Raw genomic sequence first — 43640 nt, 5'->3', positions numbered from 1 at the left:
GCCAGCGGGCAGAAGCCGAACGCCAGCGGGCAGAAGCCGAACGCCAGCGGGCAGACAGACTGGCGGAACGACTGCGGGCTATGGGCATTGACCCAGATGAAGTTTGACCGAATCGAAGTCCTCTTTCTGGGAGAGCCAAGAGGTGTGGTGTGGGATTTGAGCGATCGCCCACCCCATGTTTCTGCCCCGCCTTCCACACCGGGCTTGACTCTCCAGCAAACTGGAGAATCTAAAGTGAAATAACGTCCTTGTTCTTAACTTCTTGATCTCAACTTATAGACTTTAATCCCCATTGACCGATGAACCTCAAAAAAGCGAACGTCAAAGCAAACGTCCAAAAAGTCCTCCTCGCGGTTGTTTTTGCTGGAAGCCTGGGCTTAGCCGCCTGTAGCCACGACTCTGGCCACCAGAACAGCCAGTCCACCGCCCCAGCAACGATGGGTCACAGTATGGGCGGCATGGATCACAGCAGCATGAGCTTGGGGCCCAAGGACGACTCCTTCGACCTGCGGTTTATCGACGGCATGATCCCCCACCACGAAGGCGCAGTGCTGATGGCGCAAGAAGCGCTGGAAAAGTCCAACCGTCCTGAAATTCGCACCCTCGCCGAAGCCATTCTCCGCGCCCAGGAACAGGAAATCAGCCAGCTTCAGGCTTGGCGCAAGGCGTGGTATCCCAATGCAGGCGATCAGCCCGTGATGTGGCACGACAGCATGAACCACATGATGCCCATGACCCCAGAAATGCGCGACGCGATGAGGATGGCGGGCGACCTCGGCGCGGCGGATGACCAGTTCGATCTGCGGTTTATCGAGGCGATGATTCCGCATCACGAAGGGGCATTGGTGATGGCGCAGGAGGCGCTGGAAAAGAGCGATCGCCCTGAACTCCGCCAGATGGCAGAAGAAATCTACGCTTCCCAAAAGCAGGAAATTGAGCAAATGCAGGCCTGGCGAAAAGCCTGGTACGGGAAATAGCCTCCCCATTACCTGTCTCACCGTCACGTCCCACTCTCTGAGATTTCAAACTAGACCTCTGGCTTGAATCGTTGGGCGACGGTGCTGCCCGACGATTCACGTTTCCAGAAGAGCATTGATGCAAGAGGTTTACTGAAGTCTCAAAACATCAAGACAAGCAACTGCCTGAGAAAATTGCTCAGTCAGCAGATTGCCCGTCCTGATTCGTCGCCGCTGGCACGTATGTATTAAGTGAGGGACGCTGCCTTCGTTTGGAGTCTTTTGGCGCAGGCCAGCTTAGGCAATGCGGCAACGATGCAGGCAGGCGACCCGATTGCAGTTTCTCTCCTCACCCCCTCCCTGAGACTCATGGCCAAGGCGCTTTCCCATGTTGCGGTTTACACGCTAGCGGCGCTGGCCGCCCAAGATGCACCCCAGGCGACAATCGCCCAATCGCTGCGAATCGACGCGCCGCCGATGCTGGTTGGGCTGGCCACACCCCAAGACCTATTGCAGGCGATGGCCTCTGTCTACGCCACGATTGCCCCGCCAGAGGTTGCGGCGATGGGTCTGGAAGAATGGGCAGACTCGGCAGGAGCAGTGCTGGCGGCATCCGTCGCGCCAGTGGAATTTGCTGATCCTCTAGCGGTTCGCGAAGCGATCCGGGCGGGAATCGCCCCGCCAGAAACCCTCGACCGGGCGATCGCGCCCCTAGCGACCCAGGAACTTCCCCGATGGCAACCGCCATCTGCGCCCTCTGTGGCGATTCGTGAAGCGATCCGTGCGGGAATCGCCCCGCCAGAATCCCTGTTCGAGGAACCCATCGGGTTAGAAGCATCCGTGCCCCTGTTTGATCCGTGGATTGACGCGGAAGAACTGAGCCTGCTGGATGCCGAATGGTGGCCACTCCAGCACCAGAATGACCTTTGGGATCTGCTGGCGGATCTGCCTGCGGATGGGCCAACAGGCTATTGGGGATAACACACATCCGACGCTTTTAGCCAATAACCCATTGCAGCCAGGACATCCGTAGGCAAACTCTTGCCGATGAATCGGCTTGCAAGATTCGGCATACCGATCGAATCGCTCAATCTTGTGGCTCACTTATAGCTCAATCGGGTTGCAAAATCTTAAGTCATGCTGAATACAAAGATGAGTTTTGGAACAGTCTGAAGCGCACCAAACGCTTCAGCAAGGTCGTGCTTTGGGCTGTGAAATTTGTAGGGCGATCGCCCAAATTACTCCGACAGGGCCAGCCCTACCGGAATTTTGCCGTTTCGACGAGAAAGTTAGAGATCACCGCAAAATAAGCATTTCAAACTTTTTTTGACTGTCTCCCTCCGTACTATTTCAGCGCAAAAGCCATAGTATGCTATTGCTTTGAGTTTTAGCGCTCTGAGCATCAAACTGTATAACCTACACAGGAGCTTGACCACCTGTGGCATCGTAAAGCTGAAACTTGTGTTTCTTAGAGTTCTTCGAGACTTTGAAGAAAAGCATTCTTTTCAGCAGTTGGTGTTAGCGTCACCACCCATTGGGCTAGATCGTTAAACCCAACTCAAGCTGCCCCAGTGGCTTTGTCAGATATCTGCGAGACGATTGAGGTTCTTGTCATGATCTGGCGCGATCAGAAAACCTGAGGAATTCAAACGGCATGGATTGCAGTACGTTCATATTAGAATTATTCCCACCCTTGCTGGGACAACTCAACCTTGACTTTGGCAAGATTGCGCCCAATATTCCCTATATCCTGGGAGGCATTCAGGTCACACTTCTATTTACACTCCTATCTGCCCTGTTTGGCTTTGCATTAGCCATTGTCCTTTCTTTTTTCAAGGTTTCCACGTTTAAGCCGCTGCGCTGGTTTGCCGATGTTTATACTTCAATCTTTCGCGGCACACCGCTGATTTTGCAGTTGGCTTTAATCTACTTCGCAACGCCGCAGCTGACAGGGTATCCGATTTCGGGTCTACAGGCCGGCGTGATTACCTTTGCGCTAAATTCGGCCGCCTACAGTTCGGAAACCATTCGGGGCGGCATTTTGGCCGTGGACAAGGGGCAGCGAGAAGCAGCACAAACGCTGGGCGTGGGCTATCCCATGATGATGAAAGACATCATCTTGCCCCAGGCGTTTAAGAATATTTTGCCTGCGCTGGTAAACGACAGTATTGCGCTTTTGAAGGACTCGGCGCTGGTGTCTACGGTGGGAGCGTTGGACGTGATGCGGCGAGCGCAGATAGTGGCCGCAGAAAAGTTTATCTACTTTGAGCCATTGCTATTGGCGGGTGTTATTTACTATGTTTTGGTGATGGGGCTGACGCTGTTTGCACAACGATTTGAACGGAGGATGCGGAGAAGTGATTAGGGTTGAGTTTTTGACAAAATCCTTTGGCAAGCTGGATGTGTTGAAAGACATTTCCACTGAGATTAAGGATGGGGAAGTGGTGGCCGTCATTGGCCCCTCTGGTTCTGGAAAATCGACTTTTTTAAGATGCTTGAATTTGCTAGAAACGCCAACTCGCGGTCGCATTTACATCAACAATGTCGAGGTCACTGATCCAAAATGTGACATTCAAAAAGTGCGGCAGAATGTGGGCATGGTGTTTCAGCATTTCAATCTGTTTCCTCACATGACGGTGCTGGAAAACCTCACCTACGCGCCACGCAAGGTGAAGGGCGTATCCAAGGCACAGGCAGAAGAGAAAGGAATGGAATTGCTGGAGCGCGTGGGGCTGGGAGAAAAGGCTGGCGTTTATCCCTCCCGGCTATCTGGCGGGCAAAAACAGCGAGTGGCGATCGTGCGGGCGCTGGCGATGGAGCCAGAGTATATGCTGTTTGACGAGCCGACCTCGGCGCTTGACCCAGAAATGGTGAAAGAAGTGCTGGACGTGATGAAGTCTCTGGCGCAGACGGGCATCACGATGGCGATTGTCACCCACGAAATGGGCTTTGCGCGAGACGTGGCGGATCGGGTGCTGTTTTTGGAAGGCGGCAAGATTGCAGAAGACGCGCCGCCGGACGTGTTTTTCTCTACGCCCAAGAGCGCCCGGGCGCAGCAGTTTTTGGAGAAGGTGCTGTAGCGCTTTTGCTGTGCATTTTGACCCGTGGGTGACGCGCACTGGCTGCGGCGCTGGCGACGAAATCGTCCAAAACCCAGAGAGCTTGTCGTAAGTGCGTAAGTCCGTTGCAATTAAACGGTCAGGAAGTTGAGGTGGTCGCCTGCCTGCGATCGCACGTCCTCCATCGTCCCCGCGAGCTTCAAGCGTCCCTCTTCCAGAAACACGACCCAATCCGCCAGCGCAATGACGTTGGGGCGATGGCTGATGAGGATCGTCGTCTTGCCCCGACGCTGCCACAGCAGTTTGTCCAATAGCTCAGATTCGCTGACCGGATCGAGACCGCTGGTCGATTCATCCAGAATCAAAATCGGCGGGTCGGCAAGCAGGGCGCGGGCGATCGCCAGCCGCTGGCGCTGGCCGCCGGAGAGGGTGGAGCCAAATTCGCCCAAAATCGTCTGGTAGCCGTCTGGCAGCCTTTGAATAAAGTCGTCTGCGCCCGTCATCTGGCAGGCGGTTTGAATGTCTGCCTGGGTGACGTGGGGCTGGGCAAGGCGAAAGTTTTCCACAATCGAGCGGCTCCAGAAAAATGAATCCTGGGGCACGAGGATAACCTGCCGTCGCACGCAGGCGAGGGATAGGTCTTGTAGCGCATCGTTGCCAATGCGAACCGTGCCCGACTGGGGTGAGTGCAGTCCGGCGATGACCTTGGCCAGGGTGCTTTTGCCACAGCCCGTGCGGCCGATCAGGGCGATCGCCTGGCCACCGGGAATCGTCAGGGAGAAGTCCTTCAGCAACTCGACCCGACCGGGATAAAAGAAGTTGACTCCATCACAGGCGATCGCCGCGTCGTTGGCCAGCGTCTTCCAGGGTTTGTCTAGGCGCTCGGCTTCGGGCGTGGCGGCAATCACCTCATGCAGGCGGGCGTTTGCCGTTTGCACCCGCGCCCCGTCGTCTACATAATTCACCAGCAAGTCCACCAGCGCCACCCCGTTGCGGTTTAGCGTGGTAAACGCCAGCAATTGCCCCACCGATAAATCCTGGCTAAACACCAGCAGCCCGCCGATGCCCAGCAGCAGCGCATTGCCCAGATCTGACACCAGCGCACTGAAGTTGCTGTTGATAATGCCGATTTGCATGGTCTCCAGCAGCAGCGCCGCCAGCCTGCGAAACCGCTGCTGAAGCTCTTCCCAAAAGGGCGATCGCGCATCCAGCACCTTCAGCGTCAGCGCTCCCTTAAAGGTTTCCACCAGCACGCCCTGGTTTTCGGTTTCCAGCACCATCGCCGCCCGCGTCTTTTGCCGCAGCACAGGCTGAAACCAGACGGTGGAAAGGGTCATGGCGATCGCCACCAGCACCGCCACCAGCGTCAGCCGCCAGCTATAAAACAGCATCAGCCCAAAGGACACCACCGCCACCAGCAGCGTACTGGGCAAACTCACCACCGCATCCGACACTAGGCGGTTAATTTCCTCGATGTCCCGCAGACGGCTGACCACCTCGCCACTGCGCCGCGTTTCGTAGTAGGTCAGCGGCAGCCGCAACACCTGCTGCCCAAACTCCAGCACAAAGCCCAACTCTAGCCGCTGTGCAAACCGCGCAATTAGCAAATCCGCCGCCAGCGACAGTCCGCTCCGCAATAGATAGAGCAACATCACCGCCGCCACAATGCCCAAGAGCATCCGCCGCTGTTCGGGCAAGGCTCCCATTTCCTCAGCAGGCAGCAGCACCTCGTCCGTCAAAATTTGCAGAAACACGGGCGATGCCAGCGACAGTAGCCCGATCAGGCTGGCGCAGGTCATTGCTTGCAGCAGCACCCAGCGATAGGGGCGAATTCGCTGCCAAAGCTGGGCGATCGTCACTGTCGGGTCGTCGGGCTGGCTAAAAAAGCGCTCTGGATCAGGTTCCAGCAGCAGAATCACGCCGTTTGCCCAGCCTGCCAGCAGTTCCGCCCGCGACAAGAAGCGCAGCCCCACCGCCGGATCGGCAATCACAAAGCCATCCTGGGGGCGATTCCCGTAGGGATCGCTTCGCGCATCGCCCTTCTGTCCGTACAGCACCACCCAGTGATTGCCCTGCCAATGCAAAATCGCGGGCAGTGGCATCCGGTCAAGCGCCTCCAGCACCTCGTCCGACGCAACCACCGACTGGGCCCGAAACCCCAGCGACTCGGCTCCCCGCCGCAACCCCAGCATCGTCGTGCCCAGTTGCCCCGTGCCGATGGCTTCGCGGATGCGGGTAAAGGATACGGTGCGTCCATAGTGCCTGGCGATCGAGGCCAGACAAGCTACGCCACAGTCTTCGCGGCTGTGCTGGAGGATAAGGGGGTAGCGAGGCATGGGGAAGAACGAAGAACGAAGAGGGAATTGGGCAAGGAATGGGGGGGCTGCGGTTAGATCCTTCGGAGTCTCTGTGCTGACGGGCCGCTTCCCTGAAAATAAGGGCACTTCTGAACTGGCTCGGTTCCCCCCTTGTTAAGGGGGGCGAGGGGGGTTCAGGCTCGGTTCCCCCCTTGATCTAGGGGGGGCGAGGGGGATCAGGCTCATTTCCCCCCTTGTTAAGGGGGGCGAGGGGGATCAGGCTCGGTTCCCCCCTTGTTAAGGGGGGCAAGGGGGGATCAGGCCCATGCTTCAGGTTGGTAAGTCCTGTCAGAGCGTGTTTCGCAATGCTATCGCAGGGTGGGTTTGGGGGTCAGTCCCTCTTTAGGAAGACTAAGGGCTTGGAGCGATCAGGGTTGCTTGATCTAAATGCTTGACCTACATGAGATCCAAGTTGGCCTGGACGGTGCTGCGGAGCTTTTCGGTTAGCTGCTCGACGGTCTGCGTTCGGTCTTGGGCATACTCGTCCAGGTGTTGCGTCAGGTTTACGGGTTCGCCGACGCGGAGAATGACCGTGCGATCGCCCTTGGGGGGTGGCTGGTCGATGCCAAACACGGCCCGCTCTAGGCGAATGAGCGTGTCGAGAAATCGTTCTGGGGTGGGGTTGGCGGCCACATAGCCGTCGGAGATGGCGTTGAAATTGAGCAACTGGGCAGCGGCGCGGGCGATCGCCTCTTGGGTTCGCAGATCCAGGGTTTCTGCCTGTGCCTCCAGGCTGCGCTGGATGCGATAGACCCGCTCCCGCAGCGGTTCGTGGAGATTCGGCGCAATCTTCAGCGTGTATTCGCAATAGTTCAAAATGTGGTCTTTGACCTGCTGAATGCGGTCAGGGCGCGATCGCCGCACGGTTTCTGCAATCGGCAGCCCATAGTCGCGCTCAAACCCCAGCAACACTTGCTCGCCAATCACCAGCAGCCGCTCATACCAGTCGGTGCTGCTGGGAAATACCCACAGCGCTTTTTCTAACTGGTTTAGGGTTTGTTCAATAACCGGAGCCATATCGCCGTGATAGCGATATTTCAGCGCAATCGGCACGGCGTACAAATCCTCCAGCGCCTCGACGGGTGTGCCCTGCTTCACCTGCCGCTGCATCGCCTGCATGGCCAGTTGCACCGCGCCCGCCCGAAACGGCATCACCGTGTCATTTTGAAAAGAAAAGCCGCCCTCCGGAAACACCACCAGCCGACAGCGAGGCTGGGAGAGTAACTCCATCGTTTTTGCAATGCTGGGGCGATCGCCCAATCCCCGCCGCAGCGAATACGCCCCCATCCGCTGAAGAAACCAGCCCGTCGCGCCACCAAACCGCTCGTGCGCCGCCAGATAGTGAAACGCCTGTCCCCACCGCGCCGACAGCAGAAACAGCGCAATCCAGTCATAGTGGGTGGGGTGGTTGGGCAGCAGCAGCAGGCGATGGGGCTGGAGCGTGCGGAGCGTCTCTAAGCCACTCGGCTGCACCTCTAGCCGCATTTTGTGATAACAACGAGCTACGAGCGGCGACGCACGCTGAACCGCCCACACCAGCGGCGGCGACAGCTTAGGCGGATAAAAGTCCGGCATAGCGGAGCAGGCGAGGCTAAGGCAAGGCTACTAAAAGGCAAGGCTACTAAACAGAGGCGCTGGTAAACAGAGCGCTGGGCAGGAGCGAATCGTCAGGACGGCGGGAAAAACAGAATCGGGTGCCAGCTTCGGCGCAGCAGATCGCCCGTAAAACTGGGAACCGACAGTTCTACCAATCGCCCGATGCTTTTGGACGACGTAGCGATCGCCGTAATGTCGATATCGATCGCCGTTTCCAGCGCTTGCGTCACCGCATTGCCATGCGCCACCACCGTATCCGTTTTCACGCCCAGCGCCTCTAGTTCTCGCTTTGCCGCTTCCAGGTTCTTCGCCGCCTCTTCGCGCTTTGCATCCCGCAGCACAGAGCTACGCGCCACATCTTCAATAGACGTGAACAGCAAAGCTTTCTCTAAGGTTCCGGGGGGGCGATCGGCGGCCAGTTGCTTCACCTGGCGGAGCATGGCCTGTCCGGCTTCGCTGCCATCATAGGGCAGGAGCAAGTAGCGGAATAGATGCCGGGCCCGCAGGTCTAGCTCCTCTTCGGTGTAGGCAGAAACCAACTGGGGACGCAGAATCAAGAGTGCCACGTTTCCCTGCTGACAGAGAGAGACGGGCGTGCTGCCAAACAGCTTTTCCTTTAGCAGCCCATCTCCCGCAGTCCCAATAAAGACGATATCGCTTTGATATTTCTTCCGGGCTGAAAGGATATGCTCGACGGGCTTGCCCCAAGCCACCTCAACTTGCACGTCAACCCCAGCAGGCACATCACCCAGCAGCTTTGCAAAACGCTCTCGCGCCTCCATAAACGGCTTGTCAGATTCACGAGGGATTTGCCCCTCCAGAACGGGAACCGTGTGTAAAAACGTAATCTGCTGTAGCCCGGATGCCGAAAGACTGGGGACAAAGCGGGCGAAGCGATAGAGACCGTCCTTAAAGTCGGTGCAAATCAAAGCACGCTTGAACATACGCGATGAGGGGGCGCTATTAACTGCATGGTGAGAATTGCCTAGCGAGTTACGGCTGCAAGTTGGCGCGGCAAAACTCTACCCAACCCTACCATCTCAACGCGAAAAACTCGAACCCTTTTCCCCTGAAACTACTCTATCGAAACGTTAAATAGGCATCAGGGCTGTTATTTGGCGGGTGAAACCAGGATGGAACGGCACTGGGCTGTAGATTCTTGGTCAACTGCTCAGCAAAGTCATGAAATGAGTGGCACAGGGTCACTGTCGGTGCGCCGCTCAAACGCGCAACCTGAAACGATTGACAGGAGCCAAGGCCGAGAAAAAGTATGGAGTGCAAGGCTTAGAGAATTTGCAACGATCTAGTGCTAGTCAACAGAACCCGGAGAAGGCAATCAGGCTTTTGAAATCACTTGAGATCAAGAGATCGAGCGGACGCCCCAACATCCCCAGCTCCTTTCCCAACAGGCTAGGAATCGAGCAAGAGAGGGAGGTCGCCTACTGCGACTCTAGCAGACTAGAACTGCGCCCCGCCTTCGATGCCCCACTGGTGCTTCAGCAGGCTCTTGTAGGTGGCATCCTTCAGCATCATCTGCTCGTAGAGCTTGACCAGGAAGTGCTGGGCCTGTTCTCGGCTCATGTTTTCGACCTGGGTTTCAAAAGACCGCAGGCTGAACTGCTGTTCCAGAGAGAGTTCAATTCGTTCGTTCATTGGAATTCTCCTTGACTGAGGTAAACAACGTCAGAAGTCGAACATGGTTGGATTCGAGCTTCCTTGGGAAGCTAGCTGGATAGGTTCCTCGTAGGGTTCCCTAAAACAGGCTCCATGCTTCCACCTTTCTATTAAGAAAGATAACAATCGTTTGACAAAATGCACAGTCCCCCGGTGGGTGAGTCTTTGAAATCTTAGGCAAGATCTTTGACAAGATCTTTGAATCGATGCTTGGTCAAGGTTCCTGCTGGCTTATCCATCAGGGTGTGTGCAGTGTGTCGGGCGATCGCCATCCTCCGGTTGATGGATCATTCCTGGCGGCCGAAGTGCAACCAAGTTGGAGTTACTTTTAGCAAGTGAAGAAATGTAAAAAAGTTCGGATTGAACATCCCGAGGACTTGACAAAAATCACATCGTTCTGAACTTCTTATAAAGATTCATCAGTATGGCTTTGGTGGAATACGCAAAAAAAGCTTAAAGAAAGCCTGAATAGGGTTTTGGGGCAATTATGAGAGCGTTTGTAACACTGGGGCGATGCGATCAGTAAGATAAGACACAAAAAATGGCGATCGCCTTGGGGATAGAGGCGATCGCCATTTATGTAATCTGCCTAATAGGAAAACGTTGATCAGAGGTCGGTTGGATCTGTCGAAAGCAGAAGCCGGAACTAGCCGCGCAAATCCTGTGAATCCTTTTACCTGGCCCCGATCCAGCTTGTACGCTACTGAGACTTAGCCCTACTCAGACTTAGCCCTACCTAGACTTCGCTCCACTCAGCCTTAGCCAATATAGTCGGCTTCAGCTTCAAGCTGACGCACCAGCGCCTCATCGCCCTTAGCGCGAGCAGCTTCCAGACGACGCTGAATATTTTGGCGCAGGTTGTCGTGGTGCATCTGAGCAACCTGTTCGCGAGAAACCCGATTTTTTCTGTTAAGTCCCAACATTTGCAATTCTGATGAAGGTAATAGAGAAACACTTTCTTCAGAATAGCATCGCCCACAAAAAACAGTAGCTTTTGCTACAAAAATTAGGAATTCATGGGCGCTGGTGGGCGATCGCCCTAAAACTCAATTCCCGGCTGTGCCTTCACACCCTGCTCCCGAAACGGATGCTTCACCAGCGTCATCTCTGTCACCAAATCCGCCCGGTCGATCAGCGCCTGCGGTGCGCCGCGCCCGGTGAGGATGACATGAGACTCCTCTGGCTTTTGCGCTAGCCCGGCCAGCACGCTATCCACTGCCAGATAGCCCAGCTTTAGCGCAACGTTGACCTCATCAAGCAGCACCAGCTTGACATCGGGATCTTGAATATAGGTCAAGGCCGTCTCCCAGGCTTCGTGCGCTTTTTGAATGTCGCGATCGCGGTCTTGCGTTTCCCAGGTAAAGCCTTCGCCCATTGCGTGAAAGACCAACTGCGGCGGATCGCCCGCTGTCCAGGGGTGCAGCACGGTCTTTTCAGCAGGTTCCCATGCGCCCTTGATGAACTGCACAATGGCGACCCGATGCCCGTGGCCGAGCGATCGCAGCACCATACCCAGGGCCGCAGTCGTCTTGCCCTTGCCATTGCCCGTGTGGACGATGATGAGGCCCTTTGTGAGCGATCGCTCTGCTAGCCGCTGTTCCTGAACCTCCTTCCGGCGCTGCATCTTGCGGCGATACTGCTCATCACTGAGGCCGGGCGCAGTCGCCTCTTGGTCAAGCTGCTCGGCTTCCTGGTCAGCCTGGGGCGTGAGGGCAAGGTTTTCGGTCATCACCATAGAACCTGAAACGAGAACCTCCCCATGCTATAGCAGAGACCGCAGGATAGTCATAGGTAGGGCATAGGTTAGCCACAGACTGGAAATTAGCGGATTGTAACGGAGTATCTGTCAGGCATTGATAATTCTACACGCCAGCTTTAACCAGTTCTTAGCCTGACAGTAATCGCTGCTTTAACTCCTGGTGATGTACTTAACATTGGCATGATTTTGAACCTTTCGGCACTGAGAGAACTTTCCCATGAGTCAAGACCCCCACTCCAAATCTCCCCTGCGCGTTTCCCGCCGCTCGTTTCTAGGCTGGAGCGCTGCCGGATTTGGTAGCGCGATTCTGGCATCCTGCACCCAATCGACCACTACCCCGACGGCTTCTCCGGCTGCCAGCCCTGCGGGTGCTTCTCCAGCAGCCAGCCCTGCGGCAGGTGGTCTACCGTTGACTGCGGCCGAAGCCGGTGGGCTAGAGGCCATCATTGAGCGGGCCAAGGCCGAGGGTGAGCTTTCCGTGATTGCCCTGCCCGACGACTGGGCAAACTACAAAGAAATGAAGTCTAGCTTTTTGCAGAAGTATCCCTTCATCAAGCTGAATGACCTGAACCCGGATGCAAGCTCTGCCGACGAAATCGAAGCAATCAAAGCCAACCAGGGCAACAGTGGTCCTCAAAATCCCGATGTGATCGACGTGGCCTTCAAGTTTGGCGAAGAAGCCAAGCAAGCGGGCTTGCTCCAGCCCTACAAAGTGGCGACCTGGGACACGATCCCAGCGGCACTGAAAGACCCCGAAGGCTTCTGGTTTGGGGACTATTACGGCGTGATGTCCTTCGAGGTGAATACCGACGTAGTGAAGACGCTGCCAGAAGACTGGAGCGACCTGCTGAAGCCGGAATATCGGGGGCAGGTGGCGCTGGCGGGCGATCCGCGCAAGTCGGGTCAAGCCATCAACGCTGTATGGGCGGCCGCACTGGGCAACGGGGGTTCCCTGGAAGATCCAGGCCCGGGTCTGGAGTATTTCAAAAAAATGAATGCCGCGGGCAACTTCCTGCCTGTAATCGCCAAGCCCGCCACGATCGCCAAGGGTGAAACCCCGATCGCTCTGCGGTGGGACTACAACGCACTGGCCAACCGCGACGCGACGGGCGGCAATCCTGAAATTGCGGTGATTCTGCCGAAAACGGGACTGCTGGCGGGTGTGTATGTGCAGGCGATCAATGCCTTTGCGCCCCGCCCCTATGCGGCTCGCCTGTGGATGGAGCATCTCTATTCCGACGAAGGGCAGTTGATCTGGCTGAAGGGCTATTCGCGTCCGGTGCGCTTCGACGACCTAAACAAGCGCGACGTGATTCCCGCAGACCTGAAGGCAAAGCTGCCCGATGCTGCGATTTACGAAAAGGCTGCATTCCCCACCGCAGCGCAAATCACTCCTGCCAATGACAAGATCACCAAGAACTGGGATAGCGTGGTCGGCGCGGATGTGAAGTAGGGTTCTGCCGCTATCTGGCTGCTTGGTTGGTGAGGTTGGCTCAGTCAGGCTATTCGATCGAACCACTCGATCGAACTACCAAGTCAGACCGTTTGCCAAGCTGTGTCGTCAGATAGCGGCTTTTGTTGCATCAACCATGACGCTTGTTCAACCGCTGAAATCAATTCAATCGGCTGCGAAGGGCGATCGCCGCTGGGACTGGCTCGGTCTAGTGCCTTTCTTCGCGTTCGCCTTTGCCTTTTTGATCTTGCCGGCCCTGTCGATCGCCGTTCGCAGCTTTCAGGACAATGCCGGACAGTTTACGCTGCAAAACATTCTGGACTTGCGCCAGCCAAGCATTATGTCCGCTTATGCCGTCAGCATTCGCCTTAGCATGGTGACGGCGCTGATTGGCGGCCTGCTGGGGGTGCTGATGGCCTACGCGGTGACGGCGGGTGGCTTGCCAGAAAAAGTGCGATCGCCCCTGGTCACCTTCTCCGGTGTAGCATCCAACTTTGCAGGGGTTCCCCTGGCTTTCGCTTTCATTGCAACGCTGGGGCGGCTGGGCCTAATGACTGGCTGGCTGAAGAATCTTGGGCTAGATCTCTACGCCCAGGGCTTCAACCTGTACACGTTTTGGGGATTGATGCTCACCTATCTGTATTTCCAGATTCCGCTAACGGTGCTGATCCTGGTGCCAGCCTTCGACGGGCTGCGGCGGGAATGGCGCGAGGCAGCGGAAAACCTGGGCGCGAGTTCCTGGGACTATTGGCGGCAGGTGGCGCTGCCGATTCTCATGCCGTCGCTGCTGGGCACAATGATTCTGCTATTTGGCAATGCCTTTGGGGCCCACGCCACGGCCTACGCGCTGACGGGCGGACAGATCAATCTGGTCACCATCCTAATCGACGCGCAGATTCGGGGCGACGCGCTGCAAAATCCGGGTCTAGGCAATGCTCTGGCGCTGGGCATGGTGTTTATTATGGCTGTGTCGATTGCCCTCTATTCCTGGCTACAGCGGCGCACGTCGAGGTGGGTGCGATGAGGAGCGTGGAATGATGGACTCGACCAAGCGGGGCAATTCCTGGGCGTGGCTATGGATGGCGATCGGCACGCTGTATTTTGCCATCCCGCTGCTCGCCACCATTGACTTTTCGCTGCGGGCCCAGCGAGACACCCTCAGCCTCGCCGCCTACAGCAACATCTTCAATGATCCCAAGTTTTTTGAAAGCTTTACCTTTTCAGCGCTGACGGCACTGGCGGCGATCGCCCTCAGTTGGCTACTAATCGTTCCCACGGCCTACTGGGTGCAGCTTCGACTCCCCCGGATGCGCCCGGTCATGGAGCTAATCACGCTGCTGCCTTTCGTCGTCCCCGCCGTGGTGCTGGTCTTTGGTCTGATCCGCACCTATAGCACCACGCTGCTCAACACGCGCACAGGTGGCTGGATCTTGCTCACCGTCGCCTACGTCGTCCTCTCTTTTCCCTACATGTATCGCGCCGTAGACACCGGGATGCGAGCCATCAACGTGCAGACCCTCACCGAAGCCGCCCAAAGCCTCGGCGCAAGCTGGCCTGCCGTCATCCTGCGCGTCATCTTTCCCAACCTGCGCGTTGCCCTGCTGAACGGAGCCTTCATCACCTTTGCCATCGTGATGGGCGAGTTCACCATCGCCGCCCTGCTAGCCCAGCCCGCCTTCGGCCCCTACATGAACCTGCTCGCCAGCAGCAAAGTCTACGAACCCTCTGCCCTCGCCGTCGTTAGCTTTGCCCTCACCTGGGGCGCAATCGGCATCGTGCAACTGCTGGGCCGCGGCAGCAGCGGCCAGTTAGGCGGGCCGCGGTAGTAAAGGGAAGAACGAAAAACGAAAACCTGTTCTTTCTTCGTTCTTCTCTCTTCCCTCTTCGTTCTTCTCTCTTCGTTCTTCCTATCTCCCCCTTCCCCATGCACCTCTCCCTCAACCAACTCTCCAAGTCCTACGGCGGCACAACTCTGGCAGTTCGCGGGGTCGATTTGCAGGTGCAGTCGGGCGAGTTTGTGTCGCTTCTAGGGCCGTCGGGCTGCGGCAAGACGACGATTTTGCGGATGATTGCGGGGTTTGAGAAACCAACCAGCGGCACGATCTTGCTAAACGGGCAGGATATTACGCGGATTCCGGCAAATCGGCGAGACATGGGCATGGTGTTTCAGTCCTACAGCCTGTTTCCCCACATGACGGCGGCGCAGAATGTTGCCTTTGGGCTGGGCCTGCGGAAAATGAACCGGGGAGAGCAGCAGCGGCGCGTGGAGGAAATGCTGGAACTGGTGGGGCTGGGCAGTATGGGCGATCGCTTTCCCCATCAGCTTTCGGGCGGACAGCAGCAGCGGGTGGCCCTGGCGCGGGCGCTGGCTATCTCGCCGCAGGTGTTGCTGCTCGACGAACCCCTGTCGGCGCTGGATGCCAAGGTGCGCGTGCAGCTCCGCAACGAAATTCGCCGGATTCAGCAGCAGTTGGGCATCACCACGCTGTTTGTCACCCATGACCAAGAAGAAGCGCTGTGTGTGAGCGATCGCGTCGTGGTCATGTCCCAGGGGAAAATCGAGCAACTGGGTACACCAGAGGAGATTTACCTTACCCCTAGCACCGCGTTTACCGCCTCCTTCATTGGCGCAATGAACCAGATCCCCGGCTTTTGGGTAGACGGCAAAGTCCGCATCGACACCCACCCCAATACCAGCCTGCCCGACGAGTTTTTGCAGACGCAGCCGACAAACCTACCCGATGGCAGCCGCGTGGTGGTGCTGGTGCGCCCAGAGAGCATCGCTGCCCAGCCGCCAGAGCAAACTGCCCCGCCCAATACCAATCTGCTGAGCGGGTTGATCACAGGTCGAACCTTCCTTGGCTCAGCGGTGCGACTGTCGGTGCTGGTGGGCGAGTTTTATTTGAATGTGGATGTGCCGACAGGTCAGGCAGAAGCGTTTGCCGCTGGGCAACTGGTGCAGTTGAGCTTCCCGCCGGATCAGTGCCGCGTGCTGACGATCGAAGAAGCGCCTAAGCCTATCCAGCGTTCAGCGACTTTGAATGTTGAAGATCCGGTGCGCGATTAAAACAGCATCGAGCAGCCAACCGGCTTCCTGTTTCGCTGGGCAAACAAGTCGCTGGGCGAGCAAAGAGCCAAAGCGTGTGCGCGGTTCACCAAGACGAGAAAGCTGGAATCGTGAGAGTCAACGCTGAGGATGGCAAATGATGGGAAGCTTCTGAAAGGCTTCAGCGTTGAAAGGTTTAACGTTGAAAGGTTTAACAGAGATTTAACATTAAGTCCACAGTTCGTTACATTAGGGGATGGTTTAGAGTTATTCTGGTACGCGAATTCTATGCGTTGAGCCAGGGGCTTTAGTTTATGAGTGAACGTTCGCAACCCGCCTCGTCGGAGGAAGCGCTTGCTGGTGTTGCCGATGCTCCCAATCCTGCACAGGCTGCGCCATCGGAGCCGCCGCCTAGCTATGTGAAACTGGCCATGCGGAACATGGTTCGCAAGCGGGGCACGTCGCTCAAGCATTTTGCTTTGACCACTGTGGGACTGTTGGGGCTGCTGGTGGGGCTGGCCTACCTAACGCGGTGAAGGGGCGATGATTCCAGAATTTCCGGGTCGAGCCGATATCCCAGAAGCCTCCGGAGTGGGGCGTTTGGCTGCTGAAGTATGGACTGGAGTCCCTGAAGCCCAGCCTGTTCAGGAAGCCGCACAGGAAACCTCACAGGAAACCTCACAGGAAATCTCAGTTGAGGTGGACGTGCAGGAGGAGGGGGCGATCGCCTCTCCCATTTCTCAGGACACCTGGATCACCTGGTTCCAAACCTGGCTTACGGCACTCGCGCCCGCTCTCTCTCCCATTGGCGCGTATGAGCTGAGTCTGCGGCTGACCACCGATGCCGAGATTCACCAGCTCAATGCTCAATACCGCCAGGTCGATCGCCCAACGGATGTGCTGTCGTTTTCCGCAACGGAGTCTGGCGTGACGCTGCCTGCCGATCTGCTTGCCGAAGAACCCTTCCCTCTGGGCGACATCATCATCTCGCTGGATACCGCCGCTGCCCAGGCCCAACAGCGCAACCACACGCTGACCCAAGAACTAGCTTGGCTGGCGACCCACGGACTGCTGCACCTGCTGGGATGGGATCATCCCGACGAGGCCCACCTCCAAAAAATGTTGCAGCAACAAGTTAATCTGCTACAAACTGTTGCGCTGGAGGTTCAGTATGATTAACCAGGGAGTCGTGTCTCTTGCCACCGTGTCCATTGCCATTTGGAACTGGGCATTCTGATGATTGGCGAAGTCTGAATGATCTTTGAACGATTGACAAAGCGAGACGATAAAGCGACCCGTAGGGCTATCGTCGCCGATCTAACCTCTGCCGCTACTTGAGCGCTTGTCTCGACGCTGGTTCGATTTTTTATCTGACGTTACTCAGCGATCGCCTACTGGTCAATGCCTAGATTTCTGTCTGATCCCTATTCAAGTCGCAACGGTTCCTATGCCTCAGCCACTCTCCACCGAAAACTTTCAGGTTGTTCCACCGCCCCCCCCGATTCCCTTTCCTAGCAAGCCCAATCGGGAGTTGTCCTGGAAAGTGGCATCCAGCCTGTTTGTTAGCTTTCGATACGCCTGGGCGGGGCTGACCTACGCCTTTTTTACGCAGCGAAACTTTCGGATTCATCTCTTGGTGGGCACGATTGCCATTGGTCTGAGCCTCTGGCTCCAACTAAGCCGGGTCGAAATTGCGATTATCGGTCTCACGAGCGGGCTGGTGCTGACGATGGAACTGCTGAACACCGCGTTAGAGTCCGTCGTTGATCTCACCGTCAAGCAGACCTATCACGAACTCGCCAAAACCGCCAAAGACTGCGCCGCTGGGGCCGTGCTGATTTCGGCGATCGCCGCTCTGTTAGTCGCTGGCTCACTGCTACTGCCCCCGCTGCTAGCGGTGCTAGGGCTGGTTTAACTGCACACGATCCCCACTTTCCAACCCTTCATTACTCATGATCTTGGTCATCGACAACTACGACAGCTTTACCTACAACCTGGTGCAATATCTGGGGGAACTGGGGGAAGAACTGCCCGTCGCAGCCGATATCCGGGTCTATCGCAACGACGAGATTACGGTCGAAGAGATTCGGCAATTGCAACCCGACGGCATCGTCATCTCGCCAGGGCCCGGTCGGCCGGAGGACGCGGGCATCTCGCCGCAGGTGATTGCAGAACTGGGGCCGGAACTGCCGCTGCTGGGCGTGTGCCTGGGGCATCAGGGGATTGGGCAGGTGTTTGGTGGCCAGGTGACTTCGGCAGCAGAGCTAATGCACGGCAAAACATCCGCCATCGAGCATACGGGCGTGGGCGTGTTTGAGGGCATCCCCAGCCCCATGACGGCGACGCGCTACCACAGCCTGGTGGTGGATCGGGAAACCTGCCCCGACGTGCTAGAAGTCACCGCCTGGGTAGAAGACGGCACGATTATGGGCGTGCGCCATCGAGAATTTCCGCACCTCCAGGGCGTGCAGTTTCATCCCGAAAGTATTCTGACCGACCAAGGCAAACAGCTATTGCGAAACTTTCTGCGGCAGATTCCGCCCCGTCCAGCGGCCGTGGGCTAGGCGCGTGCCGCCAAGCTGTTCTGCCTGTTTCGTCGCCATCCAGTAGAGCCAGGCCTGGCCCAGCGCTTCCCGGTTCAGGTCATACACCGTTGCCAGCGATCGCTCGTATTCGTTTAGCAGCGGCGAGCCGTCGGGATCATAGCCCTCCAGTTCATCCAGCGCCGCCAGCACGCCAAAATCCGCAAAGGACAGCACATAGCCATAAACGGGGTCTTCCCCAGGCGTAAGCGCCGGATATCCCATTGGCAAGTCATAGAGCGTGCCCAGGGCGATCGCCTCTACGCAGGCCACCACTTTGCCCTCACAGTAGCGCGGATAGAAATATTCGCCGGGTTTCAGCGTACCGTAGACAAAAACATGCAGCAGGTCGGGAGAAAGCATTTTGTAAGGAAATTTTGTAAGGAAAAAGGAGAGATGCAGGGTTTATCTAGGGTTTATCTTTAGTTTCCCGCGTTTTGCCCAGGCGGATTAGCCAGCCAGAACTTTTGCGTCAGCAGGGGTTCAAGCTCTGGGGGAAACGGACAATGGGCAGGCAGGGCAACATCAGGATAGTCGTCCTTCACCTGTCCAGCAGCATAGCGCCAAGACGCTTCAAAAATCTCGGTGAGATACCCCTTGAGGCTGGGCGAATCTTTGAGCAGCAGTTGGATTTCGCTGCGCTGTTCTTTGATCGTATTTTCCCAACCCCGATAATCCTCTGGAGATTTAACATAAACCCGCTTCAGCAAATGATTCAACAGCACTCGCAGGCGGCTTTCTAGCTCGCGGCGATCGCGCTTGGCCAAGGACTCAACCTCCTCAATCAAATGCGCCCAGTCCACAGTGCCAAACTCGCCTGCCCGCAGCTTAGCCACAGTTTCGTCTATCCAGAGGCAAAAATCTTGGTCATAGAGCGTAGCTTTCGCTGGAAACTCCGCCATACCCATCTCCCATCATGCAAACTTCTCCAAAATCCAGCTCCTCTTCGTTCTTCGTTCTTCGTTCTTCGTTCTTCCCTCTTCCCTCTTCACTCTCCAAACAACACCTTACCCTGACGAACCGTGGCCAACACGTCGGCCGGCGTGACGCGAGTGACGACACTGGCAGGAATGTGGCGACTGGCGCGGAGATGCGGTTGGGTAAAGTCCAGCACGACGAAATCCGCAGGAAGCCCCTGTTCTAGATAGCCGTAGATGTCGCCGCCGAGGAGCGATCGCACGTTGGTCGTCACCATTTTCAGAATCGCTCTGGGATCAGGGCGGATGGCATCCCCGTACTGGCTCTTGGCGACTTTATAGGTGAAATCCAGTTCGGCAAACAGATTGGGGCTATTGAGCAAGCCGTTGTCCGTGCCCAGCAGCAGATTGGCGTTGCTTTCCAACAATTTAGCGATGGGCGGCAGCGGCAGCCCCAGGTTGGCATTGGCGCGGGGATTCAGGGCAATGTTGACGCGGTGCTGGCTCATCAGGGCGATTTCGGCATCGTTGGCGACGGTGGCGTGGATCACCAGATGCGGCTGATACAGATCCAGCGCCCGCTCCAGGTCGCCGCGCCCCGTGACGGCCAGGCTCACCTCCCGATAGCCGTCGTTTTCTAGGCAGTGAATCGCCCGCAGCTTGCCCTGGGCCTCGGTCATCTGGCGAATCTGCACCCAGGCGGCATCGGTGAGGTCGTTCATGGTGCTTTCGGAAAAACCGTCGGCGATCGCCAGCACAGCCGTCAGTTCCGCCAGGGCCTCCTCTGGCAACGCCGCCTGATTTTCTTGAAGCTGGGCGGCGGTGAAGGGCAACTCGTTGAACTGACCCAGCACCACCGAGCGCACCCCCGTTTCTGCCGAGGCACGACGCAATAGCTCGCTGCCATCGACCCCCTGCTCCCGAAAGTCGATGTGGCCAATGGTGCCCGTGCGGGCCATGTAGCGCAGGTGGGCGGTGATGTGACTCAGGTGGTCGGCTGGGGTTTGTTTCGCCAGCTCGCGATATTTGTAGCCGTGGGGACGAAAGAAGCCCTGCTCCAGCGTCATGCCCGTTGCGCCGTCGGGCAGGCAGGAGTCGCCCATGTGGGTGTGGCTATTGTAAAACGCGGGCACGATGACCTGCGTCCCCCGCTCCAGGCTGAGGCAGGGGGGGCCCAGATCCAGGCGGGTGATGGTGTCGGCGGAAACGGTGAGGCGATCGCACCAGTGCGGCTCTAGCTCTGGGCCATGCAGCACAAGGCAGTCGGTGAATTCCAGCATCGGCAGCGGGTTGGAGTGGGATAGGACAGACGTGACATTCAATAGCGAGATGTGGCGATTCTAATCCCACGCGATGGAAAATTGTCGTAGAACATTCACAATTTGCTGATTACTGTCCAGTCCCCTTTCCAGTCCTCTTTCTAGTCTCATTAGCCCATCCTGCACAGGGCAGCCCCTCCGCCCCACCCCAACATTTCAAATCCAAAACCCAAAATCCAAAATCCGACCCCCCCCAAACCCATTCACCTCTCCCCGCAACCTTCCGTGAGCTATTGCCTCAACCCAAACTGTGCCAATCCCCGCAATCTGGGCGATCGCCGCTTTTGCCAGAGTTGCGGGATGGAACTGGTGCTGGGCGATCGCTATCGGGCGCTGGAGCCGCTGGGGGCGGGCGGGTTTGGGCGGACGTTTTTGGCGGTGGATGAATACCTGCCCTCGCGGCCACGCTGCGTCATCAAGCAGCTCTTTCCGCCCAAGCCGGGGACGCGCCACGCCGCCAAAGCGGAGGAATTGTTTCAGCGGGAGGCCGAGCGGCTCGATGAACTGGGGCAGCATCCGCAAATTCCCAAACTGCTGGCGCACTTTATTCATAACGGCTACCCGTATCTGATCCAGACCTATGTAGACGGGCATCCCCTGACGCGAGAACTGCTGCAAGCGGGCGCGTTTGACGAAGACCAGATCCGGCATCTGCTGCGGGGTCTGCTGCCCGTGGTGCAGTTTGTCCACGATCATCAGGTGATCCACCGCGACATTAAACCCGACAATATTATTCGCGATCGCCACACCGAGACGCTGACGCTCGTAGACTTTGGCGCATCAAAAATCAATACATCCTCCAACCTGGACAAAACAGGCACGGTGATTGGCAGCGCGGGCTATTCTGCGCCAGAGCAGGTGGCGGGCAAGGCCACCTTTGCCAGTGATTTGTATAGCCTGGGCGTGACCTGCATTCACCTGATGACGGAGGTCGCGCCGATTGACCTGTATTGCTTTGTCGAAGGGCGCTGGCTGTGGCGCGACCACCTGATGCAATCCGTCAGCGATGACCTGGCGCTGGTCATCGACCGGATGATCGAGCCGGCCATCAGCCGCCGATACGCCGCCGCCAGCGCCGTTTTGCACGATCTGGAACCCGCGCAGGTGTCTTTCGCCCTGCCCTATCGTCCGTCTGCGCCGATGATCCCCGCCGCTACGGTTCTGCCCCAGCGATCGCCTTGGCGCTGTATGCGGACGCTGTGTGAGCATAAACAGGCCGTGGCGGCGATCGCCCTCAACCCGCGCAATCAGCAGTTTGCCAGCGCCAGCTTCGACGGCTCGATTCGGCTGTGGGACGTGAAAACCGACAAATCCACCGGCATTCTGCTGGGGCATACGGAACCTGTGGTGTCACTGGCGTTTAGCCCCGACGGACAGCAGCTCATCAGCGGCAGCCTGGATGATACGCTGCGGGTGTGGAATCCGGAGAACGGCGAACTGCTGCGGACGCTAAACGACCCGTCGGATTCGATCGTGTCGCGGGCGGTGGCGGTCAGTCCTGATGGGCAAACGGTAGTCAGCGGCAGCGACCAGCACACCATTCGGCTGTGGCACTTGGCGACGGGGCGGCTCGTCCGCACGCTAGAAGAACCCCGTGCAGTGACCTGTGTCGCCATTAGCCCCGACGGTCGCCTGCTGGCCAGCGGCAGCAGCGGCAACACGATTCGCCTGTGGAACCTGTACACGGGGGAACTTCTGAAAACGCTGGAAGGGCACAGCCGCGATGTGAATGCGATCGCCTTTAGTGCAGATGGGTCGATCTTGGTCAGCGCCAGCAGCGACCACAGCATCCGCCTGTGGAACTTTGAGACGCGCAAGGTGCAGATGCTCAACGGACATCACGACTGGATCAAGGCGATCGCCCTCAGCCCCGACGGAACCCTCCTCGCCAGCGGCAGCAGCGACCACACGGTAAAGCTGTGGAGCCTGCCCGACGGCAAACTCTGCCACACGCTGGCGGGGCATACCCGCGAAGTGAATGCGATCGCCTTTACGACCGATAGCCAGATTTTGATTTCGGGAAGCCGCGATCGCACGATTAAGCTCTGGCGACGTTAGGCTCTGCGCTCCTTTGGACGCGGGTGTGTGATTGAAGCGACTGGCGAGCCAAACAGCCTTGGGGGATATCCCCTAAGGATTGCTGGTTTGCCAGTCGTTTCAACCCATCCAACAATCAACCAAACGGGCAAAAACGGGCGATCGCCCTACTCATGCACCCAGGGCATGATGGTCGGAGTCCAGTTCACCAATTCCTCCGGCTTAAACCAGAGGCCGATTTCATACTCCGCCGTTTCTGGCGCGTCGGAACCGTGGATGATATTGCGGCCAATGTTTGCACCCAGGTCGCCGCGAATCGTGCCCGGTTCGGCATTCAGCGGGTTGGTTGCGCCGATCAGCTTGCGGGCAGCCGCGATCACGCCATCGCCTTCCCACACCATCGCCACCACCGGGCCCGAAGTGATAAAGTCCACTAGGCCCGAGAAAAAGGGGCGCTCCTTGTGAACCGCGTAGTGCTGCTCCGCCAGCTCACGGCTGGGCTGCAAAAACTTCAGCCCCACTAGGGTAAAGCCTTTCGTCTCAAAGCGGCGGATGATTTCGCCGGCCAGCCCGCGCTGCACGCCGTCGGGTTTGATTGCGATAAAGGTGCGTTCCACAATAGTTACTCCAAATACTCCAAATAACTCCTAACTGCATTCCGAGCGGGGGGTTCCAATCAGGACATTCCAACTGGGAAATTCCAAGCAGGGAATTCCAGATAGGGACTTCCAGGCAGAACCCTTGCAAGCCTTCTCTATGCGCCTTCTCTATGCTCAGAAAAAGATGGCCTTTTGTAAAGAGTCGGGGGCAATGGTCATCGGGGCTTCCTCTCAAAGCTTAATCGAAGCTTAACCAAAGCCTTGCGCGACAAAGGATACAGAGCTTTCTCAGGGAAATACGCTAGACTTAAGCTGAGCTTAAGAAATGCAGACCTGGATGGGGTGTCGTGCGTCGTGCGACACCCCAAACTGTTGGAAAAAACTGGAAAAACCTGGGACACTGCTTTTGCGGCTCACCGCTTGTGGTTTAGCTCATGTTCTAGAGGAAAAACTTGATGGAAGTAAACCCCAAACTCTTTGCCAGCGATGTGGAAGAACCCGGAGGGGGAAAGCTCGCAGAAACGCCGCGAGACCGACGCATCACCAAGCTGCCCACTCCAGAGACGGGGCGTGTGAAGTCGGGCTGGACGATTGAAGACAGCGAGGAACTGTACCGCATCAAGGGCTGGGGCGATCCGTATTTTTCGATCAACGCGGCAGGACACGTCACCGTCTCTCCGCAAGGCGATCGCGGCGGTTCGCTAGATCTATACGAATTAGTGCGAGCGCTGAAGCAGCGGAATTTGGGACTGCCGCTGCTGATTCGCTTTTCAGATATTTTGGAAGACCGGATTCAGCGGCTCAATGCTGCCTTTGCCAAGGCGATCGCCCGCTACAACTACCAAGGCGTTTATCGCGGCGTGTTTCCGGTGAAATGCAACCAACAGCGGCATCTGATCGAAGACCTGGTGCGTTTCGGCAAGCCCTACCAGTTTGGGCTAGAAGCGGGGTCAAAGCCAGAACTGATGATTGCCCTGGCGCTGCTGGATACGCCGGGGTCGCTGCTGATCTGCAACGGCTATAAAGATCAGGAATATATCGAAACGGCAATCCTGGCAAAGCAGTTGGGCAAGACGGTAATCGTCGTGCTGGAGCAGGTGGAAGAAGTAGACCTGGTGATTGCCGAGAGCCGCAAGCTGGGAATCATGCCGATTGTGGGCGTGCGGGCCAAGCTGAGCGCCAAGGGCATCGGGCGCTGGGGCGGATCGGCGGGCGATCGCGCTAAGTTCGGCCTCACCGTGCCTGAAATCATCCAGGCCGTAGAAAAGCTCCGCGCCGCCGACATGCTGAGTTGTTTGCAGCTATTGCACTATCACATCGGCTCCCAAATTCCCGCCATCAATGTAATCAAAGACGCAATTCGGGAAGCCAGCCAGATTTTTGTAGAACTGGCGCAACTGGGCGCGAATATGCGCTATCTGGACGTGGGCGGCGGACTGGGCGTAGACTACGACGGCTCCAAGACCAACTTCTACGCCTCCAAAAACTACAACATGCAGAACTACGCCTACGACGTGGTGGCAGAGGTGAAGGAAGCCTGCGAAGAACGCGACGTGCCCATGCCCACGCTGATTAGCGAAAGCGGCCGGGCGATCGCCTCCCATCAGTCCGTTCTCGTGTTCGACGTGCTGGGCACCAGCGATGTCATCGCCGAGGAACCCGACCCCACCACCGACGACGACCATCTGATTCTGCGAAACCTCTACGAAACCTGGCAGTCCATCAGCGCCGACACGTATCAAGAGGCCTATCACGACGCGACCCAGTTCAAAGACGAAGCCATCAGCCTGTTTGGGTTTGGCTATCTCAGCCTGGTAGAGCGATCGCGGGCCGAGCGGCTCTACTGGGCCTGCTGCGCCAAGATTCTGGAAATCGCCCGCCAGCAGGACTATGTGCCCGACGATCTGGAAGACCTGGAAAAGATCATGGCATCGATTTACTACGTCAACCTGTCTGTCTTCCAATCCGCCCCCGATAGCTGGGCCATCGACCAGTTGTTCCCCATCATGCCGATCCACCGCCTCGACGAGGAACCCACCTGCCGGGGCACGCTGGCCGACCTCACCTGCGACAGCGACGGCAAAATTGACCAATTCATCGACCTGCGCGATGTCAAGTCGGTGCTGGAACTGCATCCCCTGGTCAGGGGGCAGGGATCAGACGCGAATTCTGAACTCCAGACAACGGAGCCGTATTATCTGGGGCTATTTCTAGGGGGCGCGTATCAGGAAATCATGGGCAACCTGCACAACCTGTTTGGCGATACGAATACAGTACATATCCAGCTCACGCCGAAGGGTTACCAGATCGAGCATGTGGTGAAAGGCGACACCATGACCGAGGTGCTGGGCTATGTGCAATACGACTCGGAAGACCTGATCGAGAGCATCCGCCGCCAGAGCGAAGCCGCCCTGCAAGAGCGACGCATCACCCTGCAAGAAGCGCAACTGCTATTGCAAAACTACGAGCGATCGCTCAGTCGGTATACGTACTTGACCTCGTAGGGAAGGGGGAAGGGGGAAGAACGAAGAACGAAGAGGGAAGAACGAAGAGGTTCCATTTTTCGTTCTTCATTTTTCGTTTTTCGTTCTTCATTTTTCACTTCTTCCGTCCCTCCCCCACTGCCTCGATCTGCCGCGCCACGGTCCACGCGCTGTAGCTCACGCCCGCTGTGCCCTCGCCGGGATGGGTCGAGTCGCCCACCAGCCACAGGCGAGGAATCGGCGTGCGGTTGGCAAAGCCGAAGGGGCCGAAGGTGGAGACGCGCTGGCCGATGCCGCCGACCATGCCGCGATCGCGCGCGGTGTAGTATGCAAAGGTGCGGGGCGTGGCGGCTTCGGTATGCACTATCGTCTCAGGTGTCAGGTCGAAGAATTGCCCCAGGCGGGCGATCGCCGTTTCGGTGTAGTGCTGCTTCAGCGCGGCGTAGCGGTCGTCGTCGCCCTGCCAGATGCGTGGGTCAGTAAAAGACGACGCAATTACCGTGGCGCAGCCGTCTGGGGCGCGGCCGTCCCCAGGATGGCTGACGGAAACAAACAGGGAGTTATTCTCGGCGATGGGCCCGTCAAAGTCGTAGAGAAATTGCAGGTGTGGCGGGCAGTCAGCCGGAATTGCGTCCTGCTTGACACCCAAGTACACCACGAACGCGCCGGAGCCGTCGGGCAGCTTGTCTACGCGCTGGCGATAACCCGTGGGCGCGGCCTTGCCCAACAGTTTCACCAGATTTTGCACCGTTACGTTGGCGATGACGTGATCGGCGAGTTCTGTCCAGGTTTCGCCCGTTTTGGAGTTGCAAACGCGCACGCCGACGGCGCGATCCTGTTCCGTGAGGATGCCGTCTACCGAGTGGCGCAGGTGCAGCGTACCGCCGTCGCGTTCCAGGGCTTCCACCAGGCGATCGCTCAGGCCCTGCATACTGCCCTGGAGGTGAAACAAGCCCTGGGGCGATTGCGACACCGCCAGCGCCGTGGCCGCGTAGAGCAGCGCTGTTTCTTCTGCATCCACCTGGGAATAGAGCTTCAGCTGCAAGTCTAGAAACCGCCGCAGCCGATGATCCTGCCCCAGCCCATACCAGCGCAACACCTGCCCCACCGTGGAAAACGTATGCGGCAGCGTGGTCAGCGTTCCCGGCCGCACTGCTTGCACCAGTTGCCAAACATCCCACCCATTGCGCGGCGGCAGCACCGGATCTCGGCTCTGAAACGCCCAGCTTGCCTGAAACAAGTCCTTGAGCAATTGCCAGAAGGGTTCGCTGCCTGGAAACTGGCGCTGCCGCTCCTGCTGCCAGCGCTGCGGATCGCGCCACACGCGGATCGGCTCTGCTTCTCCTGGCAGATAGACGGCGCAGGCGGGGTCGCAGGGCGTGGCGGCGGGTAGGTCGATGCCCAATTCTGAGAAAATGCGGTGGTGAATGCCGCCCGGTTCCAGGCCGGCCACCTGGGTCGCGCCCACGTCGAATGTAAAGCCGCGCCGCCGAAACGTAGAGGCACAGCCCCCCGGCGCGATCGCCTGCTCAAACACCCGCACCCCATAGCCCCGCCGCGCCAGCAGCGCCGCCGCCGTCAGCCCGCCAATGCCCGCTCCAATCACCACCACACGAGGAGCCATACGCCTTACTCCAGCTGGCGATCGCCAGCCCTGTGATATGTCTACAATATTGACGCTTACAACATTTCTTAACAATTCTCATTTTAACGTTTAACCGGATGCGGGCGATCGCGCTATAAAAGTCAAGATTGTGTTCGATGTTCAGGTTAAGGTAAGGTTAATGATCATTTAAGCCAGATTTCTCAACATTGCGATGGATATAGGCGACCTCGTGCGCCTGCGGCAACCGTTTAGCCCCGAGCCAAACAGCGAACGTACCTACAGCTATGGAATCATTGCCGGGATTGTTTGGTCGGAGGATGCATCGCCCCCGTCGCCACCCGTAGAAATTGTGCTTTACCTGTACGATCTCGACACGCAGCGGATTTACGTCGATTCGGCTGGGCTACAGGCCATGTATGCCTTCCGTCCGGATGAGCTAGAGCTAGTGTGAGGTTTTGGATTTTGGGGTTTAGATTGGAGCCTTTGTCGCCGCAAAATGGCCGATCAACCCCCAAGCTCAAAATCTAAAATTTCTTTGCCATCTTCCTTGCCATCAGAGATCGCATCTACTACAACCGTCCATCAAGCTGTGAAAGATACCCTATCGACGCAGCGTCCCCGAAAAATTTGCCGCTAGTCGTTTACGGCGCTGGCAGGTGTTAGCCGCACCAACCAGCACCTGACCCGTTGACAGAGTACGCTGTCTCAGGGCTTTGCTTATTTTAGCCGCCTTGAAATTCGCTCTATGTCTTTCGGGCGGCGGTTTTTCGGGGTTTCCTTCATTCCCATTTCAAGAGGAAACCCCAAATGCTTCAAATTCAATACTTTTCGGCGGCTTCCAACCCGGAGGCGGCCTCGGTTTCGCTGCCTGCTTCCCTCCCTGCTTCGCTGCCGCCCCTGCTGCCCCCACAGCCGAGCCGCCGCCGTCTGCGCCTTTACTTGGTCGGGTCTCCAGCCGACACCCAGCACGAGATCGACCGCCTGCATCTCCTGCACTATGCCGATCGCTTTGAATGGAGCCGCGTGGTGCAGATTCCTGAGGGCGGCATTGTCCTGCGTCCCGATGTCGGGGATGTGTTGCGCTATCTCCAGCGCGATCGCCCCCTGAATTAAAGCCATCGTCCCTTTGACTAGGACGAAGAAATTAAGGGAAGACTAGGAGAATCAGGAAAATCGGTCGCCTGCGGAGAGGGTTCACTACTGCCGCAGGCGATCGCTCCTCTGCTCTTTGCATCTACCCGCACCCACCTGCATGACCTACAGCTTACGCATTGCCGACCTGCCGCAAAGCGAACGTCCCCGCGAGCGGCTGCTGGCCTATGGAGCAAAGCAGCTTTCCTCCGCAGAGCTAATCGCCATCCTGCTGGGAACCGGCCAGGGGCCGGGCAAACTGTCGGCCGTGGGCCTGGGCAATCTCATCCTAAAAACCCTAGAAGAGAGCCACGGCAACGGACTGGCCGCCTTGCAGCATGTTGCGCCTCAGGAGTTGATGCAGATCAACGGGGTCGGCGAAGCAAAGGCAACGACCATTTTGGCGGCGATCGAATTGGGCAAGCGGGTGTTTCAGTCCCGACCGGGCGATCGCACCATCGTAGACGACCCCGCCGTGGCCGCCGCCGTCCTCAGCCAGGACCTCATGTGGCAACCCCAGGAGCGCTTTGCCGTCGTGCTGCTGGATATCAAGCACCGCCTGCTGGGGACCCAACTGATCAGCATTGGCACGGCCACAGAAACCCTCGCCCATCCCCGCGAAATCTTCCGCGAAGTGATTCGCCGGGGCGCAACCCGCGCCATCATCGCCCACAACCATCCATCGGGCAACCTGGAACCCAGCCCAGAAGACATCGCCCTCACCCGCCAACTGCTGCAAGGCGCACAGGTCTTGGGCATCCCGCTGCTGGATCATCTAATCTTAGGCAATGGCGACTTCATCAGCCTGCGCCAAACCACGCAGCTTTGGAGCGAAACGCCCCAGGAAGTCTAGCGCCATCCCAACCGTGAATGGAGGCCTCCCCGATGACCCTCGCATCCAACGAACCCAAAAACGAACCCAAAAACGAACCCAAAGCGGAATCCGGTCTATCGATCCAGCCCGCCTCTGAACCCAAAGTCTGGACCGATGCAGAATTTATGGCGCTGCCGCAGGACGGACACCGCTACGAACTGGTGAACGGAGAACTCATCGATATGGGCAACTCAGGAATGGAACATGGCTGGTTTGCCAGCAACTTAATGATTGTATTGGGTGGCTTTGTGCGAACCCATAAGCTCGGTGTCATGTGCGACTCCAGCACCGCCTTTGCGATGAAAAACGGCAATCGGCGATCGCCCGATGTGTCCTTCGTGGCCAAAGATCGGCTGCAAGGTCTGCGGCGGCTGCCCAAAGGGTTCTTTCAGGGTGCGCCGGATCTGGCGGTGGAGGTGCTGTCGCCCAGCAACACTGTTGAAGAAATCCACAACAAGATCGTTGAATATTTTGAGAACGGAACCCGCCTAGTATGGGTGATTCACCCCGATGAGCAGTACGTGCTGGTCTACCACGGCCCCAGCCCCGATCGCCTGCTGCGGCTCCAAGATGCGCTGGATGGCGAATCGGTTGTGCCGGGGTTTTCCCTCCCGGTCGCGGAACTGTTTGAGGAGCTAGACTTCTGAAATTTCGTCTCCTCATCATCCCTGATCCAACCCCTGATCCAGCGCCATCTGAAACGCTTGGAGCGCCGCAGGCGTGCCGACTGACCACACCTGCGCCACAGCCTCTAGAATCAGCGGCTTGACTGGAAGCTCAGGAAACGTTGGGCTATAGTCAGATTCCACATAATGCCCATCATGCAGGATATAAAACGTCAGGTTTCCATTGGCATAAACCCACAGCTCTGGAACGGCGATCGCCTCATAAGCCGCTAGCGTCATGGCAGAAGTGCCATCGATTTCAAGGGCCAGGTCAGGCGGTGGATCGCCTGGTTGCAGCCGCCGCCGACCCCGCATTTGCGGCGCGTGCTGAATGTAAAAACAGGCATCCGGCTCGACTCCAGCGGTGCCTTCTCGTTTGAAAGTGGTTGAGCCAAAGGGTTCGTAGTCTTGTCCGGTCGTATTCAGCAATCGCTTGACTAAATCTGAGATTAGCTCGGTCGGGCGTTCGTGTTCGGGCAGAGGAACCATGATCTCTAGCGTGCCGTAACTGTAAGCAATTCGAGCAGCCCGCTGTTCGCCTAGTTCTTCCAAAAGACGTTCAAACTCTTCCCAGGACAGGTCGGGAATGCTGACCACGCTGCCCGGTGCCAGGTGCATTTGGCTAATCGGTTTGGCAATCGGCGCTGGAGCCATTGAGGGAAGGGGTTGGGGATTGGGGGTTAGGGCTGAACATCAGATATAACAAGGCCTAAACCAAGGATGAAACGGTGTCAATCAACCTAAACCAGCGCCTTGAGCAGCGCTTGCAGCTTTAGCTTCACCTCAGCCAGTTCGCGGGCGGGGTCCGATCCGGCGACGATGCCCGCGCCTGCATACAGCCGAGCGCGATCGCCCTCCAGCAGGGCCGAACGGATGCCGACGATAAATTCCGCATTGCCCGCCGCATCGACCCAGCCCAGGGGTGCGGCGTAGAGCGATCGCCCAAAGCCCTCAGAGCGGCGAATTTCCTCGCAGGCGATATCGCGGGGCAGCCCAGCCACGGCGGGCGTGGGGTGCAGCGCGTCTACCAGTTCCAGCGGGTGCAGTCGGGCGGGCAGGTGGGCGTGAATGGGCGTGTGCAAATGCTGAATATTCGACAAGCGCAGCAGGTCGGGGGCGGCGGGCATCTGGGGGGATAGCCCAAGACAGAGCAGGCGATCGCGCAAAAAGTCCACCACCACCTGATGTTCGTGCCGCTCTTTGGGCGTGTTCAGCAGGGTGTAGCCCAGCCTCGCATCTTCGTCTGCTGTGCGGCCTCGCGGCGCAGACCCCGCCAGCGCATCGGTCGTGAGGCGCTGATTCCGCACGCTGACCAGTCGTTCGGGGCTGGCCCCGATAAAAGTCTTGCTGCCGCCCTGGTTCACCGAGAAGATATAGCAATCGGGATAAAGCTGCCGCAGATGATGCAAAGAAAAAAGCCAGTCGAATGGACGGCGAGAAATCACGTCAACCGCATGAGACAGCACCAGTTTTTGCAGGCGATTTTGATGAATCGAGCGGAGTGCTTTTTCAACCGTTTTTTGGAAATCATTAATTTCTAAAAATTCCCAGGATGGGGGGGCGATCGCCTCACTACCCGCAAAGTTTAATAAGGAATAGTTTGCCTGCTGAATTTTTTGAAACTTGCGCCAGAGTGCATCGGTTAGCATGGTCACATTAGTATCCGCATCCAGCGCTATATTTGCGGTTGCCAAACAGCGATCTGGCTGGCGCAAAATCTGCCACTCTGGCAGCAAGATCATGGCAGAGGCAAATGGTGAATGAAGGGATCTAGGTTCATCAAAAAAGGTGTAGCTACAGAAACAGCGAAGATCCGCAGGAGAGGTGATGCCCATTGGCGCAGTTTCCACCCCATGAGTTGCCATGAAACGAGGCATCCCAATTAAGCTGTGCTTGAGAAATTGCTGAGTTCTTAAAAAGCGGCGATCGCCCCCTGTGCTGAGCGACAAAGTTTTCCCAAAAGCCGCTACGGCATCGCCTTCGTAGGGTTTTTCAAAGTAGAAATGGGGCTGATCAGAGAGATTCAATTGATGTAGAGCCAGCAGTGGATCAACCGCCTCAATCTCCTGAGAAATGCTGACCCAATTGCAACCAGATTGATGCTCAGAATCTAGGACTTGTTTGATATGCTTCTGGCATTGGGAAAGGAGTTTATATAAACTTTTGCAATCTTGAACAGGTTCAATCGGTCGGGGTGCGACTGGCATGAGTCAATGGTAAAACGGTTCGATAAAGGTGAGCAGTAAAACAGCAATGGCGGGCGCAGCCTGTCTACTACAGGTAACATACTTGGGCAAAGTCTAGCCACCGGCCCATCAGATCTCCATCAGATCTGATAAAGCTGACGATTGTCTCCCACAAAGCCAAGGCCCATCAAGCGTTTGGACGAGGGGCGAACGCCCGCAACATCAGTCACAACTCTTTACAGTTCCAACAGGTCGCCACGACCAATCGGAGAGGCGGAAAATCGTAGAATAATGAGGCTTCCAGCAGTTACCCGCCCGCAATGACGACCAAACCGACCCGACAAACTCCCTCCACAAACCTTCACTCCCTAGAACCGACACTCAGCGCTGGGTCTGCGGTCGGCCCCCACCCAGAGCAGCCCACCAAGCCGCCTGCCAAAAAGCTCTGGATGGCAGCCCTGAAGCCACCTATGTATAGCGTTGCGATTATGCCGATTGCGCTGGGAACGGCGATCGCCTATTTTGAAAAGCGATCGCTTCAATGGGATATTTTGATCACATTTTTAGCGGCCGCAATTTTAATTTTGATCTGGGAAAACCTGAGCAATGACGTGTTTGATTCGGAAACCGGAATTGATCAGAACAAACATCATTCTTTGGTGAATCTAACGAAAAATAAGTCTCTGATTTTTGCGATCGCCAATATTTGTTTAATCCTGGGAATTTCAGGCATCATTTCTATTTCCTGGATTCAGCAAGATCCCACAGTTCTGGGTCTTGTCTTGCTCTGCTGCGGATTGGGCTATGTCTATCAGGGCCCACCCTTCCGCCTGGGCTATCAAGGGCTGGGCGAAATCCTCTGCTTCTTCGCCTTTGGGCCGCTGGGTGTATCGGCTGCTTACTACAGCCAGAGCCAGTCGGGGTCATGGACAAGCCTGGCCGCATCCATCATTTTGGGCATCAGCACCAGCCTGATTTTGTTCTGCTCCCACTTTCACCAGGTCGCAGACGATGCCGCCGCCGGAAAGCGATCGCCCATCGTGCGCCTGGGCACTCGTCGTTCGGCGCAGTTGCTCCCGTGGCTCTGCGGCAGCCTCTACGGGCTAACGGTGCTATTTATCATCGCAGGGCTATTTCCCATCTGGACGCTGCTCATCTTTGTCAGCCTGCCGTCCGCGCTCCATCTCTGCCGCCACGTCCTCGCCAACCACGACAAACCCGCCCGCGTCAGCAACTGCAAGTTCATCGCCGTCTCGCTGCATTTTTGGAGTAGCCTGCTGCTGTGTGCAGGGTTTGCGCTAGCCGCCTTGGGTCGTTAATCCCTCAGACTTTTGCCACAGGCACCGGAGTCACGTCTACATTTCGCCCAAACAACACCCTCGGCTTCAGCAACGCACGAAGCAGCAGCCAGAGCGACTGAAACTCGCCAGGAGACTGCCGCGTTTTCCACTGCCCCGGACGGCAGAACAAGACTTCCACCAAGCGGCGCTGCTGCTCCAGGCTCATTTCTTCAAACAGAATCCGCACGGTGGGAAATTCGTCGCTCGTGCCCGTTCGTTCCACCAATCCCCAGAGCGTCAGGCTTTCTTCCAATAGCTCAATCTGCACGGGCGGCAAATCCGGCGACGGGGGCGGAAAGCCCGCCTGCGTGAGGGCGACCTCTGCGCCCACTTCAGAAATCATGGTGGTGATGCCGTAAAACGAGCGATCGCCCACTTGCAGACGCACCGTCCGGCGCAGGTCAAACCATTCATAGGGACTGGGGCGCGGCGCATCCAGCAAAATCAGCAGCGCAATCCCCAGCATCATCAGGTTATACAGGCTCCACAGCCAGCCCAGCCCGATGCCTTTCACCACCATCGCCTCTTCTGGCGTAACGGTCTGCTGCCATGCGCCCTTGATCATGCACATGCCCAGATTCACCCATAGGCTAATGGCTGTCAGCACGAAGAAAATCAGAATCGGCGCGGCCAGGTTCCAGTTAAACGTAAAGCGATCGCTCGCAGTGCCCTTTGGCGTGACCTTGAACCCCTTGGAGAACGGATTCAGCATCACCTTCACCACCGTCGCTGCCAAGGGCACAGCCAGCGCTAGTGAGTAAATGTCCGACAGCACGGCGGAGCGCGATCGATAGTTCAGCCAGGAAAACACCGCAAGCTGCACCAGATAATAGGGCAAAAAGAAATACATGAGCTCCGCCGCCGTCGCCCGTAGTGGAATCACGCCCAAAAACGAATAGGCTAGCGGCATCAGTAGATAACCCACGCGGGAAATGCTGGTAAACCAGTGCAGCAATCCCTCCAGGTGGGCCAGCCGCTGCAACGGCCGCAGCCCCCGAATCGTCAGCGGATTCGCCTGAATGAAAAAGGCTTGCAGCGTCCCCTGGGCCCAGCGCAGCCGCTGGAGCGCGTGGGAGGCGATGTTCTCTGCCGCCAGACCAGCACTCAGCTTTTCGTCCAGATATACCAGGCGATAGCCCTGAGCCGAAATGCGAATGCCCGTGAAGTAATCTTCACTGAGGGAATCGGTGACAAAGCCGCCGATTTCATCCAGCACGCTGCGCCGCACCACAAAGGACGTACCCGAACAGATGACGCTACCTGCCCCATCGCGGATTGGCTGAATCTGGCGATAAAACACCTCTTCTTCGGGCGTGAGTACGTCTTCCAGCCCAAGGTTGTAGGCGATCGGGTCGGTGTTGTAAAAGGTCTGCGGCGTTTGCACTAGCGCCACCTGCGGATCTTGGAAAAAACCGACCGTGCGGATTAGGAAATTGCGGGTGGGCACAAAGTCCGCATCGAAGACCACAATCAGTTCCCCGGTGGTGCGGGGCAGGGCGTTGTTCAGATTGCCTGCTTTGGCGTGGCGATTGTCGGGGCGGGTGATATATTCGCAGCCCAGATCCGCCGCTAGTGCCTGGATTTCGGGACGGCGCGTGTCGTCTAGCAAATAAACCGTTTTAGCCGGATAGTCGATCGCCTGACAGCCGATGACCGTGCGCTTGAGGATAAAGGCAGGTTCGTTGTAGGTGGGAATGAAAATATCTACGGTTGGCACATATTGTCCGGTTTGCACGGCTTGGGAAAGGGCATCGGCTTCGGAACGGCGATCGCGCACCTTCAGCATCAGCGTCAGTTGGATAATCGCGCTGCTCAGCATCAATAGTTCCAAAAACAGCAGCCCCAGGCTAAACACCCCATTTAGCGGCGTATTCAGGTTTAGCGTGCTGGCCACTCGCCAGAGCACATAGCGCACCGTCAGCACCAGCAAAATCGTCACCACCACGGTTCGCGACCAGGGACGCGGACGGGGCGACAGCGCCATCACCCCCATTACCAGCAGAAACAGCGCCACGGTGGGCACTAGCAGGTATTGCCCCGTCACCATCGGCACTTCTAGCCACAGCGGCGGGTTCTGCTGAATCGCGTTGATCTGGGCGAAGATTTTGCTAATCGTGCCCTGGCCCGCAAACCAGAGCGCCACAATCACAAAGGCGATCGCCACCACGCTCAGCAAAATCAGCGTCGTCAACTGCGGACGCATCGGCGCAGGTCTGGATCGGGACACCTGCTGACGACGAATTTCAGAAGTAGTCATAGAAGATGAGTCCTCAATCTGACATCGGCGATTAAGCAAAACCGCTATTCCAAACCCAATGTCCTAAGGTGCCAAGCGTTACAAGCTTTGCTCAGCCAAGTGTAAAGCAGTACACTGTCCCTATTAGATACGAATCCAAGACCAAAAAGGATTTGAGAATGGCTCAGAAATCTCCAAGCCGTCAGTCTTCTCCCGCGTTCTCAGTCCATCCCAATGCCTAATCCAGCGCGATCGCCCAGGTAAGCGATATCGGTAAACCCTATAGGTAAGCCATAGGTATATCAGCCAGCCCTTTCGCTAACTGTTGTCTCGCTAACTATTGTCTCGCTAACTGTTGTATGGGTAACGCCGTACAGATAACGCCGAGTTTCTGTAGCGTTCTCAACGAAGCACCCGCTCATGATGGCTCATAAATCAATCGCTGAAACCGAAAACCCAAACCGGTTGCTCAAGCAAATTGCTCAGGCGAATTGCTCAGGCGAATTGCTCAGGCGAATTGCTCAGGCGAACTACTCAAACCGTACATTCCCACAAATAGCTGAGAACAATCTGAGCGTGCTGAGAACATCCTGAAATATAAGGCTGGAAATATAAGGCTGAAACCCATCCGGACTGATCTGGCAAAGCTCCTCTCAAACCATGCCACACGCTTCAAGGTGCGACAATTAAGCTCTAACGGTGGAATTTCTACCCGATCTGGCCCGATCTGGTTTAATTACCTCTGGCTTAACCTTCCATCAAAAACCCGTATCGCAGAAATCTAGAAAATCCCGCATAATCTTAAGAGAACGCAACAGTCTGGTTTTTGCACAAGTGCGGCGATCGCCGCGATTAGCCCCTAACCGAGTTCAGGAGACGGTTCGCCTATGGCCATGATCGAAACCAAAACCGAACCCATGGTGCTTAACATGGGTCCCCATCACCCTTCGATGCACGGGGTGTTGCGGCTCATCGTCACCCTGGACGGGGAAGACGTGGTGGATTGTGAACCTGTGATCGGCTATCTGCATCGCGGCATGGAAAAAATTGCAGAAAGCCGCACGCCTGTGATGTACGTGCCCTACGTCAGCCGATGGGACTACGCAGCGGGCATGTTCAACGAAGCGGTTGTCGTCAATGCCATCGAAAAGCTGGCTGACGTGCCCGTGCCCAAGCGCGCCAGCTACATCCGCGTCATCATGCTGGAGCTAAACCGCATCGCCAACCACCTGCTGTGGCTTGGCCCCTTCCTAGCAGACGTGGGGGCCCAAACGCCCTTCTTCTATATTTTCCGCGAGCGGGAAATGATCTATGACCTGTGGGAAGCTGCGACGGGCTACCGCATGGTGAATAACAACTACTGGCGGATTGGCGGCGTTGCGGCTGACCTGCCCTACGGCTGGGTGGATAAGTGCGCCGACTTTTGCGACTACTTCCTGCCCAAGGTCGATGAATACGAAAAGCTGATTACTAATAACCCGATCTTCCGCCGCCGCGTCGAAGGCGTTGGCACCATCACCCGCGAAGATGCGATTAACTGGGGGCTGTCTGGCCCGATGCTGCGGGCTTCGGGGGTCAAGTGGGATCTCCGCAAGGTCGATCACTACGAGTCCTACGACGACTTTGACTGGGAAATTCATTGGGAAACCGCGGGAGACTGTCTGGCGCGTTACCTGGTACGAATTCGCGAAATGCGCGAGTCGGTCAAGATCATTCGCCAGGCCCTTGCAGGCTTGCCGGGTGGTTCCTACGAAAGCCTAGAAGCCCAGCGGATGAATGCCGGCCCGAAGTCCGAATGGAACAGCTTTGACTATCAGTTCATCGGCAAAAAAGTTGCGCCAACGTTCAAGATTCCCAAGGGTGAAAACTACGTCCGCATTGAAAGCGGCAAGGGGGAAATCGGCATCTACGTGATCGGCGATGACAATGTGTTTCCCTGGCGGTTCAAGATTCGCGCCGCCGACTTCAACAATCTGCAAATCCTGCCTTACCTGCTGAAGGGCGTGAAGGTGGCAGACGTGGTAGCCATTTTGGGCAGCATCGACGTGATTATGGGTTCGGTTGACCGATAGCGGGCCGAGCAGGGCACATTGCACAACCGGCTGTATGACTGGTGCAGTTTGAGTCTGTTTTTTGCCAGTTCTACTTATCTCAGCGGCTCGAGACGAAGGGTTTCGAGCCGTTTTGGTATGTTCTCGCGGTTCGGTTTTTGCAGAGCAGCAAGGGACTTATTGTGGAGGCTGGATGGAACCTGATCTAGGGCGATCGCGTCATAGGGGCTATCTTCACCTGATGCATCCCGGTTCAGCGTCGCTCAGCGTTTTCTTGGTCGATTTCTCAGTCGATTTCTTGGTCGGCGGTTCACCCGTTTGGGTCAATCTTGTCCAAATGGATTGACTTACACATTCCAACCAAGGATAAATAAGTATGTTTACATTTAGGTAAGTATGTTTACATTCCACGATCTGCTCAGAGCTTTTTGGGCAGCGTGGCGGGTTTCACAGTTCCGGTGCGTAGAGTCTGGCGCAAGGTTCTGAGACTTTCCGAAATTCCAGCAGCAATGGCTGGATCACTAGAAACAACAACCTCTTTGGAAGCGCGTTCGAGTTCGATTCACGTATCAGAAAGCTCGATGGAATTAGCAACAACACTGAGGGGGCATACCGTCCACAACGCGGTGCGTGAGGTCGGCATCAACCCCAACTACTGGTATCCCGTTTACTGGGCTGAAGATTTGCAGCCGGGTCAGGTGGCGCAAGTGGTAGTCTGGCGGCAGGCGATCGCCCTCTACCGCACCCCCGATAGACAGGTCTACGCGATAGAGGATGCCTGCCCCCACAAAGGGGTAGAGCTACACAAGGGCAAGGTCAAGGGCGATCGCCTGGTGTGCCCCTATCACGGCTGGGAATTCAACTCAGACGGGCAATGTGCCCACATTCCCTATCTGCCGCCCAATCAAAAACTGCCCTGCGCCCAAGCCCGCAGCTACCCAACGCGAGAGCGCTATGGAATTCTCTGGGTGTTTCCGGGTGATCCGTCCCTAGCGGAACAGGTCGCCATGCCCCATATGCCGGAATACGACGACCCTGCCTATTTTCAAATCCCCATTCCGGGACATTTCCACGCCCATTTCTCGATTTGCAACGAGAACACGATGGATGTGTTTCACGGCTATTTGCACGAAAACCTCCAGGGCTGGTATGACCCGAAATTGCTCAAGCTAAAGGAGTCGCCTAATTCCGTTCTGGCAGAGTATGAGGTGAACTATGACGGCTGGATGACCAAAGCCCTGGGGCTGAGCGAAGACGGCGGCAAAACCACTCGCGTCGTCTCGGTTCACTACCAATATCCGCACTACACCAGTTCGCTGGAGGGCGTGTCCTCGCTCTACCTCAATCGGTTGCCCGTGGGGCCCAAGGAAACTCGCTCCTTCTCGATCCTGTTCCTCAAGCTGCCCCTGCCGCAGTGGTTGGTGCGCCCCATCCGCAAGCCGCTGATGCTGTTTGTGCGGCGGTTTGTGTTTATGAAATTTCTCCTGCAAGATGTGGAGATGATGGAGAGCGAGCAGCGGGTTTTCACGTCAGACCCCAAGCGACGCTACGTGGAAATCAATCCAGCGATCATTGCGCTCCAGCGTGTCTTTTTGCGGCAGTATGAGCAGTTTCTGCAACAGTCTCAGGGATGCTCTGAGTCGTTTTCTGGAGCGATTTCTGGAGCGATCGCCCCAGCAGATGTAGCAGCCAGTAGCGAAGGAGAAATGCCGCAGCCTGAGCCTGTTTTGGCAGACTCGGCAAGGCGTTCGGTGGACACTTCCAATGGGAGGGGTGAACTGTAACAATCTCAAGACATAGATTAATCTCCTTCTGGCAGAGTAAAGGAAAACTCTTATTGTAATTATCAAGAAGCGCCGCCGGAGCAGCGCCAGGGGTCGAGAATTCACCCAAAAGCTCAACCAGGTTTCACGAGTGTCGATATAGCGCCAATGGACTTAGCAGCATGAACTTAGCAGCATGGATTCAGCAGCAATGAGTTAAGCCAAGTCTAATCATCCGAGGGGCTAGAGAAGATACGCTACACAATTCAGTTAGGTGAGGGGAGTTTACTGTGCAAGTTATCAAGGAATACGTTCAGCGCTGGTATGAGAGCGGGCTAGACCCGGATGAATATATCTGCCATCGCAAGCAGGGCAACCTGGTAGAAATTGAAGAGGCCGATACGGGCCGTCGCCGCATGGTGCTGACCTTCTGCACAAACGATGTGCTGGGTCTGGTGCAAAGCCCCGCAGTCAAGCAGGCAGCCATCGACGCGATTCTGCAATTTGGCACGTCGAACAGTTCGACCTCGGTGCTGAGCGGACGAATCGACCTGCACCGCCAGCTTGAAGATGAAATCTCTGCCTTTAAGCATCTGGGTCATACGCAACTGTTTTTAAATGCGTGGATGGCCATGCAAGCGCTGATGGATGCGTTTTGCCATCAGGCAATTCCGGTGCCAGGGTTCCAGAACACCCGCGAGACACTGATCATGACCGATGTGCTGAATCACGGCTGCATCGTGTCGGCGATCGCCAATGCGGGCACTCGGTCAGGCAAGCTGTTTGGCCATAGCCCTGCGGTGCGCGTGCGAGCCTATCGCCACTGCGACATGGAAGACTTTGCCCGCAAGCTGAAGCGCTATGCCAAGCCGGGCGATCGCATTTTGGTCGTCTCCGACGCGGTGTTCTCGATGGATGGCGACATCGCGCCCCTGCCCGACATGATCGATATTATGTCGAAGTATGAAGACACCACCCTGGTCATGGACGAAGCCCACGCCAGCGGGTCGATCGGCGCGACGGGTCGCGGCATCTACGAACACTTTGGAATTTTGCCGCAAGATGCGCTGGATAAGGGCGTAACGCCGCTGATTATGACCACCTTCTCGAAGTTTGGCGCGTCGGTGGGTGCCGCCATCAGCAGCCCCGTGGCAGAACTGAAGCCGCTGCTGAATGTGTCGCCGTCTTCGATTGGCACCTGTTCTCTGGCTCCCCCGCTGACGGCGGCCGCGCTGGAAGCTGTGCGCCAGGTGCGCCAGCATCCCGAACTGGTGCAACGTCTGCACGACAATACACGCTATCTACGGAATCGTCTGGCAGAGAATGATTTCCTGGCAATTGGTGAAACCAACGTGCTGCCCGTCCTGCTGCCGCCGGATCTGAATCCGAAGGACTTTGCGCGATCGCTCGTGGCCAATCACGGCATCTGGGTTTCACCCATCTGGTACATTGCCAAGCCCCGACTGCGGATCACGGCCAACGCGCTGCACACCCGCGAGGAAATGGATCGTCTGGTGGCTGCAATGGTGGCGGTGCGCGAGGAAATGTCCTATAAACCTGCGGCAACCATCAGCGCCTAGTTTAGCAGCGCCTAGTTTAGCACATCGTTCAGGCATTTTGAGGCTGTAGGCACAGAACTTACGCACTTGCGATAGGCTTTCTGGATTTTGGATAATTTCTCGCGGGCTGCGCCTGTGAGAAGTTATCCGACTGCATAAGTCCTAAGGCATTTTGAGAAAAGCGGGGAACTGGCGATCGCCCTTCTCTGAACGCTAAATCGAACCTACCTTGCATCGCTCAAGAAAGACGGCGGCAGAAGGTGTCGCCGTTTTTGTTTTGGGGAACCAAGGGGGCGATAGAACCAAGATTGAACCAAAACATTTGCGTCTAGCAGCGCGAAATAGGAGAATGGCGCAGAATCAGTTGTCGATTTGCGGCTACTTGGGGCTGATTCGCCGCTGCAATCCATCGAGCGCTATGTTAGACACTCCCGTCGGCTGGTTGGTTCTGTTTTTAGTGGGCACAATGACGGGCACCCTGTCGGGGCTGCTGGGCATTGGCGGCGGGCTGATTATGGTGCCGATTCTCACGTTTTTTGGGCTGCCGCTGGTGCAAGCAACAGCGACGAGTCTGGTTGGTGTGCTGCTGAGTGCTTTGTCAGGGAGCTACCAAAACCTGCGGACGGGTGCGCTGAACTGGCGCGTTTCTCTGCTGCTGGCGGTGTTTGGCATGGCGACGGCGCAGGTTGGGGCGTGGCTGGGCGATCGCCTTCCCGATGCCTCCCTATCGCTTGCCTTCGCCGTGCTGCTGCTGGTCACGATCTACCTCATGGATCTCCGCCGCAAGCTCGCCCAAAAAGAGCGCCAACTGAAAATTCCAGCCCCCGAAACAGTTTCAGCACCCGTTTCGCCCCCTGCCAATGCGCTCCCACCCATCGCTGGAATTGGCCTCCTCGCCGGAATTCTCTCTGGCCTCTTTGGGGTGGGGGGTGGCGTAGTCATGGTGCCGCTGCAAACGCTGTTTCTGGGCGAAACAATCAAGTCTGCGGTGCGAACCAGCCTGGGGGCGATCGTACCAATTGCCATTTCAGGACTGGCGCAACATGCCTATAACGGCAACGTGCTGTGGATTGCAGGGGTTTGTCTGGGGCTGGGCGGCATCGTCGGCGCTCAGGTCGGCACGCGCCTTCTGCCTAAGCTGTCCGATCAAACTGTGAATCGGCTGTTCAAATCCTTCCTGATTGCCCTGGCAGTCTATATGACCATGCGGGGTGTAAAAGGGCTTGGGGGCTAGGGTGCAAAGGGTTGAGAAGGGCATAAAGCAAGCCTGGAATCGGGCGATCGCCCTCCATCCTCAAACCCCCATCCTCAAACCTCCATCCTCAACCCAATCGCCCTAGATAGCAAAACCTATCGCAAAACTTAGTGATATTTTTTAGTGATATTTTCGAGCTTTTTGCGCTATCCTGCGATCGCCCCAAATTCTCACATTTCCAAATTCTCGCCTTTCCCATCCCCTATCCTCCTCGACCTTGCTTGACTCGACCTGGCTAGATTGGTTCGCCGTCCTTGGCTATGTATCCCTGGCGCTGCTAGTGTGCTGGCGCGTCTTGCAAACGCAGCCCAAGAAGTAGCCTAGACAGTGCCTAGAAAATGCCTAGAAAATGCCTGGAAAATATCGCTCTTCAGAAAAACGCTCCCAAAGGTCTCCATGGCAAAGAAACCAAAGCATGATCTGAAATGGGTGAAAGAAACCCTCAGCCTGCCCGAAAACCACAACTGGAAATCGCAAGATGGCTACAACATTTTCGTAGCTGGACGCGGTGCGGTGCGGTTCGACGTTCCCGAAGATTGGATCTTCGAGCCGGATGAAAAATCCTTCAAGTTTTTTGACGGCAAGCCGCCCAACGACAACTGCCGCCTGGAGGTGTCCTATAACCTGCTGCCAGAGGGCGACTGGACGCTGTTTCCGCTGGTCAGCGTGATGAAGGAACTAGTTGAAAAAGACGAGCGCAACATTTTAGAAAAGGGCGAGATTGTCAGCCTCAAACGACAAACCGCCCGGGTCGTCTGGACAGAGTTCAAGTTTCTTGATTCACAGGAAAATCGCGAAGCCTACTCGCGTACCTGCATCGGGCTGGGTTCAGGGGTGCAGTGCCTAATCACCTTCGACTATTGGGTGGACGATGCCGAGCGGCTCACGCCCGTTTGGGACGTGGTCATGAATACACTGACGCTGGGGTTGTTTATCCGCGACCCCAGGCAGGGCTTTGCGTTTCCTGATTAACACTTCCTGATTAACACTTCCTGATTAACGCTTCCTGATTAACGCAATGTGCAACTTTGCCGGTTCCCTTGTGTGAATCGCTGGGCAGTACCGCCGCCCAACGATTCACGCTCTTAGAGGATGTTTGAAAAGTCCTACTGTTTGTAGCAAAGCGTGCAAGATCCC

Annotated in this window: 38 protein-coding genes; 25 read left to right on the top strand and 13 right to left on the bottom strand. The window is 56.8% G+C overall.

Going from position 1 to position 43640, the window contains the following annotated elements; genetic code table 11:
- From IGS51_RS06985 to IGS51_RS06965, 5 genes are all read left to right on the top strand, one after another.
- On the top strand, positions 1-243 hold a 243-nt coding region (locus IGS51_RS06985), incomplete at its 5' end, for a hypothetical protein (protein ID WP_297077485.1).
- Between the two features lie 56 nt (positions 244-299).
- Positions 300-977: a DUF305 domain-containing protein gene (locus IGS51_RS06980; RefSeq protein ID WP_297077483.1), complete on the top strand. Its 678-nt coding sequence runs from the start codon at positions 300-302 to the stop codon at positions 975-977.
- Positions 978-1325: 348 nt separating this feature from the next.
- Positions 1326-1937: a hypothetical protein gene (locus IGS51_RS06975; RefSeq protein ID WP_297077481.1), complete on the top strand. Its 612-nt coding sequence runs from the start codon at positions 1326-1328 to the stop codon at positions 1935-1937.
- Positions 1938-2649: 712 nt separating this feature from the next.
- Complete coding sequence (locus IGS51_RS06970) at positions 2650-3321, top strand: amino acid ABC transporter permease (RefSeq protein WP_297077479.1); 672 nt, start codon at positions 2650-2652, stop codon at positions 3319-3321.
- Positions 3314-4036, top strand: coding sequence for an amino acid ABC transporter ATP-binding protein (locus tag IGS51_RS06965; protein WP_277772380.1), 723 nt, complete (start codon positions 3314-3316; stop codon positions 4034-4036). The genes IGS51_RS06970 and IGS51_RS06965 overlap by 8 nt, the downstream gene beginning before the upstream one ends.
- Before the next feature lie 110 nt (positions 4037-4146).
- Here the strand turns inward: IGS51_RS06965 and IGS51_RS06960 are convergent, their stop codons facing one another.
- The 5 genes from IGS51_RS06960 to cobO form a co-directional block, all read right to left on the bottom strand.
- The gene (locus IGS51_RS06960) at positions 4147-6351 is read right to left on the bottom strand and encodes a peptidase domain-containing ABC transporter (protein WP_297077474.1); all 2205 of its coding nucleotides are present in this window, start codon (positions 6349-6351) and stop codon (positions 4147-4149) included.
- A 417-nt stretch (positions 6352-6768) separates the two neighbouring features.
- The gene (locus IGS51_RS06955) at positions 6769-7947 is read right to left on the bottom strand and encodes a 1-acyl-sn-glycerol-3-phosphate acyltransferase (protein ID WP_297077473.1); all 1179 of its coding nucleotides are present in this window, start codon (positions 7945-7947) and stop codon (positions 6769-6771) included.
- A gap of 92 nt (positions 7948-8039) precedes the next feature.
- Complete coding sequence (locus IGS51_RS06950; RefSeq protein WP_297077471.1) at positions 8040-8912, bottom strand: universal stress protein; 873 nt, start codon at positions 8910-8912, stop codon at positions 8040-8042.
- A 514-nt stretch (positions 8913-9426) separates the two neighbouring features.
- Positions 9427-9621: an NblA/ycf18 family protein gene (locus IGS51_RS06945; protein WP_068512792.1), complete on the bottom strand. Its 195-nt coding sequence runs from the start codon at positions 9619-9621 to the stop codon at positions 9427-9429.
- Between the two features lie 1060 nt (positions 9622-10681).
- Positions 10682-11377: a cob(I)yrinic acid a,c-diamide adenosyltransferase gene (gene cobO / locus IGS51_RS06940; RefSeq protein WP_172354123.1), complete on the bottom strand. Its 696-nt coding sequence runs from the start codon at positions 11375-11377 to the stop codon at positions 10682-10684.
- A gap of 241 nt (positions 11378-11618) precedes the next feature.
- Between cobO and IGS51_RS06935 the strand changes: the two genes are divergently transcribed.
- The 8 genes from IGS51_RS06935 (at position 11619) to IGS51_RS06900 (ending at position 18464) form a co-directional block, all read left to right on the top strand.
- On the top strand, positions 11619-12854 hold the full coding sequence (locus IGS51_RS06935) for an ABC transporter substrate-binding protein (RefSeq protein WP_297077467.1): 1236 nt from the start codon (positions 11619-11621) through the stop codon (positions 12852-12854).
- 136 nt (positions 12855-12990) lie between these two features.
- Positions 12991-13878, top strand: coding sequence for an ABC transporter permease subunit (locus IGS51_RS06930; RefSeq protein WP_297077465.1), 888 nt, complete (start codon positions 12991-12993; stop codon positions 13876-13878).
- Positions 13879-13888: 10 nt separating this feature from the next.
- Entirely contained in the window at positions 13889-14680 is a 792-nt protein-coding gene (locus IGS51_RS06925) for an ABC transporter permease (RefSeq protein WP_297077463.1), read from the top strand.
- A 98-nt stretch (positions 14681-14778) separates the two neighbouring features.
- Positions 14779-15921: an ABC transporter ATP-binding protein gene (locus IGS51_RS06920; RefSeq protein ID WP_297077461.1), complete on the top strand. Its 1143-nt coding sequence runs from the start codon at positions 14779-14781 to the stop codon at positions 15919-15921.
- Positions 15922-16214: 293 nt separating this feature from the next.
- Positions 16215-16436, top strand: a complete 222-nt coding sequence (locus IGS51_RS06915) for a DUF3285 domain-containing protein (RefSeq protein WP_172354119.1) — start codon at positions 16215-16217, stop codon at positions 16434-16436.
- Between the two features lie 7 nt (positions 16437-16443).
- The gene (ybeY, locus tag IGS51_RS06910; protein ID WP_297077458.1) at positions 16444-17079 is read left to right on the top strand and encodes an rRNA maturation RNase YbeY; all 636 of its coding nucleotides are present in this window, start codon (positions 16444-16446) and stop codon (positions 17077-17079) included.
- A gap of 268 nt (positions 17080-17347) precedes the next feature.
- On the top strand, positions 17348-17815 hold the full coding sequence (locus IGS51_RS06905; RefSeq protein WP_297077456.1) for a diacylglycerol kinase family protein: 468 nt from the start codon (positions 17348-17350) through the stop codon (positions 17813-17815).
- 37 nt (positions 17816-17852) lie between these two features.
- A complete protein-coding gene (locus tag IGS51_RS06900; protein WP_297077454.1) occupies positions 17853-18464 on the top strand; it encodes an aminodeoxychorismate/anthranilate synthase component II in 612 nt (203 codons plus the stop codon).
- On the opposite strand, the gene IGS51_RS06895 is transcribed toward IGS51_RS06900, so the two are convergent.
- The 3 genes from IGS51_RS06895 to IGS51_RS06885 form a co-directional block, all read right to left on the bottom strand.
- Positions 18411-18845 carry a gamma-glutamylcyclotransferase gene (locus tag IGS51_RS06895; protein ID WP_297077452.1) on the bottom strand — a complete coding sequence of 145 codons (435 nt, stop codon included), beginning with the start codon at positions 18843-18845 and terminating at the stop codon, positions 18411-18413. The genes IGS51_RS06900 and IGS51_RS06895 overlap by 54 nt on opposite strands.
- A gap of 59 nt (positions 18846-18904) precedes the next feature.
- Positions 18905-19384, bottom strand: coding sequence for a DUF29 domain-containing protein (locus IGS51_RS06890; RefSeq protein WP_297077450.1), 480 nt, complete (start codon positions 19382-19384; stop codon positions 18905-18907).
- 86 nt (positions 19385-19470) lie between these two features.
- A complete protein-coding gene (locus IGS51_RS06885) occupies positions 19471-20721 on the bottom strand; it encodes an amidohydrolase family protein (RefSeq protein ID WP_297077448.1) in 1251 nt (416 codons plus the stop codon).
- A 222-nt stretch (positions 20722-20943) separates the two neighbouring features.
- On the opposite strand from IGS51_RS06885, the gene IGS51_RS06880 reads away from it, so the two are divergent.
- The gene (locus IGS51_RS06880; protein WP_297077446.1) at positions 20944-22776 is read left to right on the top strand and encodes a serine/threonine-protein kinase; all 1833 of its coding nucleotides are present in this window, start codon (positions 20944-20946) and stop codon (positions 22774-22776) included.
- Between the two features lie 146 nt (positions 22777-22922).
- Here IGS51_RS06880 and ndk read toward each other — a convergent pair whose 3' ends face one another.
- On the bottom strand, positions 22923-23372 hold the full coding sequence (gene ndk / locus IGS51_RS06875) for a nucleoside-diphosphate kinase (RefSeq protein WP_297077444.1): 450 nt from the start codon (positions 23370-23372) through the stop codon (positions 22923-22925).
- Positions 23373-23809: 437 nt separating this feature from the next.
- Between ndk and speA the strand changes: the two genes are divergently transcribed.
- Positions 23810-25858: a biosynthetic arginine decarboxylase gene (gene speA / locus IGS51_RS06870; protein ID WP_297077442.1), complete on the top strand. Its 2049-nt coding sequence runs from the start codon at positions 23810-23812 to the stop codon at positions 25856-25858.
- Positions 25859-25952: 94 nt separating this feature from the next.
- Here speA and crtD read toward each other — a convergent pair whose 3' ends face one another.
- Positions 25953-27461 carry a C-3',4' desaturase CrtD gene (gene crtD, locus IGS51_RS06865; RefSeq protein WP_297077441.1) on the bottom strand — a complete coding sequence of 503 codons (1509 nt, stop codon included), beginning with the start codon at positions 27459-27461 and terminating at the stop codon, positions 25953-25955.
- Positions 27462-27654: 193 nt separating this feature from the next.
- Between crtD and IGS51_RS06860 the strand changes: the two genes are divergently transcribed.
- The 4 genes from IGS51_RS06860 (at position 27655) to IGS51_RS06845 (ending at position 30095) form a co-directional block, all read left to right on the top strand.
- On the top strand, positions 27655-27894 hold the full coding sequence (locus tag IGS51_RS06860) for a hypothetical protein (RefSeq protein ID WP_297077439.1): 240 nt from the start codon (positions 27655-27657) through the stop codon (positions 27892-27894).
- 356 nt (positions 27895-28250) lie between these two features.
- Positions 28251-28556 carry a hypothetical protein gene (locus tag IGS51_RS06855; protein WP_297077437.1) on the top strand — a complete coding sequence of 102 codons (306 nt, stop codon included), beginning with the start codon at positions 28251-28253 and terminating at the stop codon, positions 28554-28556.
- 139 nt (positions 28557-28695) lie between these two features.
- A complete protein-coding gene (radC, locus tag IGS51_RS06850; protein ID WP_297077436.1) occupies positions 28696-29427 on the top strand; it encodes a DNA repair protein RadC in 732 nt (243 codons plus the stop codon).
- Between the two features lie 146 nt (positions 29428-29573).
- A complete protein-coding gene (locus tag IGS51_RS06845; protein WP_297077489.1) occupies positions 29574-30095 on the top strand; it encodes a Uma2 family endonuclease in 522 nt (173 codons plus the stop codon).
- A gap of 15 nt (positions 30096-30110) precedes the next feature.
- Here the strand turns inward: IGS51_RS06845 and IGS51_RS06840 are convergent, their stop codons facing one another.
- Both IGS51_RS06840 and IGS51_RS06835 read right to left on the bottom strand, forming a co-directional pair.
- A complete protein-coding gene (locus tag IGS51_RS06840) occupies positions 30111-30767 on the bottom strand; it encodes a Uma2 family endonuclease (protein WP_297077433.1) in 657 nt (218 codons plus the stop codon).
- 86 nt (positions 30768-30853) lie between these two features.
- Entirely contained in the window at positions 30854-32140 is a 1287-nt protein-coding gene (locus tag IGS51_RS06835; protein ID WP_297077431.1) for an isochorismate synthase MenF, read from the bottom strand.
- A gap of 608 nt (positions 32141-32748) precedes the next feature.
- On the opposite strand from IGS51_RS06835, the gene menA reads away from it, so the two are divergent.
- Positions 32749-33618 carry a 2-carboxy-1,4-naphthoquinone phytyltransferase gene (gene menA / locus IGS51_RS06830; RefSeq protein ID WP_297077487.1) on the top strand — a complete coding sequence of 290 codons (870 nt, stop codon included), beginning with the start codon at positions 32749-32751 and terminating at the stop codon, positions 33616-33618.
- Between the two features lie 4 nt (positions 33619-33622).
- On the opposite strand, the gene IGS51_RS06825 is transcribed toward menA, so the two are convergent.
- Positions 33623-35896 (bottom strand): glycosyltransferase, encoded by a 2274-nt coding sequence (locus tag IGS51_RS06825; RefSeq protein WP_297077430.1) that lies wholly within the window; start codon positions 35894-35896, stop codon positions 33623-33625.
- Between the two features lie 866 nt (positions 35897-36762).
- Between IGS51_RS06825 and IGS51_RS06820 the strand changes: the two genes are divergently transcribed.
- From IGS51_RS06820 to IGS51_RS06800, 5 genes are all read left to right on the top strand, one after another.
- On the top strand, positions 36763-37947 hold the full coding sequence (locus IGS51_RS06820) for an NAD(P)H-quinone oxidoreductase subunit H (protein ID WP_297077428.1): 1185 nt from the start codon (positions 36763-36765) through the stop codon (positions 37945-37947).
- Between the two features lie 560 nt (positions 37948-38507).
- A complete protein-coding gene (locus IGS51_RS06815) occupies positions 38508-39710 on the top strand; it encodes an aromatic ring-hydroxylating dioxygenase subunit alpha (RefSeq protein ID WP_297077427.1) in 1203 nt (400 codons plus the stop codon).
- Between the two features lie 269 nt (positions 39711-39979).
- Complete coding sequence (locus IGS51_RS06810; RefSeq protein ID WP_297077426.1) at positions 39980-41269, top strand: aminotransferase class I/II-fold pyridoxal phosphate-dependent enzyme; 1290 nt, start codon at positions 39980-39982, stop codon at positions 41267-41269.
- Positions 41270-41597: 328 nt separating this feature from the next.
- Complete coding sequence (locus IGS51_RS06805; protein ID WP_297077424.1) at positions 41598-42482, top strand: sulfite exporter TauE/SafE family protein; 885 nt, start codon at positions 41598-41600, stop codon at positions 42480-42482.
- 417 nt (positions 42483-42899) lie between these two features.
- A complete protein-coding gene (locus IGS51_RS06800; protein ID WP_297077422.1) occupies positions 42900-43475 on the top strand; it encodes a hypothetical protein in 576 nt (191 codons plus the stop codon).
- Positions 43476-43640: the final 165 nt, after the last annotated feature.

It is taken from the genome of Thermoleptolyngbya sp. M55_K2018_002, from assembly GCF_015295965.1.
Taxonomy (GTDB): Bacteria; Cyanobacteriota; Cyanobacteriia; order Elainellales; family Elainellaceae; genus Thermoleptolyngbya; species Thermoleptolyngbya sichuanensis.
Note: the sequence above shows the minus strand (reverse complement) of the source record. Positions and strands in the feature narration are given on the sequence as shown.

What these genes read in the sequence shown, in the direction of transcription:
- IGS51_RS06980 (WP_297077483.1), top strand. Translation starts at nt 300, where the DNA reads ATGAACCTCAAAAAAGCGAACGTCAAAGCAAACGTCCAAAAAGTCCTC.
- IGS51_RS06975 (WP_297077481.1), top strand. Translation starts at nt 1,326, where the DNA reads ATGGCCAAGGCGCTTTCCCATGTTGCGGTTTACACGCTAGCGGCGCTG.
- IGS51_RS06960 (WP_297077474.1), bottom strand. Translation starts at nt 6,351, where the DNA reads ATGCCTCGCTACCCCCTTATCCTCCAGCACAGCCGCGAAGACTGTGGC.
- IGS51_RS06955 (WP_297077473.1), bottom strand. Translation starts at nt 7,947, where the DNA reads ATGCCGGACTTTTATCCGCCTAAGCTGTCGCCGCCGCTGGTGTGGGCG.
- IGS51_RS06950 (WP_297077471.1), bottom strand. Translation starts at nt 8,912, where the DNA reads ATGTTCAAGCGTGCTTTGATTTGCACCGACTTTAAGGACGGTCTCTAT.
- IGS51_RS06945 (WP_068512792.1), bottom strand. Translation starts at nt 9,621, where the DNA reads ATGAACGAACGAATTGAACTCTCTCTGGAACAGCAGTTCAGCCTGCGG.
- cobO (WP_172354123.1), bottom strand. Translation starts at nt 11,377, where the DNA reads ATGGTGATGACCGAAAACCTTGCCCTCACGCCCCAGGCTGACCAGGAA.
- IGS51_RS06935 (WP_297077467.1), top strand. Translation starts at nt 11,619, where the DNA reads ATGAGTCAAGACCCCCACTCCAAATCTCCCCTGCGCGTTTCCCGCCGC.
- IGS51_RS06930 (WP_297077465.1), top strand. Translation starts at nt 12,991, where the DNA reads ATGACGCTTGTTCAACCGCTGAAATCAATTCAATCGGCTGCGAAGGGC.
- IGS51_RS06925 (WP_297077463.1), top strand. Translation starts at nt 13,889, where the DNA reads ATGATGGACTCGACCAAGCGGGGCAATTCCTGGGCGTGGCTATGGATG.
- IGS51_RS06920 (WP_297077461.1), top strand. Translation starts at nt 14,779, where the DNA reads ATGCACCTCTCCCTCAACCAACTCTCCAAGTCCTACGGCGGCACAACT.
- IGS51_RS06915 (WP_172354119.1), top strand. Translation starts at nt 16,215, where the DNA reads ATGAGTGAACGTTCGCAACCCGCCTCGTCGGAGGAAGCGCTTGCTGGT.
- ybeY (WP_297077458.1), top strand. Translation starts at nt 16,444, where the DNA reads ATGATTCCAGAATTTCCGGGTCGAGCCGATATCCCAGAAGCCTCCGGA.
- IGS51_RS06905 (WP_297077456.1), top strand. Translation starts at nt 17,348, where the DNA reads ATGCCTCAGCCACTCTCCACCGAAAACTTTCAGGTTGTTCCACCGCCC.
- IGS51_RS06900 (WP_297077454.1), top strand. Translation starts at nt 17,853, where the DNA reads ATGATCTTGGTCATCGACAACTACGACAGCTTTACCTACAACCTGGTG.
- IGS51_RS06895 (WP_297077452.1), bottom strand. Translation starts at nt 18,845, where the DNA reads ATGCTTTCTCCCGACCTGCTGCATGTTTTTGTCTACGGTACGCTGAAA.
- IGS51_RS06890 (WP_297077450.1), bottom strand. Translation starts at nt 19,384, where the DNA reads ATGGCGGAGTTTCCAGCGAAAGCTACGCTCTATGACCAAGATTTTTGC.
- speA (WP_297077442.1), top strand. Translation starts at nt 23,810, where the DNA reads ATGGAAGTAAACCCCAAACTCTTTGCCAGCGATGTGGAAGAACCCGGA.
- crtD (WP_297077441.1), bottom strand. Translation starts at nt 27,461, where the DNA reads ATGGCTCCTCGTGTGGTGGTGATTGGAGCGGGCATTGGCGGGCTGACG.
- IGS51_RS06860 (WP_297077439.1), top strand. Translation starts at nt 27,655, where the DNA reads ATGGATATAGGCGACCTCGTGCGCCTGCGGCAACCGTTTAGCCCCGAG.
- IGS51_RS06855 (WP_297077437.1), top strand. Translation starts at nt 28,251, where the DNA reads ATGCTTCAAATTCAATACTTTTCGGCGGCTTCCAACCCGGAGGCGGCC.
- radC (WP_297077436.1), top strand. Translation starts at nt 28,696, where the DNA reads ATGACCTACAGCTTACGCATTGCCGACCTGCCGCAAAGCGAACGTCCC.
- IGS51_RS06845 (WP_297077489.1), top strand. Translation starts at nt 29,574, where the DNA reads ATGGCGCTGCCGCAGGACGGACACCGCTACGAACTGGTGAACGGAGAA.
- IGS51_RS06840 (WP_297077433.1), bottom strand. Translation starts at nt 30,767, where the DNA reads ATGGCTCCAGCGCCGATTGCCAAACCGATTAGCCAAATGCACCTGGCA.
- menA (WP_297077487.1), top strand. Translation starts at nt 32,749, where the DNA reads ATGGCAGCCCTGAAGCCACCTATGTATAGCGTTGCGATTATGCCGATT.
- IGS51_RS06825 (WP_297077430.1), bottom strand. Translation starts at nt 35,896, where the DNA reads ATGACTACTTCTGAAATTCGTCGTCAGCAGGTGTCCCGATCCAGACCT.
- IGS51_RS06820 (WP_297077428.1), top strand. Translation starts at nt 36,763, where the DNA reads ATGGCCATGATCGAAACCAAAACCGAACCCATGGTGCTTAACATGGGT.
- IGS51_RS06815 (WP_297077427.1), top strand. Translation starts at nt 38,508, where the DNA reads ATGGAATTAGCAACAACACTGAGGGGGCATACCGTCCACAACGCGGTG.
- IGS51_RS06805 (WP_297077424.1), top strand. Translation starts at nt 41,598, where the DNA reads ATGGCGCAGAATCAGTTGTCGATTTGCGGCTACTTGGGGCTGATTCGC.
- IGS51_RS06800 (WP_297077422.1), top strand. Translation starts at nt 42,900, where the DNA reads ATGGCAAAGAAACCAAAGCATGATCTGAAATGGGTGAAAGAAACCCTC.